General features: G+C 72.8%; 46 protein-coding genes, 3 tRNA genes, 1 pseudogene and 1 riboswitch (1 of these 51 only partly in view). Of the genes and pseudogenes, 15 read left to right on the forward strand and 35 right to left on the reverse strand.

Features of this window, described 5'->3' with window-relative positions:
* Positions 1 to 150 precede the first annotated feature (150 nt).
* Entirely contained in the window at positions 151 to 513 is a 363-nt protein-coding gene (locus tag ACZ51D_RS05860) for a cupin domain-containing protein (RefSeq protein WP_360506437.1), read from the forward strand.
* 34 nt (positions 514 to 547) lie between these two features.
* Here ACZ51D_RS05860 and ACZ51D_RS05865 read toward each other — a convergent pair whose 3' ends face one another.
* The 3 genes from ACZ51D_RS05865 to ACZ51D_RS05875 all read right to left on the reverse strand — a co-directional run bounded on the left by ACZ51D_RS05865 (position 548) and on the right by ACZ51D_RS05875 (position 4,283).
* A complete protein-coding gene (locus ACZ51D_RS05865) occupies positions 548 to 1,819 on the reverse strand; it encodes a L,D-transpeptidase (protein ID WP_360506434.1) in 1,272 nt (423 codons plus the stop codon).
* A 184-nt stretch (positions 1,820 to 2,003) separates the two neighbouring features.
* The gene (locus ACZ51D_RS05870) at positions 2,004 to 2,342 is read right to left on the reverse strand and encodes a hypothetical protein (RefSeq protein ID WP_360506431.1); all 339 of its coding nucleotides are present in this window, start codon (positions 2,340 to 2,342) and stop codon (positions 2,004 to 2,006) included.
* 540 nt (positions 2,343 to 2,882) lie between these two features.
* Positions 2,883 to 4,283, reverse strand: a complete 1,401-nt coding sequence (locus ACZ51D_RS05875) for a cystathionine beta-synthase (protein ID WP_465661310.1) — start codon at positions 4,281 to 4,283, stop codon at positions 2,883 to 2,885.
* Between the two features lie 227 nt (positions 4,284 to 4,510).
* On the opposite strand from ACZ51D_RS05875, the gene ACZ51D_RS05880 reads away from it, so the two are divergent.
* The 3 genes from ACZ51D_RS05880 to ACZ51D_RS05890 all read left to right on the forward strand — a co-directional run bounded on the left by ACZ51D_RS05880 (position 4,511) and on the right by ACZ51D_RS05890 (position 8,097).
* Positions 4,511 to 5,581: an SGNH/GDSL hydrolase family protein gene (locus ACZ51D_RS05880; protein WP_465616748.1), complete on the forward strand. Its 1,071-nt coding sequence runs from the start codon at positions 4,511 to 4,513 to the stop codon at positions 5,579 to 5,581.
* A 63-nt stretch (positions 5,582 to 5,644) separates the two neighbouring features.
* Positions 5,645 to 6,865, forward strand: coding sequence for an acetyl-CoA C-acetyltransferase (locus ACZ51D_RS05885; protein WP_465616746.1), 1,221 nt, complete (start codon positions 5,645 to 5,647; stop codon positions 6,863 to 6,865).
* 290 nt (positions 6,866 to 7,155) lie between these two features.
* Positions 7,156 to 8,097 carry a hypothetical protein gene (locus ACZ51D_RS05890; protein ID WP_465661311.1) on the forward strand — a complete coding sequence of 314 codons (942 nt, stop codon included), beginning with the start codon at positions 7,156 to 7,158 and terminating at the stop codon, positions 8,095 to 8,097.
* 120 nt (positions 8,098 to 8,217) lie between these two features.
* Here ACZ51D_RS05890 and ACZ51D_RS05895 read toward each other — a convergent pair whose 3' ends face one another.
* The 3 genes from ACZ51D_RS05895 to ACZ51D_RS05905 all read right to left on the reverse strand — a co-directional run bounded on the left by ACZ51D_RS05895 (position 8,218) and on the right by ACZ51D_RS05905 (position 9,781).
* On the reverse strand, positions 8,218 to 8,601 hold the full coding sequence (locus ACZ51D_RS05895) for a hypothetical protein (protein ID WP_465661313.1): 384 nt from the start codon (positions 8,599 to 8,601) through the stop codon (positions 8,218 to 8,220).
* 85 nt (positions 8,602 to 8,686) lie between these two features.
* On the reverse strand, positions 8,687 to 9,559 hold the full coding sequence (locus tag ACZ51D_RS05900; RefSeq protein WP_360506415.1) for a Bax inhibitor-1/YccA family protein: 873 nt from the start codon (positions 9,557 to 9,559) through the stop codon (positions 8,687 to 8,689).
* A gap of 140 nt (positions 9,560 to 9,699) precedes the next feature.
* Positions 9,700 to 9,781 (reverse strand) — tRNA-Leu (locus tag ACZ51D_RS05905).
* Positions 9,782 to 10,038: 257 nt separating this feature from the next.
* Between ACZ51D_RS05905 and ACZ51D_RS05910 the strand changes: the two genes are divergently transcribed.
* Positions 10,039 to 10,848 (forward strand): ABC transporter ATP-binding protein, encoded by an 810-nt coding sequence (locus ACZ51D_RS05910; protein WP_465661315.1) that lies wholly within the window; start codon positions 10,039 to 10,041, stop codon positions 10,846 to 10,848.
* Positions 10,849 to 10,895: 47 nt separating this feature from the next.
* Positions 10,896 to 13,454, forward strand: coding sequence for an ABC transporter permease (locus ACZ51D_RS05915; RefSeq protein WP_465661316.1), 2,559 nt, complete (start codon positions 10,896 to 10,898; stop codon positions 13,452 to 13,454).
* A gap of 405 nt (positions 13,455 to 13,859) precedes the next feature.
* On the opposite strand, the gene ACZ51D_RS05920 is transcribed toward ACZ51D_RS05915, so the two are convergent.
* From ACZ51D_RS05920 to ACZ51D_RS05950, 7 genes and pseudogenes are all read right to left on the reverse strand, one after another.
* Positions 13,860 to 15,227 carry an NAD(P)/FAD-dependent oxidoreductase gene (locus tag ACZ51D_RS05920; protein ID WP_360509555.1) on the reverse strand — a complete coding sequence of 456 codons (1,368 nt, stop codon included), beginning with the start codon at positions 15,225 to 15,227 and terminating at the stop codon, positions 13,860 to 13,862.
* A 428-nt stretch (positions 15,228 to 15,655) separates the two neighbouring features.
* Positions 15,656 to 16,591, reverse strand: a complete 936-nt coding sequence (locus tag ACZ51D_RS05925) for a Ppx/GppA phosphatase family protein (RefSeq protein ID WP_465661423.1) — start codon at positions 16,589 to 16,591, stop codon at positions 15,656 to 15,658.
* A 152-nt stretch (positions 16,592 to 16,743) separates the two neighbouring features.
* A pseudogene (locus tag ACZ51D_RS05930) lies at positions 16,744 to 17,277 on the reverse strand (DUF501 domain-containing protein); the annotation flags it as partial.
* Positions 17,249 to 17,731 (reverse strand): FtsB family cell division protein, encoded by a 483-nt coding sequence (locus ACZ51D_RS05935; RefSeq protein ID WP_465616734.1) that lies wholly within the window; start codon positions 17,729 to 17,731, stop codon positions 17,249 to 17,251. The gene ACZ51D_RS05935 and the pseudogene ACZ51D_RS05930, both read right to left, overlap by 29 nt.
* 175 nt (positions 17,732 to 17,906) lie before the next feature.
* Entirely contained in the window at positions 17,907 to 19,193 is a 1,287-nt protein-coding gene (eno, locus tag ACZ51D_RS05940; RefSeq protein ID WP_360509559.1) for a phosphopyruvate hydratase, read from the reverse strand.
* Positions 19,194 to 19,449: 256 nt separating this feature from the next.
* Complete coding sequence (locus ACZ51D_RS05945) at positions 19,450 to 20,355, reverse strand: LysM peptidoglycan-binding domain-containing protein (protein ID WP_465616732.1); 906 nt, start codon at positions 20,353 to 20,355, stop codon at positions 19,450 to 19,452.
* Positions 20,356 to 20,360: 5 nt separating this feature from the next.
* Positions 20,361 to 20,528, reverse strand: a riboswitch (cyclic di-AMP (ydaO/yuaA leader).
* A gap of 251 nt (positions 20,529 to 20,779) precedes the next feature.
* Positions 20,780 to 22,186, reverse strand: coding sequence for a cytochrome P450 family protein (locus tag ACZ51D_RS05950; protein ID WP_465616730.1), 1,407 nt, complete (start codon positions 22,184 to 22,186; stop codon positions 20,780 to 20,782).
* Between the two features lie 266 nt (positions 22,187 to 22,452).
* On the opposite strand from ACZ51D_RS05950, the gene ACZ51D_RS05955 reads away from it, so the two are divergent.
* Positions 22,453 to 22,878 carry an SDR family NAD(P)-dependent oxidoreductase gene (locus ACZ51D_RS05955; RefSeq protein WP_360509565.1) on the forward strand — a complete coding sequence of 142 codons (426 nt, stop codon included), beginning with the start codon at positions 22,453 to 22,455 and terminating at the stop codon, positions 22,876 to 22,878.
* Between the two features lie 4 nt (positions 22,879 to 22,882).
* Here the strand turns inward: ACZ51D_RS05955 and ACZ51D_RS05960 are convergent, their stop codons facing one another.
* Both ACZ51D_RS05960 and ACZ51D_RS05965 read right to left on the reverse strand, forming a co-directional pair.
* Positions 22,883 to 23,983 (reverse strand): nucleoside triphosphate pyrophosphohydrolase, encoded by a 1,101-nt coding sequence (locus ACZ51D_RS05960; protein ID WP_465616728.1) that lies wholly within the window; start codon positions 23,981 to 23,983, stop codon positions 22,883 to 22,885.
* On the reverse strand, positions 23,980 to 24,780 hold the full coding sequence (locus ACZ51D_RS05965; protein WP_465616726.1) for a tetratricopeptide repeat protein: 801 nt from the start codon (positions 24,778 to 24,780) through the stop codon (positions 23,980 to 23,982). The genes ACZ51D_RS05960 and ACZ51D_RS05965 overlap by 4 nt, the downstream gene beginning before the upstream one ends.
* On the opposite strand from ACZ51D_RS05965, the gene ACZ51D_RS05970 reads away from it, so the two are divergent.
* Positions 24,761 to 25,009, forward strand: a complete 249-nt coding sequence (locus tag ACZ51D_RS05970; RefSeq protein ID WP_465616724.1) for a hypothetical protein — start codon at positions 24,761 to 24,763, stop codon at positions 25,007 to 25,009. The two genes, ACZ51D_RS05965 and ACZ51D_RS05970, sit on opposite strands and share 20 nt — an antisense overlap.
* A gap of 96 nt (positions 25,010 to 25,105) precedes the next feature.
* Here ACZ51D_RS05970 and mfd read toward each other — a convergent pair whose 3' ends face one another.
* From mfd to ACZ51D_RS05995, 5 genes are all read right to left on the reverse strand, one after another.
* A complete protein-coding gene (mfd, locus tag ACZ51D_RS05975) occupies positions 25,106 to 28,735 on the reverse strand; it encodes a transcription-repair coupling factor (RefSeq protein WP_360509570.1) in 3,630 nt (1,209 codons plus the stop codon).
* A gap of 585 nt (positions 28,736 to 29,320) precedes the next feature.
* Positions 29,321 to 30,799 carry a hypothetical protein gene (locus tag ACZ51D_RS05980; RefSeq protein ID WP_465616721.1) on the reverse strand — a complete coding sequence of 493 codons (1,479 nt, stop codon included), beginning with the start codon at positions 30,797 to 30,799 and terminating at the stop codon, positions 29,321 to 29,323.
* Between the two features lie 264 nt (positions 30,800 to 31,063).
* Positions 31,064 to 33,874 carry an SUKH-4 family immunity protein gene (locus ACZ51D_RS05985; RefSeq protein ID WP_465661318.1) on the reverse strand — a complete coding sequence of 937 codons (2,811 nt, stop codon included), beginning with the start codon at positions 33,872 to 33,874 and terminating at the stop codon, positions 31,064 to 31,066.
* A gap of 94 nt (positions 33,875 to 33,968) precedes the next feature.
* Positions 33,969 to 34,970 (reverse strand): HNH endonuclease, encoded by a 1,002-nt coding sequence (locus tag ACZ51D_RS05990; protein ID WP_360494187.1) that lies wholly within the window; start codon positions 34,968 to 34,970, stop codon positions 33,969 to 33,971.
* A gap of 95 nt (positions 34,971 to 35,065) precedes the next feature.
* The gene (locus ACZ51D_RS05995) at positions 35,066 to 35,269 is read right to left on the reverse strand and encodes a DegT/DnrJ/EryC1/StrS family aminotransferase (protein WP_465616718.1); all 204 of its coding nucleotides are present in this window, start codon (positions 35,267 to 35,269) and stop codon (positions 35,066 to 35,068) included.
* Positions 35,270 to 35,599: 330 nt separating this feature from the next.
* Here ACZ51D_RS05995 and ACZ51D_RS06000 point away from each other — a divergent pair, with 330 nt between their 5' ends.
* Both ACZ51D_RS06000 and ACZ51D_RS06005 read left to right on the forward strand, forming a co-directional pair.
* Entirely contained in the window at positions 35,600 to 36,061 is a 462-nt protein-coding gene (locus ACZ51D_RS06000; RefSeq protein WP_360494193.1) for a YwqJ-related putative deaminase, read from the forward strand.
* A 98-nt stretch (positions 36,062 to 36,159) separates the two neighbouring features.
* A complete protein-coding gene (locus ACZ51D_RS06005; RefSeq protein WP_396287953.1) occupies positions 36,160 to 36,684 on the forward strand; it encodes an SUKH-3 domain-containing protein in 525 nt (174 codons plus the stop codon).
* Between the two features lie 54 nt (positions 36,685 to 36,738).
* Here ACZ51D_RS06005 and ACZ51D_RS06010 read toward each other — a convergent pair whose 3' ends face one another.
* On the reverse strand, positions 36,739 to 38,007 hold the full coding sequence (locus ACZ51D_RS06010; protein ID WP_360494196.1) for a sensor histidine kinase: 1,269 nt from the start codon (positions 38,005 to 38,007) through the stop codon (positions 36,739 to 36,741).
* A gap of 319 nt (positions 38,008 to 38,326) precedes the next feature.
* Between ACZ51D_RS06010 and ppc the strand changes: the two genes are divergently transcribed.
* Positions 38,327 to 41,080, forward strand: a complete 2,754-nt coding sequence (gene ppc, locus ACZ51D_RS06015) for a phosphoenolpyruvate carboxylase (protein ID WP_465616893.1) — start codon at positions 38,327 to 38,329, stop codon at positions 41,078 to 41,080.
* Positions 41,081 to 41,140: 60 nt separating this feature from the next.
* On the opposite strand, the gene ACZ51D_RS06020 is transcribed toward ppc, so the two are convergent.
* From ACZ51D_RS06020 to ACZ51D_RS06045, 6 genes are all read right to left on the reverse strand, one after another.
* On the reverse strand, positions 41,141 to 41,458 hold the full coding sequence (locus ACZ51D_RS06020) for a hypothetical protein (protein ID WP_360494199.1): 318 nt from the start codon (positions 41,456 to 41,458) through the stop codon (positions 41,141 to 41,143).
* A gap of 134 nt (positions 41,459 to 41,592) precedes the next feature.
* Entirely contained in the window at positions 41,593 to 42,171 is a 579-nt protein-coding gene (gene pth, locus ACZ51D_RS06025; RefSeq protein WP_363576128.1) for an aminoacyl-tRNA hydrolase, read from the reverse strand.
* 133 nt (positions 42,172 to 42,304) lie between these two features.
* Positions 42,305 to 42,892 (reverse strand): 50S ribosomal protein L25/general stress protein Ctc, encoded by a 588-nt coding sequence (locus ACZ51D_RS06030; RefSeq protein WP_360494204.1) that lies wholly within the window; start codon positions 42,890 to 42,892, stop codon positions 42,305 to 42,307.
* A 283-nt stretch (positions 42,893 to 43,175) separates the two neighbouring features.
* The gene (locus tag ACZ51D_RS06035) at positions 43,176 to 44,153 is read right to left on the reverse strand and encodes a ribose-phosphate diphosphokinase (RefSeq protein WP_465616714.1); all 978 of its coding nucleotides are present in this window, start codon (positions 44,151 to 44,153) and stop codon (positions 43,176 to 43,178) included.
* 214 nt (positions 44,154 to 44,367) lie between these two features.
* Complete coding sequence (glmU, locus tag ACZ51D_RS06040) at positions 44,368 to 45,822, reverse strand: bifunctional UDP-N-acetylglucosamine diphosphorylase/glucosamine-1-phosphate N-acetyltransferase GlmU (RefSeq protein ID WP_465616712.1); 1,455 nt, start codon at positions 45,820 to 45,822, stop codon at positions 44,368 to 44,370.
* A gap of 143 nt (positions 45,823 to 45,965) precedes the next feature.
* A tRNA-Gln gene (locus ACZ51D_RS06045) sits at positions 45,966 to 46,036 on the reverse strand.
* Between the two features lie 250 nt (positions 46,037 to 46,286).
* On the opposite strand from ACZ51D_RS06045, the gene ACZ51D_RS06050 reads away from it, so the two are divergent.
* The gene (locus ACZ51D_RS06050; RefSeq protein ID WP_465661319.1) at positions 46,287 to 47,300 is read left to right on the forward strand and encodes an acyl-CoA desaturase; all 1,014 of its coding nucleotides are present in this window, start codon (positions 46,287 to 46,289) and stop codon (positions 47,298 to 47,300) included.
* A gap of 188 nt (positions 47,301 to 47,488) precedes the next feature.
* Positions 47,489 to 48,091 carry a TetR/AcrR family transcriptional regulator gene (locus ACZ51D_RS06055; RefSeq protein WP_045710789.1) on the forward strand — a complete coding sequence of 201 codons (603 nt, stop codon included), beginning with the start codon at positions 47,489 to 47,491 and terminating at the stop codon, positions 48,089 to 48,091.
* Between the two features lie 88 nt (positions 48,092 to 48,179).
* On the opposite strand, the gene ACZ51D_RS06060 is transcribed toward ACZ51D_RS06055, so the two are convergent.
* On the reverse strand, positions 48,180 to 48,971 hold the full coding sequence (locus tag ACZ51D_RS06060; RefSeq protein WP_465616708.1) for a methyltransferase domain-containing protein: 792 nt from the start codon (positions 48,969 to 48,971) through the stop codon (positions 48,180 to 48,182).
* A 110-nt stretch (positions 48,972 to 49,081) separates the two neighbouring features.
* Here ACZ51D_RS06060 and ACZ51D_RS06065 point away from each other — a divergent pair, with 110 nt between their 5' ends.
* Entirely contained in the window at positions 49,082 to 49,579 is a 498-nt protein-coding gene (locus tag ACZ51D_RS06065; protein ID WP_360494219.1) for a MarR family winged helix-turn-helix transcriptional regulator, read from the forward strand.
* 187 nt (positions 49,580 to 49,766) lie between these two features.
* On the opposite strand, the gene ACZ51D_RS06070 is transcribed toward ACZ51D_RS06065, so the two are convergent.
* The 5 genes from ACZ51D_RS06070 to ACZ51D_RS06090 form a co-directional block, all read right to left on the reverse strand.
* A complete protein-coding gene (locus ACZ51D_RS06070; protein ID WP_465616706.1) occupies positions 49,767 to 50,774 on the reverse strand; it encodes a LuxR C-terminal-related transcriptional regulator in 1,008 nt (335 codons plus the stop codon).
* Between the two features lie 343 nt (positions 50,775 to 51,117).
* Complete coding sequence (galE, locus tag ACZ51D_RS06075; RefSeq protein ID WP_360494225.1) at positions 51,118 to 52,080, reverse strand: UDP-glucose 4-epimerase GalE; 963 nt, start codon at positions 52,078 to 52,080, stop codon at positions 51,118 to 51,120.
* A 293-nt stretch (positions 52,081 to 52,373) separates the two neighbouring features.
* Complete coding sequence (locus ACZ51D_RS06080) at positions 52,374 to 53,042, reverse strand: LuxR C-terminal-related transcriptional regulator (RefSeq protein WP_465616704.1); 669 nt, start codon at positions 53,040 to 53,042, stop codon at positions 52,374 to 52,376.
* 163 nt (positions 53,043 to 53,205) lie between these two features.
* Positions 53,206 to 53,278: transfer RNA gene (locus ACZ51D_RS06085), tRNA-Thr, on the reverse strand.
* 138 nt (positions 53,279 to 53,416) lie between these two features.
* On the reverse strand, positions 53,417 to 53,896 hold the full coding sequence (locus ACZ51D_RS06090) for a winged helix-turn-helix transcriptional regulator (protein WP_465616702.1): 480 nt from the start codon (positions 53,894 to 53,896) through the stop codon (positions 53,417 to 53,419).
* Between the two features lie 202 nt (positions 53,897 to 54,098).
* Here ACZ51D_RS06090 and ACZ51D_RS06095 point away from each other — a divergent pair, with 202 nt between their 5' ends.
* Positions 54,099 to 54,695: a flavodoxin family protein gene (locus ACZ51D_RS06095; RefSeq protein ID WP_465616700.1), complete on the forward strand. Its 597-nt coding sequence runs from the start codon at positions 54,099 to 54,101 to the stop codon at positions 54,693 to 54,695.
* Positions 54,696 to 54,749: 54 nt separating this feature from the next.
* On the opposite strand, the gene ACZ51D_RS06100 is transcribed toward ACZ51D_RS06095, so the two are convergent.
* Both ACZ51D_RS06100 and mycP read right to left on the reverse strand, forming a co-directional pair.
* Complete coding sequence (locus ACZ51D_RS06100; protein ID WP_465661321.1) at positions 54,750 to 56,084, reverse strand: MFS transporter; 1,335 nt, start codon at positions 56,082 to 56,084, stop codon at positions 54,750 to 54,752.
* A gap of 191 nt (positions 56,085 to 56,275) precedes the next feature.
* Positions 56,276 to 56,703: the 3' end of a type VII secretion-associated serine protease mycosin gene (gene mycP, locus ACZ51D_RS06105; RefSeq protein WP_465661323.1), read on the reverse strand. The gene runs 874 nt beyond the window's last position; 428 of the gene's 1,302 nt are visible here — the last part of the coding sequence; its start codon lies beyond the right edge, outside the window; it ends in the stop codon at positions 56,276 to 56,278.

Here is a 56,703-nt window from a genome sequence, read left to right on the forward strand (position 1 = left end):
CCGTGGGGCGTGCCCCGCACCCGGGGTGCCCCGGGCGGCCGCGCTCCATTCTCCCCCGCCCGGGTTCCGGGGCCCTCAGGGGGGGCCCCCCCGGGGGGGGCCCGCCCCCCCCCGGGGGGCGGGCCCGCCCCTCGTGGAGAGGAGTCCGCCATGTCCGGTCTGGTCCGCAAGAGCTTCGACGATCCCGAGGAGGTCCGCCCCTTCGAGGAGGGCACAGGGGAACTGCGCCTGGTGAGCCTGGACGCCGGCCCGGTCGGCCGAGCCGTGTTCCAACCGGGGTGGCAGTGGTCCAAGCACGTGAAACCGATCGCCAAGACCGACAGCTGCCAGGCGGCCCACGCGGGGTACGTGATCTCCGGCCGGATGAAGATCGTCATGGACGACGGCCAGGCGGAGGAGTTCGGCCCCGGCGACTACATGATCTGCCCGCCCGGGCACGACGCCTGGATCCTGGGCGACGAGCCGTGCGTGGTCATCGACTGGCAGGGGTTCACGGACTACGCGAAGCGCTGATCCGCGCACCCCTGCCGGGCGTGCGGGCGGGATGTCAGACGGCGCTGCCGGCCTTCCAGTCGGCCCAGCCCATGTTCCAGCCGTTCAGGCCGTTGTCCGGGGCGACGGTCTTGTCACCGGAGTTCACGACCTCGACCACGTCGCCGATCATCGAGGACTTGTAGAACTTGTAGCCGTCGGTACCGGCGTCCTGCGCGCCCTTGGCGTCCTGCAGGCCGACACAGCCGTGGCTGGTGTTCTGGCCGCCGAAGATCGACGCCGGGGACCAGTAGTTGCCGTGGATGAAGGTGCCCGAGCTGGTGAGGCGCTGGGCGTGCGGCACGTCCGCGATGTCGTACTCGCTGCCCAGGTTGACGGTCTGCGAGTTCATCCGGGTCTGCGTGTACTGCTCGGAGATGACCATCTTGCCGCCCCAGGTGGTGTGTTCGGGCGACCCACCGGAGATCTTGTAGACGGCGCTGACCTGGCCGTCGGTGGTGACGGTGAGCTTCTTGGCACCGAGGTCGGCGACGGTGGTCTGGGCGCGGCCGATGGTGAAGCGGACGTCCTTGGACTGGGTGCCGTACACGCCCTTGGCGCCCTCGACGTCCTTGAGCCGGAGCTTGAGGGTCACGGTGGTGCCCTTGGCCCAGTACTCCTGCGGCCGGAAGTCGAGGCGAGTGCTGGAGAACCAGTGCCCGACGATCTCGACGCCCGGCTCCGCCGTCACGGTGATCGCCTGCTGGACGGCCTTGCGGTCGGTGATCGGCTTGCTGAAGTTGATCGAGACGGGCATGCCGACGCCGACCGTCGAGCCGTCCTCGGGGGTGAAGTAGCCGACGAAGGTGTTGGCCGGGGTCGCCGTGGTGAAGACGGCGTTGGAGTCCGCCTCCAGCTTGTCCTTGTCCACCGCGACGGCTGCGACGGTGTACTTGGTGCCGCTGGCCGGGGCCGCGGCCGAGGTCCAGCCGGTGTTGTCGGCGGAGAGCTGGCCGGCCAGCTCCTTGCCGGTGGAGTCGGTGACCTTGACGCTGCTCAACGTGCCGTTGCCCACGGTGACCTTGACCGGCTCGCTGAAGCTGGCGGCGGTGGCCCCGTCGGCGGGGGTGACGGTGATCACGGCGGCCGATGTCTTCGGGGTGCCGCTCCCGCCGCCCGAGCCCGGGGCGCCGCTCGCGCTGCCACCGGAGCCGCTGCCACCGCCACTGCCGCTGTTGTCGTTGCAGGCCGCGAGAAGCAGGACGGGCGCCCCGATCAGTCCTGCGAGAACACCGCGTCGGCTCCAGCTTCCTCCGGCCGCCCGCCCCTGACCGTCCCGTGCCGTCACGTCGCGTCTCCCTGCTGATCATCCCGGGCATTTACGGATACAAAAACGCAATCCGCCCGTTCACGGTTCCATCACCGAAGGGTAAGCGATCGTATGAGATGACCCAACGTGCCCCCGAACAAGGACAAAACGCCCGATCTGCCGTGGCAGACCGGGCGTTCCGAGCGGTGACGGAGTGCCGTCGTTACTCGGCGGACTCGTCCACCGAGTACTCGTCCCACTCCTCGTCGGCCGGGTCGAACTCGGTCTGCGCCGACTCCCAGGTCGCCGAGGCGAGCTCCACCCCGGGGACGTCGCCGAGCAGCGCGACGGGGTCGATGAAGTGGGCGAGCGAACCCGACGGGTCCACCTCGATGGCCTCGACGGACTGGGCGCGCTCCTCGTCGTCGAGGTACTCGTCCTCGGTCACCGCCTGCAGGGCCGCCGCCTTGAGGGCGCCCTCGTCGGTGATCTCCGCGATGAGCTCGATCTTGACCCGGACGTAGCGCGGGGCGTCCTGGTCGGTCGTTTCAGTGCTGGTCATGCGTGCGAGCGTACGGGAACGGCGGGCCGCCCGGCGCACGCGGCGGGAGCCGCGGGCCGACGGACCCGGGACCGGCGGCGAACGGAGGCCGGGCGGAACGAGGCCGGACGGAAGGAAGCCGAACGGACGGGGCCGAACGAAAGGGCCGGTCCCTCGAAGAAGGACCGGCCCCACCGTTCCCCCGCATCGGCTCCCCCACCCGGGAGCCGCGGGGACGCGCCGTACGGCGCGGTGCGGCCGCGGGAGCCGCCACACCCTGTCGATCGGCCGGAGCCGGACAGGGGCGGGACGACGGCACCTCCCGCGGAGGGAGGACACAGCGGCCGTGTCAGGGCCACCCGATGTGTCCGGAGTCGACCGCGATCGCCGGGGAGCCGCTCCCGGACGGTTGCCGTCGCCTCGTTCGGCGTGCTGCCGTTGACCACTACGATGCCGGACGCTTGTTAACCACATGCTGCGGGCAGGTGACGCCGGTGTACCACTTCGCCCGTGGACGATTCCTCCGGATCCGTCCACGGGCGAAGCGCCGGTGACCGTGCGTCAGTGCGCGGCGCGGACGGTCAGGTAGCCCAGCAGGTCCTGGCGGGTGACGATGCCGTGGGGCTTGCCCTCGACCAGCACGACGGCCGCGTCGGCCTTCTCCAGCACGGTCATCAGGTTGGTGACGGTCTCGCCCGAGCCGACCACCGGCAGCGGCTTGGACATCACCTTGTCCAGGGTGTCGGTCAGCTCGATCTCCTTGGCGAAGATGCCCTCCAGCAGCAGCTTCTCCACCACCGAGCCGATCACCTCGCCGGCCATGATGTCCGGGTGCCCGGCGCCCGGGGAGACCACCGGCATCTGCGAGACGCCGTACTCGCGCAGCACCCGGACCGCCTCGGCGACCGTCTCGTTGGGGTGCATGTGGACGAACTGCGGGATGCCGCCCTGCTCGATGGCCTCCTTGCGGGCCAGCACCTCGCTGATGTGCGCCTCGTCGGTGGACGAGGGCAGGAAGCCGTAGTCGGCCATCCAGTCGTCGTTGAAGATCTTGGACAGGTAGCCGCGACCGCCGTCCGGCAGCAGCACCACCACGACGTCGTCCGGCCCGAGGTCGCGGGCGACCTCCAGCGCGGCCACCACGGCCATGCCGCAGGAGCCGCCGACCAGCAGGCCCTCCTCCTTGGCCAGGCGGCGGGTCATCTGGAACGAGTCCTTGTCGGAGACGGCGACGATCCCGTCCGCGACGCCGCGGTCGTAGGCGGTCGGCCAGAAGTCCTCACCGACGCCCTCGACCAGGTACGGCCGGCCGGTGCCGCCCGAGTAGACCGAGCCCTCCGGGTCGGCGCCGATCACCTTGACCTTGCCGCCCGAAACCTCCTTCAGGTAGTTGCCGGTGCCGGAGATGGTGCCGCCGGTGCCGACGCCCGCCACGAAGTGGGTGATCTTCCCGTCGGTCTGCTCCCACAGCTCCGGGCCGGTGGAGTGGTAGTGCGAGGCCGGGTTGTCCGGGTTCGAGTACTGGTCCGGCTTCCAGGCGTTCGGGGTCTCACGGACCAGGCGGTCGGAGACGTTGTAGTAGGAGTCCGGGTGCTCCGGGGCGACGGCGGTCGGGCAGACGACCACCTCGGCGCCGTACGCGCGCAGGGTGTTGATCTTGTCGGTCGAGACCTTGTCCGGACAGACGAAGATGCACTTGTAGCCCTTCTGCTGGGCCACGATCGCCAGACCGACACCGGTGTTGCCGGAGGTCGGCTCCACGATGGTGCCGCCCGGCTTCAGGGCGCCCGAGGCCTCGGCGGCCTCGATCATGCGCATCGCGATGCGGTCCTTCACCGAGCCGCCGGGGTTGAAGTACTCGACCTTCGCCAGCACTGTCGCGCTGATGCCCTCGGTGACCTTGTTCAGCTTGACCAGTGGCGTATTGCCGACCAGGTCGATGATCGAGTTGTGGTACCGCACGGGGGTCCTCCCGGTCTATGGGCATGCGAGTGCTTTCGGTACTGCAAAGCCTAGGGCGTGGCACGCACCCCGGGCCGCCCGTCCGTCCCGGGAGGCACGACCCCACATCCCCCGCGGCCCCTGCCTCCCCCAATGGACCACCCCCGCCGGTACTCGCGCCCTCCGTGCGGGTAGGAGGGGTGTACGACCCCGCCGGGGGCGGCACGAGGACGCGAAGGGGGCACCGGATGCCAGGCGCACACGACTCGCGGGCCCGGGTGGCCCGGCGGATCGCCACCGCGGCGGCGTACGGCGGCGGCGGGCTCGGGCTGCTCGGCGTGGGGGTGGTGGGCCTGCTGCTGACCGAGAGCAGGCTCGCCGTCCAGGCCATCGGCGCCCTGGAGACCGTCCCGCCCAGGGCCGACGGCGTCTACGGCGAGGCCTTCGCCGACCGCGCCGCCGCCCCGCAGCAGCCGCTCGTGCTGGCCGTCCTCGGCGACTCCACCGGCGCCGGCCTCGGCGTGGCACGGGGCCGGGAGACCCCCGGCGCCCTGCTCGCCGCCGGTCTGGCCTCGGTGGCCGAGCGCCCGGTCCGGCTGGTCAACGTGGCCCGTTCCGGCGGCCGCTCCGCCGACCTCTCCGGCCAGCTGGAGCAGGCGCTGCCGCACCACCCGGACATCGCGGTGATCATGATCGGCGCCAACGACGTGACCCGGCACAGCCCGGCCCAGGTGGCCGTCCGCCACCTCGGCGAGGCGGTCGCCGCACTGCGCGCCAACGGCTGCGAGGTGGTCGTCGGGACCTGCCCGGACCTCGGCACGATCAAGCCGGTGCGCCCGCCGCTGCGCTGGGTGGCCCGCCGGCTGAGCCGACAGCTGGCCGCCGCGCAGACCATCGCGGTGGTGGAGGCGGGCGGCCGGACGGTCTCGGTGGGCTCACTGCTGGGCCCGGAGTTCGCCGCCCGCCCGGAGATGTTCGCCGCCGACCGCTACCACCCCTCGGCCCAGGGCTACGCGACCGCCGCGATGGCCATACTGCCCTCGGTCTGCGCCGCGCTCGGCCTCTGGCCGGAGGAGGAGCGCCCGACCGCGCCGGTGCCGGGTGAGACGGTGCTGCCGGTCGCGGTGGCCGCCGCCGCCGCGGCCGCGCAGGCGGGCACCGAGGTGGCGGCCGTGGAGGCGGAGGGCGCCGGCCACCGCTGGGCGCTGCTGCGCCAGCGCCTGCGGATCGGGCTGCCCCCCTCGGGCGTGCCCGGAGAGTCCCGTCCGGGCCCCGGGAATACGTCGGCCAGCTCACACGCTGGGGCGGGTGACGCTTGACCTACCAAGCGGTAACTTTCCTCCCGGACGTCAGGTCCGCCGTCACCCAGCGAGGAGCCCCTCATGCCCGAAGCCGTCATCGTCAGCGCCACCCGTTCGCCGATCGGCCGGGCTTTCAAGGGCTCCCTGAAGGACGTCCGCCCGGATGACCTGACCGCCCACATCATCCAGGCCGCGCTGGCCAAGGTGCCGCAGCTCGACCCGCGCGAGATCGACGACCTGATGCTGGGCTGCGGCCTGCCCGGCGGCGAGCAGGGCCACAACCTGGCCCGCATCGTGGCCGTCCAGATGGGCATGGACTACCTGCCCGGCGCCACCATCACCCGCTACTGCTCCTCCTCGCTGCAGACTACGCGGATGGCGCTGCACGCGATCAAGGCGGGCGAGGGCGACGTCTTCATCTCGGCCGGCGTGGAGACCGTCTCGCGCAGCATCCACGGCACCTCGGACGGCATGCCGGGCACCATGAACCCGCTCTTCGGCGAGGCCCAGGCCCGCACCGCCAAGCGCGCCGAGGAGGGCGGCGGCGAGTGGCACGACCCGCGCGAGGACGGGCTGCTGCCCGACGCCTACATCGCGATGGGCCAGACCGCCGAGAACCTGGCCGCACTCAAGGGCATCACCCGCGCCGAGCAGGACGAGTTCGGCGTCCGCTCGCAGAACCTCGCCGAGGCCGCCATCAAGGCCGGCTTCTGGGAGCGCGAGATCACCCCGGTGACGCTCCCGGACGGCACCGTGGTCAGCACGGACGACGGCCCGCGCGCCGGCGTCACCGTGGAGGGCGTCTCGGGCCTGAAGCCGGTGTTCCGCCCGGACGGCACCGTGACCGCCGGTAACTGCTGCCCGCTGAACGACGGTGCGGCCGCGCTGGTCATCATGTCCGACACCAAGGCCCGTGAGCTCGGCATCACCCCGCTCGCCCGGGTGGTCTCCACCGGCGTCAGCGCGCTCTCCCCCGAGATCATGGGCTACGGCCCGGTCGAGGCCTCCAAGCAGGCCCTCAAGCGGGCCGGCCTGACCATCGACGACATCGACCTGGTCGAGATCAACGAGGCCTTCGCGGCCCAGGTGATCCCGTCCTACCGCGACCTCGGCATCGACCTGGACAGGCTGAACGTCAACGGCGGCGCCATCGCGGTCGGCCACCCCTTCGGCATGACCGGCGCCCGGATCACCACCACGCTGATCAACTCCCTGCAGTGGCACGACAAGCAGTTCGGTCTGGAGACCATGTGCGTCGGCGGCGGCCAGGGCATGGCGATGGTCATCGAGCGCCTCAGCTGACCATCCCCGCACCCTCCGAAGGGTCTGGACCACCCATTTGGAGTCACGCTACGTAATTGAGGGCCGGATCACACCGCGAGGTCGATCCGGCCCTCTTTCCGTTCATTTTCGGCCCGGAAGTCGACACTGCGGAGCGGATCAACTCCACTGCGTAGAACAGTGTTACCTAACAATTTGGGGACAAGAGCGAAAGTCCCGGACGAATTAGACATTCGCCACTGCGGTAACACCCCCGGATGGGGCAGTGTGGACACGTAACCCCGTTCCGCTCCTCGCTAGGAGTACGTTCCGTGAGCGCCGTCTACACCATCCTGCTGCTGATCCTGATCACCGTGTCGACCGCCGTGCTGCTCCGGCTCCGCGGGATCTCCCGCCGACTGGAAGCCCAGGCAGCGGCCCCTGCCACGCCCGCAACCGTGGACGAGGCCGCGATACGCCGGGCCGTCGCCGAGGCGCTCGCCGCCGACCGCGAGCGGGAGATCACCGAGGCCCGCGCGTTCTGGGCCGAGCAGGAGGCCCGCGCGGCCGAGGACGCGCCACTGTTCGACTCCCCGTTCACCGGAGTGTTCTCCGGCACCGACGAGTGGCCGCTCTTCTTCCCCCGCCCCACCGGCCCGCAGGACGCCGCCGACAACGCCGGGACGATGGACCCGGAGTTCGGCGAGGCGCTGCGCTCCGCGCTGGAGGACCTGATCGACGAGGGCGTCACCGGCCCGGCCGACCCCGGCACCGACGGCGGCGCGCCGCTGCGCCCCGGCCACCCGCTGGGCGAGGCCACCAAGGACGTCCGGGCCCGCCGCGAGGCCGACCTGCTGGCCACCGGCCTGGAGGCCGGGCTGCTGGATGCCGAAGCGGCCGTCGAGGAGGCCCCGGTCGCCGCGCCCGACCCGCGCCGCCACCCCTCGCACCCCGACTTCGTGCCGAGCCAGGCGCCGTCCCGCGAGTGGACCGACGGCCGGCTGGCCACCCTCGCCGAGGAGGGCGTCGCCCTGATCGACGTCCGCCCGGGCCCGCTGGGCACCCTGGACGTGTACGCCTTCGCCGACGGCACCACCCTCTGCGTGGCCCCGGGCGACCGGGAGGCCGCCTACCGGCTGATCGACGCGGTCCGCGCCGGTGAGCACGTCCGACTGCTCGGCGGCTCGCGCTTCTCCGGCTCGTACTCGCTGACCTTCTCCACCGACGAGGACGCCGTCTACGTGCTCGCCGACCGGGTGGTCGCCAGCATCTGACGCAGCCTCAGCAGGACGGCGCGCCGAAGGCCGGCCGGGTCAAGGGGTTACCGACCCGGCCGGCCTTCGGCATGTCCGGCTCCGGAGCACCCCGACCGGCCCGTCGGCGCCGAGAGCGCCTCAGGCGCAGAGCACCGCCGTCTCCCGCACCGCCGCGACCGCCCCGGCCAGCACATCGGTGACGGCCGCGGGCCCGTCCGGCAGGGCCACCTCCGCGCCTTCGGGCAGCGCCGCGAGCGCGGCCGCCAGGTCGTGGCCGGCGACGGCCAGTTGGTCCCCCACCGCGAACGCCCCGGCATCCGGGAAGTCCCGCTCCGGCCCGCCCTCCACCGTCAGCGCCAGTGCGGCCAGTCGCCGGGCCAGGTCGAGCGCGGCCGCCGCCCGCGAGGCGTGCCCGGGCACGGAGCCCAGCAGCTTGCTCTGCGGCAGCGAGCGGAAACGATCCGCCAGGGAGTCGACGGCTTCGACCAGGGCCTGTACGTCCGGGGGCTGTACGTCATGCATGCCAGCGAGCCTAGGCGAAAAGCCGCCGGGCCCCGGAGCGGGTGGCTCCGGGGCCCGGCGGCAGTGGTTCACGGCAGGGGGACGGTTAGTCGTCGCCGCGCAGGATCGCGATCAGCCGCATCATCTCCATGTAGATCCAGACCAGCGACAGGGTCAGCCCGAAGGCGGCCCGCCAGGACTCGCGCTGCGGGGCGCCCTGGGCGATGGCGGTCTCGATCTCCGCGAAGTCCAGCGACAGGAAGAAGGCACCCAGGCCGATGCCGACCAGGCCGACCACGATGCCCAGCGGACCCGAGCGCAGGCCCATCTCGGCGCCGAAGGCCAGCGACGCGACCAGGTTGACCAGCATCAGCAGCACGAAGCCCATACCGATCGCGATGCCGATCCGGGTGTAGCGCGGGGTGACCCGGATCCTGCCGCTCTTGTAGGCGAACAGCATCGCCGCGAAGACCGCCGCCGTGCCCAGCACCGCCTGGATCACGATGCCGTTCAGCATGGTGTTCAGCGCGTGCGACCAGGCGCCCATCGCGAAGCCCTGGAGGGCCGCGTACGTCAGGATCAGCGGCGGGCTGACGCTGCGCTTGAAGGAGGCCACCAGGCCGACGACCATCGCCACCAGGCTGGCGGCGATCGCGAAGCCGTAGTTCTCGAACGGCAGCGCGAACCAGGCCACCGCACCGGCGGCGACCAGCGTCAGCAGCGTCATGGCGGTGCGGGCGACCACGTCGTCCAGCGTCATCCGCCCGGTGGCCGCCGGACCGGCCGACGGGCCGTTGTACAGCTGGTAGAGCTGCTCGTCGGTCAGCGGGGCCTGACCCTGCGGCTGCTGGGCGTACTGGGTCCCCGCGTAGGGGTTGCCGTACGGGCTCCCGGGCTGCGCGGTGTTGCCGAACCCCGCGTAGCCGGAGTCGCGGGTGAAGGACCCCTCCCGCGAGAAGACCGGGTTGCTGCTTCTCATTGCTCATTCCCTCCGTGGCGGCACTGCACCGCCCACGCATAAGGGTAATGGCTTGGCAAAAATTCCGGGATACGCCGCGAGGAGGATCTGGTGAACGACTCCCGGCGGGGGCGCCGTCGGCGCCCCCGCCGGTCGACCGGTGCCCGGAGCCGGACTCGAACCGGCACGGCCTCGCGGCCAAGCAGTTTTAAGCTGCCCGTGTCTGCGTTCCACCATCCGGGCGTCCTGCGAAACCACCCTGAGCCTAGTCGCCCGGATCACTCTTTCGCATGTTCCCAGCCCCGGAAGTTGTCATGTTTCCTTGCCATCTGACGAACTGTCCGGGATTTCGGCCACGAAGGATAGTGGTTCCGGCCACCGCCCCTCCCTCAGGGTTCCCGTCATACCGCAGGAGGACGGATCAGCCCTCCCGTACGCCCAGCGATGGTCGGGCCAACCGTCCGGCGGAGCGACGCCAGACCATGATCACGTCCCGGAGCATGGAGGTACAAGCCCACGAGCACAAGGAGTCCCCCGTGACCACGTCGACCGCAACCGCCGTCCGTACCGGCCTGGCGGCCGCCCGCGCCACCGGCCTGAACAAGGTCTACGGGGAGGGGGAGACCCGCGTCGTCGCCCTCGACGACGTCAGCGTGACCTTCCCCCAGGGCGAGTTCACCGCCATCATGGGCCCCTCCGGCTCCGGCAAGTCCACCCTCATGCACTGCATGGCCGGCCTCGACACCGTCAGCTCCGGCTCCTCCACCATCGGCGACACCGAGCTCGTGGGCCTCAAGGACAAGCAGCTCACCCAGCTGCGCCGCGACCACATCGGCTTCATCTTCCAGGCCTTCAACCTCCTCCCGACGCTGACCGCCCTGGAGAACATCACCCTCCCCATGGACATCGCCGGCCGCAAGGTCGACAAGCCCTGGCTCGACCGCGTCGTCGACACCGTCGGCCTCTCCGGCCGCCTCAGCCACCGCCCCTCCCAGCTCTCCGGCGGCCAGCAGCAACGCGTCGCCTGCGCCCGCGCCCTCGCCGGCAAGCCCGACATCATCTTCGCCGACGAACCCACCGGCAACCTCGACTCCCGCTCCGGCGCCGAGATCCTCTCCTTCCTGCGCAACTCCGTCCGCGAACTCGGCCAGACCGTCGTCATGGTCACCCACGACCCCGTCGCCGCCTCCTACGCCGACCGCGTCGTCTTCCTCGCCGACGGCCGCATCGTCGACGAACTCCACACCCCCACCGCCGACACCGTCCTGGACCGCATGCGCCGCTTCGACGCCAAGGGCCGCACCAGCTGACACCACGACAGCCCGCAGCCCGCCTCCGACCCCTCCCAGGACACCCCATGTATCGCACCGCACTGCGCAACGTGCTGGCCCACAAGGGCCGACTGCTGATGACGGCGCTGGCCGTCATGCTCGGCACCGCCTTCGTGGCGGGCACCATGGTCTTCTCCGACACCTTCGGCAAGGCCATGCGGGACAGCAACTCCAAGAGCTACTCGGACATATCGGTCCAGGTGGTGGACCGCGCGGCCGGCTCCGCCGCCAGCGCCAAGCAGAAGAGCGAGAGCGGCTCCGCCGCGCTCACCGACGCCACCGTCCAGCAGCTGGCCGCCCTGCCGGGCACCGCCGGCGCCCGTGGCGTGGTGAGCGGCTTCACCGGCGTCGCCGACCACAAGGGCAACCTGATCGGCCAGTTCTGGGCCGCCAAGGGCGCCAACTTCGCGCCCGGCCAGGACGGCAAGGACCCGCGCTACCCGATGGCCGAGGGCCAGGGCCCGAAGAACGGCAAGGAGATCGCGCTCGACCGCAAGACCGCCGACAAGGCGGGCTACAAGGTCGGCGACACCGTGCGGGTGGCCGCGAACGGCCCGGTGGTCGAGGCGAAGCTCACCGGCATCTTCACCACCGACGACCCGGTCGTGAGCACCGGCGGCACGCTCACCCTGTTCGACCGGACCACCGCCCAGCAGCTGCTCCTGGAGCCCGGCCGCTACAGCAGCGTCATCCTCACCGCCAAGCCCGGCACCTCCGAGGACGCGCTGCTCGCCCAGGCCCAGCCCAAGGTGCCGTCCGGCCACCAGTTCGACGTCGAGACCGGCGCCAAGCTCAAGGCCGACGAGCAGGAGATGATCACCAAGGGCACCGACAGCATGCGCACCATGCTGCTGGTCTTCGCCTTCATCTCGCTCTTCGTCGGCATCTTCATCATCGCCAACACCTTCACCATGCTGGTCGCCCAGCGCACCAAGGAGCTGGCCCTGCTCCGCGCCATCGGCGCCAGCCGCAAGCAGGTCACCCGCTCGGTGCTGGTCGAGGCCCTGCTGATCGGCACCGTCTCGGCGGTGGCCGGTCTGGCTGCGGGCGTCGGGATCGGCGCGGGGATGCAGTCCCTGATCGGCGGCCTGAACGAGAACATGCCGAGCGGCGCGCTGGTGATCAAGCCGCTCACCGTCGCGGTGACCCTGGTGGTCGGCGTCGTGGTGACGGTCCTGTCGGCCCTGCTGCCCGCCCTGCGCGCCGCCCGGATCGCCCCGGTGGCCGCGATGAGCAGCGGCGACCAGCCGGCCTCCCAGAAGAGCCTGGTGGTCCGCAACACGATCGGCTCGCTGCTCGCCGCCGGCGGTCTGGCCCTGATCGGCTACGGCGCCTCCACCGGTGACGACAGCGGCCGGATGCCGGTCGGCCTGGGCGCCTTCCTGGCCCTGATCGGCGTGTTCGTCCTGCTGCCGCTGCTCTCCCGGCCGGTGGTCGCGCTGCTCGGCCCGCTGCTGCGCGGGCTCGGCGGCACCCCCGGCAAGCTCGCCCAGCAGAACGCGGTGCGCAACCCGCGCCGCACCGCGGCCACCGCGGCCGCGCTCACCATCGGCCTGACCCTGGTCAGCGGTCTCACCGTGATCGGCGCCTCGGTGGGCGACGCGGTCGACCGGGCCGTCACCAGCTCGATGAAGGCCGACTACGTCGTCTCGGCCGCCAACGGCATGAGCCTCTCCGACCAGGTGCCCGGGCAGATCGCCAAGGCGCCCGGGGTGGCGGCCTCCTCGCCGATGACCGCCGCGTACTGGGAGCTCAACGGCACCAGCAAGTCGATCGCCGGCCTGGACGCGGCGAGCTTCGACCAGGTCGCCGACATCAAGCTGACCAGCGGCTCCGCCGCCGCGCTCGGCCAGGGCCGACTCCTGGTGGACGAGGACGTCGCCAAGAAGTTCAACGTCACCACCGGCTCCACGCTGACCGTCTCCTACCCGGACGCCTCCACGGGGCAGCTCACCGTCGGCGGCGTGTACAAGACGGGCGGCATGCTCGGCCCGGTCGTGGTGGCCAACAGCGAGATCGCCAAGCACGAGCCGAAGCCGTACATCTCCGACGTCCTGGTCAAGGGCAAGGACGGCGCCACCGACTCGCTCAAGCAGTCGCTCAAGGACGCCACCGGCGCCAACCCGGTGATCGAGGTGAAGTCCAGGCAGGACGTCCGCGACGACTTCAGCCAGACCATCACCTTCGCGCTGAACCTGATGTACGGCCTGCTGGGGATGGCGGTCCTGATCGCGATCCTGGGCGTGATCAACACGCTGGCGATGTCGGTCTTCGAGCGCAAGCGCGAGATCGGGATGCTGCGGGCGATCGGTCTGGACCGCCGGGGCATCAAGCGGATGGTCCGTCTGGAGTCCGTGGTGATCTCGATGTTCGGCGCCGGCGTCGGCCTGGCCCTCGGCTGCTTCATCGCCTGGGCGATCAACGGCACCCTGAAGTCCAGCCTGGCCGGCCTGACCACCGTCCTGCCGTACGGCCAGCTGGCGATGTTCCTGGCGCTGGCCGGGGTGGTCGGCCTGGTGGCCGCGATCTGGCCGGCCCGCCGGGCGTCCAAGCTGGACATCCTGTCGAGCATCAAGACCGACTGACCCCGAGTCCCCACCCGAGCGGCATCACGGGCGAGCGGGCGAACTCCCGCCCCGAGCGGCGTCACGGGCGAGCGGGCGAACCCCGCCCCGAGCAGCGTCACGGGCGAGCGGGCGAACCCCGCCCCGAGCCGAAGGGGCGCGCCGGTGCCGAAAGGGAGAAGCGAGGGAGCGAGGCACGAGCGAGGGAGCGCCGACCGTCGGCACCGGATCCCGAGCGCCCCGGAGGCGAGCGGGCGAAACAACAGAGCGAGCCCCTGCCGGAGGTCCGGCAGGGGCTCTTCTACTGCTGTACTCCGCCCGGTCACAGGGCCGGCTGAGCACCACGGAGGTCGTGGTCCGGCGACGCTGCCGGGCGGAGGGCCTCCGACTCATACCCCGGTGCTCCCACACCGGGGTCTCAGTCGCTTACTTGCTCGCGAGTTCCTTGTCGGCGGCCGGCTTGGCGGCCTCGACGGGCTTGGTGGGCGGGGTGACCTCCTGGATCGGAAGCTGCGGCTTCTCCATCTGGGAGAGGCCGACCATCTCGCGCTTCAGGAACATCGCGAGCGTCCAGTCGGTGAAGACGCGGACCTTGCGGTTGAAGGTCGGGACCATCGCACCGTGGTACAGGCGGTGGAACCACCAGGCCGGACGGCCCTTCAGCTTGTACTTGCCGAAGAGGATCGCCACGCCCTTGTGCAGGCCGAGACCGGCGACCGCGCCCAGGTTCTTGTGCTTGTACTCCTTCTGCGGGAAGCCCCGCATGCCGGAGATCACGTTGTCGCCGAGGACGACGGCCTGGCGGCAGGCGTGCTGCGCGTTCGGCGGGCACCAGGCGCCCTCGCCGGAGGCGAGGTCCGGGACCTGGGCGTTGTCGCCGGCGGCCCAGACGTAGTCGAAGCCCTGGACCTGGAGGGTCGGCGCGGTGTCGACGTGGCCGCGCGGGCCCAGCGGCAGGCCGAACTCGGACAGCACCGGGTTCGGCTTCACGCCGGCCGTCCACACGATGGTGGAGGCGTCCATCTCCATGCCGTTCTTCAGCATGACGTGGCCGTCGACGCAGGAGTCCATCGAGGTCTCGATGTAGACCTCGATGTTGCGCTCCTCGAGCTTCTCCTTGGTCCACAGACCGAGGTCCGGGCCCATCTCGGGGAGGATGCGGTTGGCGGCCTCGACCACGACGAAGCGCATGTCGTCGCGGCTGACGGTCCGGTACAGCTTGGACGCGTCGCGCGCCATGTCCTCGATCTCGGCGATCGTCTCGATGCCGGCGAAGCCGCCGCCGATGACGACGAAGGTCAGGGCCTTGCGGCGGACCTCCGCGTCCGAGGTGGACTCGGCCTTGTCGAGCTGGGCCATGACGTGGTTGCGGAGGCCGATGGCCTCCTCGACCGTCTTCATGCCGATGCCGTTCTCCGCCAGACCCGGGATCGGGAAGGTGCGGGAGACCGAGCCGGTCGCGACGACCAGGTACTCGAAGGGCAGCTCGTAGCTGTCGCCGGCCGCGGGCTGGATCGTGGCGACCTTGCGGGCGTGGTCGATGCCGGTGACGGACCCGGTCAGCACCTCCGCCTGCTTGAGGGCGCTGCGCAGCGGCGCGACGAGGTTGCGGGGCGCGACGTTGCCGCCGGCCGCCTCGGGGAGGAAAGGCAGGTACGTCATGTACGACCGCGGGTCCACGACCGTGACGGTCGCTTCGCCGTAGCGCATCTTCTTGAGGATGCGCATCGCGGCATACAGGCCGACGTAACCACCGCCGACAATGAGGATGCGAGGACGCTCCGTGGTGCTCATATCCGAAAGTATCCAGCACCGTCCGGAGCAGCCTTCGTGAGCCCGGTCACAAGCTCATGGACCCCCCGTGCTACACTGCGCGGCCACAAATCCCGCCCAGGCGTGTGCACTCACACCCCTTCGCGCCCCCTCGCGAACGTGTGCCGGAGCACTACCCTGCTGAGCAGCAACGATCCGTACAGCGCCCGGGTTCCCGCGCATGATTTCGATTTTCAAACCGTGAACGAGCCCTGGCCTGCGATCCAGCGGGCCTCACGCCCGGTAGGCCTTCGGTCCCACAATTCGGACGTAGCGGGCGAGGCGGTGCGCCGAATGACCCGATCGCCATGTGAAGAAATTCACGAACTTTTCCGCACGGGCCCGGGCGCGCCCCGGCCCCGGCTCCCCGCAAGGGGCGCCGGGGCCGGTCGGGTAAGCCCCGCAGCAGGTCAGCGGGCGATACCCCAGGCGATCCCGTCCAGGATGTCGTGCTCGCTCACGACCACCTCGGCGGCACCGGTCCGCTCCATGATCTCCAGCAGCTCCAGCGCCCCGGCCGCGATCACGTCCACCCGGCCCGGGTGCATCGACGGGATGGCCGCGCGCTCGGCGTGGGTCGCGGCCAGCAGCTCGCGGGCGATCCCGGCGACCCGCTCCCGGCTGACCCGCGAATGGTGGATCACCTCCGAGTCGTAGTCCGACAGACCCTGGGCGATCGCGGACACCGTGGTGACCGTCCCGGCCAGGCCCACCAGGGTGGCCGCACCGGTCAGCGGGACGACCTCCTCGGCCTTGTCCAACTCGGCCCGCACGTGCGCCCGGGCCTCCGCGATCTGCTCCGCGGAGGGCAGCTCGGCGCCGCCGAAGTGCCGCTCGGTGAGCCGCACGCAGCCGATGTCCACCGAGCGCGCCGCCTGCACGTCGTCCGTCCCGAGCACGAACTCGGTCGAGCCGCCGCCGAGGTCGAACACCAGGTACGGGGCCGGGAACTGGTCGCCGGTCAGCTCCTTGGTGGCGCCCAGGAAGGAGAGTCGCGCCTCCTCCTCGCCGCTCACCACCTCGGGCTCGACGCCCAGGATGTCGCGCACGCCCTTGACGTACTCGTCGCTGTTCTCGGCGTCCCGGGAGGCGCTGGTGGCGACGAAGCGGACCCGCTCCGGGCCGACGCCGAAGCCCGAGATGATCTCCTGGTACTCCCGGCAGGCCGCGAAGGTGCGGGCCAGCGCGTCCGGGTGCAACCGGCCCGTCTGGTCCACGCCCTGGCCCAGCCGGTTGACCATCATCCGGCGGTCGAGGTCGGTGATCTCACCGGTCTCCGGGTCCAGGTCGGCGACCAGCAGCCGGATCGAGTTGGTGCCGCAGTCGATCGCGGCCACGCGGGTCATGGTCACTGCGACTCCTGCTGCCCCTCGGCGTCCGGCGCGACGTCATCCGCGGCACGCTTCTTGGCGGCGCGCTCGGCGGTCTTCTGCTGCTTGGCGGCGATCACGGCCTCGTGGTCCTGCTCCTTGGCGCGGTTGCGGGCGACCCGCTCACCGGCGGCCTGGACCTCGGCCGGGGAGACGCACGGGCCCTTGGCCCACCAGTCCTCCAGCATGCCGATCGCCTCGTCGCCGAGCGGGTTGACGCCCTCGCCGGCCGCCAGCGAGTGGCCGACCAGCACGTGCAGGCACTTCACCCGGTCCGGCATGCCGCCGGCGCTCGGGAAGCCCTCCAGCACCTCGATCGCGTCCCGCCGGGCGATGTAGTCCTCGTGCGCCTTCTGGTAGGCGGCGGCCAGCTCCGGGTCCTCGGCGAGCCGGGCGCTCTGGTCCTTCATCACGCCGTCCGCCTCCAGGGTGCCGATCAGCGAGGCGGCCTTGGGGCAGGTCAGGTAGTACAGCGTCGGGAACGGCGTGCCGTCCGGCAGGCGGGGGGCCGTCTCCACGACGTCCGGGTTGCCGCAGGGGCAGCGGTGCGCCACGCCGCGCAGGCCGCGCGGCACCCGGCCGAGCTGGGCGGCGATGGCCGCGACGTCGGCGTCGGAGACGGTGGGGTGGTTCTCAGTGGTCATGGGGGGAGGTGTCTCCAACGGAGGACGGTGGGAGCGGAAGGGGGGTGGCGGGGGCGGGTGCGGCGGCGTCGGCGGCGTCGACCGAGTCCCAGATGCTGGTGTACCAGGGCTTGGCGGCCATCGCCTGACCGGCCGCCACACCGGTGGCGGGGGCGCCGGCGGCGGACGAGGAGGGCTTGGCCGAGGCCTGGCCCGCCGGGTCCACCGCGATGTACGGGGTCTCCCCCGGCACCGCGTAGTGCAGCCGGGCGCGCGCCTGCGCCTTGACGAACTCCGGGTCCTGCCAGCGGGCCTTGTCCCGGCGCAGCTGCTCGACCTGCTGGCGCGCGTGGTCGGCCTTCGCCCGCTGGGCGGAGATCTCGGCGCGCTGGGAGATGAACTGCCGCGTCGGGTAGGCGAGGATCGCCACCAGCGAGCAGAGCACCAGGACGAGGACGGTCGCCCGGCTCGTGAACCGAGGCCGGGCCGCCAAGCCCGGGATCCTCCAGCCTGCCATCTCCCGTATCCCCTCCTGGTCGCGACGGTGCCCCGCCGTCCACCCTACGGGGTGAAAGGCGGGGCACCGGTCAGGCTGGCGCTCAGCAGCCCTCGTGCTCACTGGTGTGCGGAGCGACTGCGCTCGTCACTCCGCGGAGCGACTGTGTTTGTTACTCCGCGGACCGGAAGCGCGGGAAGGCGCCGCGGCCGGCGTACTCGGCGGCGTCGTCGAGGATCTCCTCGATGCGCAGCAGCTGGTTGTACTTGGCGACGCGCTCGGAGCGGGCCGGGGCACCGGTCTTGATCTGACCGCAGTTGGTGGCGACGGCCAGGTCGGCGATGGTGACGTCCTCGGTCTCGCCGGAGCGGTGCGACATCATGCAGCGGTAGCCGTTGCGCTGGGCCAGCTCGACGGCGTCCAGGGTCTCGGTCAGCGAGCCGATCTGGTTCACCTTCACCAGCAGCGCGTTGGCGGTGCCGGTCTCGATGCCCCTGGCCAGGCGGGCCGGGTTGGTGACGAACAGGTCGTCGCCGACCAGCTGGACCTTGTCGCCCAGCTTGACGGTCATGGCCTTCCAGCCGTCCCAGTCCGACTCGTCCAGCGGGTCCTCGATGGAGACCAGCGGGTACGACGCGACCAGGTCGGCGTAGTACTCGATGAGCTCGGTGGAGGTGAGCGCCTTGCCCTCGAACTGGTAGGCGCCGTCCTCGTAGAACTCGGAGGCGGCGACGTCCAGGGCCAGCGCGACGTCACGGCCGGGCACGTAGCCGGCCTTCTGGATGGCCTCGGTGATCAGGTCCAGGGCCTCGCGGTTGCTGTCCAGGTTCGGCGCGAAGCCGCCCTCGTCGCCGAGGCCGGTGGACAGGCCACGCTCCTTCAGCACGCCCTTGAGGGTGTGGTAGACCTCGACGCCCCAGCGGACGGCCTCGGAGAAGGACTCCGCGCCGATCGGCGCGATCATGAACTCCTGGATGTCGACGTTGGAGTCCGCGTGCGAGCCGCCGTTGAGGATGTTCATCATCGGGACCGGCAGGACGTGCGCGTTCGGGCCGCCCAGGTAGCGGAACAGCGGCAGGTCGCTGGCCTCGGAGGCGGCGTGCGCGACGGCCAGCGAGACGCCCAGGATGGCGTTGGCGCCGAGCGAGGACTTGTCCGGGGTGGCGTCCAGGTCCAGCATGGCCTGGTCGATCAGGCGCTGCTCGGTGGCGTCGTAGCCGACCAGCTCCGGGCCGATCTGCTCGATGACGGCCAGGACGGCCTTCTCCACGCCCTTGCCGAAGTAGCGGTTCTTGTCACCGTCGCGCAGCTCCAGCGCCTCGAAGGCGCCGGTGGAGGCACCCGACGGGACAGCGGCACGACCCGTGCTGCCGTCGTCGAGGCCGACCTCGACCTCGACCGTGGGGTTGCCGCGCGAGTCGAGGATCTCACGGGCTACGACGACATCGATGGACGGCACGAGGCATCTCCTTGCGGAAGCAGGTCCGGCTGACGGTGGTGCTGTCAGCAGGACGATTGCGGAGTCGTTACGGACCAGAGCCTAGCCGCCCAGGCTCCCGGGGCCACGTCCGCCTCGGTCTCGTCTCAGCGTGTGGCCCCGCTACCCACCAGTAGTTCACCTGCTTGTCCCAGCTTGTCCCACTGAAGCGGGCGAATGCGGACGAAGGGGGCCGGCGGGCCCAACCCCCTTCGCGCGTCGGCCTTCACGCGTCGGCTCAGCCGAGGTGCAGCACCTGGCCGGGCAGGATCAGGTTCGGGTCGCCGCCGACGGTCCCGTGGTTCTGCTCGTACAGCGCGTGCCAGCCGCCGGACACGCCCTGCGCGGCGGCGATGGTCGACAGGGTGTCACCGTCGCGGACGGTGTAGTCGTGGCCGGACGCCGGAGCGGCCTGCGGCGCGTACTGCTGCTGCGCGGCCTGCGGGGCGTACTGCTGCGCGGCGGCGTGGCCCGCGTACTGCTGGTAGACGCTCTGGTGGCTGGTCCAGTACCAGGCGCCGTTGTTCTGGTACCAGTACACCTTCGCGTCCGCGTCCCAACCGCCCTGGCCGGAGAGGCCGTGGGCCTGCGGCTGCGCCTGCTGCTGCGGGGCGGCCTGCTGCACCGGCTTCTGGGCAGGCTTCTGCGCGGCGGGCTTCTGGGCGGCCGGGTTCTGAGCCGGCTTGGCGGCGGGCTTCTGGGCCTGCTGCGCGGGGGCGGACTGCGGCTTGGCGTCCGAGGAGGTGTCGACCGCGGCCGGGGCACCGCCCTTGCTCAGGCCCGCCTTCTTCGAGCAGACCGGCCAGGCGCCCGGGCCCTGCGAGGCGAGCACCTTCTCGGCGACCGAGATCTGCTGCGCCCGGCTGGCCTGGTTGGCCTGCGGCGCGTACGCGGTGCCGCCGTACGCCTTCCAGGTGCCGGAGGTGAACTGCAGGCCGCCGTAGAAGCCGTTGCCGGTGTTGATGCTCCAGTTGCCGCCGCTCTCGCACTGGGCGACGGAGTCCCAGGCGGAGGCCGGTGCGGCGGAGGCGCCGGTGGCGGTGAGGAGCGGCATCGCGAGTCCGACGCCGGCCACACCGGCGACGGCAATGGCCTTCTCGGTCTGGGTACGACGGCGGTGACGACCGGTTCCAACGAACAGCATGAAGAGGTCCCTCTCCGCACGCCTGCGAGGTGAGCTGTCGGGTTCGGACCGGGAGGTGGCCCGGCCGCCGTACGCGGAAACGATTCCGCTCAGGCGGCTTCACCCCAAGCCGTGGGAAACGGCAACAAACCTGGTTCCCCCGCCCCTGCCCAGGGTTCTGGTCGGTTTCCCGTGACGCGGCGGGCAGGATTCGGCGTTCCGCGCACGAGGTCCGCAGCTGCGAACTCCAGGGAGAGTAGACAGATCCTCAGACCAATCACAAGCTCATATCACCGATATCACACAGAAATTACGGCGCGTGCCCGATCGCCTACCAACGGCGCCGCTATGTCCGGATTGATGGGCGTTCACACCTGAACCGGAAGACCCCGGGCGACGTTCCGTCAGCGTGTCGCCCGGCGTTTCGTCATCTTGTGTCAGTTTGTCAGGGGCGCATAAGGGGTGTCGGGGGCGTATGCGGAGGCGTATGCAGGGGCGTATGCGGGGAGCGACTCTCCGGACTGAATTCGACCGGAAGTTCCCGCAGTCCACGCATGATCAGACCGCCGCGCCAGCGCAGATTCTCCGGGCTTTCCGCGAGCCGCAGATCGGGCAGCCGGGAAAGCAGTGTGGCCAGGGCGGCACGCCCTTCCAGGCGGGCCAGCGGGGCGCCGATGCAGTAGTGGATGCCGTGCCCGAACCCCAGGTGGGGATTGTCAGTCCGGGCCAGGTCCAGGGTGTTCTCGTCCGCGAACCGGGCCGGATCGCGGTCCGCGGCGGCCAGCACCACCAGCACCGGGTCACCGACCGGGATGTCCACCCCGCCGATGGTCAGCGGCCGCGTCGCGAACCGCCAGGTCGCCATCTCCACCGGCCCGTCGTAGCGCAGGAGTTCCTCGATCCCCGTCTCCAGCAGCGCGTGCTCCCCGCGCGCCACCGACTCCTGCAGCGACCGGCGCTGCCCCGGATTGCGCAGCAGCGCGTACATCCCGTTGCCGATGAGGTTCACGGTCGTCTCGAAACCGGCGAAGAGGAGGATGAAGGCCATTGCCGCGGCCTCGTTCTCGGTCAGGTGCTCGCCGTGGTCGCTCGCCCGGATCAGACCCGAGATCAGGTCGTCCCCGAGGTCCGCCCGCTTGCGGTGGATCAGCTCCAGCAGGTACGCCCGCATCCGCTTCACCGCTCGCCCCACGCCGCCGCGTTGGCCGCCGCCGTGGCGGATCATCATGCCGGCCCAGTCGCGGAAGTCGTCCTGGTCCTCGGCCGGCACGCCCAGCAGGTCGCAGATCGCGTAGATGGGGAGCGGGAAGGCGAACTCGTGGATGAGGTCCGCCGAACCGCGCTGCGCGAAGCCGTCGATCAGCCGGTCCGTGAGCTGCTGCACCCGCGGCTCGAACTCGGCCACCCGGCGCGGGGTGAACGCCTTCGACACCAGTCGGCGCAGCCGCGTGTGGTCCGGCGGGTCGATGTTCAGCAGGTGCGTCATCAGGTCCGCCTGCCGCTCCCCCGGGATGCCCACCCGGCCGGTGCGGTGCGCCTGCTCACTGTGGTGCGCCGGGTTCTTCGACAGCCGGCTGTCCGCGAGCGCCTGCCGGGCGTCCGCATACCTGGTCACCAGCCAGGCCTCGACACCGCTCGGCAGCTTGGTGCGGTGCACCGGGGCGTGCTCGCGCAGCCAGGCGTAGGCGGGGTACGGATCGGTGGCGAACTCCCAGGTGAACAGCTGCGGAGCGGCGGCGTCGGGCTGCTCGGGATCGTCGGACGGCGCGGCGGCCGGCTGCGCGGCGGCGGGCTGGGCGGGGTCGTCGGACGGCGCGGCGGCGGGCCGGGCGGAGTCGGGCTGAGCTGGCATGGGTCGACCGTATCCGGTGGGTGCGCGCCCCCCTTCCTCAACGGCTCGCGACCCCCGCGTCAACGGCGTGCGACGGGCGCGCCAACGCTCCGTGGACGACCCGTGGACGGTCCGTGGACAGCTCTTGGAAAGCTCTTGGCCGGACGCCGGGCGTGAGCCTGGTCACCTGAGGGGTAATCCCTGTTGCGGAGGGTCAGGACCTGCCTACGATCCTCCGCAGTACGCGTGGGCGCCGGTGCGGTGTCGCCCACAGGGAGGAGCAGACCATGCGGGTCAGCGGGTCAGTCGTCGTCATCGCGGTACTCGACGGCGGGTCGGGCGCCGGCCTCGCCCGCCGGTTCGCCGCGGCCGGCGCCGCCGGAATGCTGATCGCCGACCAGCACGTCGGCATCGCCGAGGACCTCGCCGCCGAACTCGACCGGCCGGGCTGCCCCGTCGTCGGCGTCTCCGGCGACATCCGCCGCCCCAGCGACGTCGCCGCCCTCGTCGACACCGCGGAGAAGCACCTCGGACCGATCGACCTCTTCGCCGTCGCCGGCCCCGACGGCGAGCGGATCGTCTCCCTCGCCGACCTGCCCGACCACCTCGACCTGGAACGCCTCGCCGAACTCGTCGTCCTCGTCGGCGAGGCCATCGGGGAACTCGTCCCGCCGCAGCGGCGCCCGATGGAGAGCACCGCCACGGCGGCCTGAGCGCCTACTCCCCGTCCGGCTCCCGGTCGGGCTCTCCACCAGGCTCTCCGCCCGGTTCTCCGGCCGGTTCTCCGATGGGTTCTCCACCAGGCTTGAGGCCCTCGGCCGCGCGTACCGCGTCCCGGTAACCGCGCGCGGCCGAGCGCAGCGCCGCGTCCACGTCCACCCCGGCGTCGTGCGCCCGCTGCGCCACCGCGAGCAGCAGTCGGCCCGCCGACTCCGCGGTCAGCTCGGCCGGCAGCTCGTACGGCTCGTCCGGCACGGTGCGGACGCCCGCCCGGCGCACCCGGGACACCAGCTTCGCCGCGTACGCCAGCGCGGGCAGCCCGGCCGGCACACCGTCCAGCACCGACTCGCGGTCCGCCTTCTCCGCGGCCTTCAGCTGCTCCCAGTTCGCCTCCACCTCGGCGGCGCCCTCGGCCTCGACATCCCCGAACACGTGCGGATGCCGGTACATCAGCTTCTCGACGATGTCGCCCGCCACGTCGTCGACGGTGAACGGATCGGTCGGGTGCTCCTCGGCGATCCGGGAATGGAAGAACACCTGGAGCAGCACGTCACCCAGTTCCTCGCGCAGCGTCCCCCGGTCCCCCTCCTCGATCGCCTCGACCAGCTCGTACGCCTCCTCGACCAGGTACTTCACCAGACTCTCGTGCGTCTGCTCGGCGTCCCACGGGCAACCGCCCGGCGAGCGGAGCCGGTCCATCACCGTCACCAGGTCCAGCAGCCGCGCCCCCGGCAGGTCGTACGAGCCCGGCAGCACCTCGATCTCCGGCACCTCACCGGCCCGCTCCACCGCCAGCCGCGCCAGCGCGTCCGTCAGCCCCGGATCCCCGTCCGGGCTGCCCAGCCACACCGTCGCCCCGGCCCCGGCGGGCTGCCCGGTCAGCAGCCGCGCCAGCGCGGGCGCCGACCCGGCCGCCACCACCTCCACCGCCACCCCGGCCTGCCGCACCGCCGCCACCTGCGGATGCCCCTCGTCCGCCACCAGCACCCGCCCCGCCGACCGCAACGCCTCCCACGCCGGCCACGCCAGCAACCCGGGAGCCACCCGGTGGGTCGTGGTCAGCAGAATCAACTTGGCGCCGGGAACATTCGTCGTCACACCTCGAACCTACCCGCCCACCCCCACCCCCGGCGGCCCTCACCCCACCCGCCGCACCACACCCTGCCCCACCACATCCCGGACATCGATGTCCTGCTCCCGAGACCGCCGATCATCCCCCGCACAGGAAGTCGGACCCGCCGACTTCCCACTCCCCAGCCGACGCCGGGGTGGCTGGGGGTGGCTGGGGGCCAGGGGGCGGGGTGCTGGGGGTGGAGGGTGGAGAGGGACTGGCGGAGGCGGCGGACGGTGGGGTGGTGGGGGCCGTCGCGACGTTCGCGGTCGAGGAGGAGGGGGAGCAGCCACTGCCGGGCGTTCTGGGGGGCGCCGGTGGCGGCGAGGTGGAGGCCGATGCGTTCGCGGAGGTCGTAGGCGCGCTCCAGGTCGCCGTCGAGGCCGGATTCGAGGCGGGCGGTGTGGGCGGTGAGAAGAGCCTGATACTCGGCGAGGGCGTCGGCGCCGTGGCCGAGGTGTTCGAGGCAGATGGCGGCGCGGTAGCGGTGGTCGAGGCCTTGGGGGCCGTGCGGGCCGCCGTCGGCGGTGGCGGCGAGGCGGCGGTACTCGGGGAGGGCCTGCTGGGGGTGGCCCTCGTGGAGGAGGGTGCGGGCGTAGATGGTGCGGATGGTGCGCACCAGGGGTGCGGCGCCGCCGAGTTCGGCCTCGGCACGGGGCAGCAGGCCGGCCGCGAGGCCGAGGACCTCGGTGTGGCGGCCGGCGTCCACGAGGTCGGAGAGGCGGGCGCACTGGGCACCCAGGTCGGGGAACGACGGCGGCGGAGTGGCGGGGGCGGGCGGCACGACGGATGCGGGCGGGACGGCCGGGACGGGCGTCCGCAGGAAGGGGCGGGGCTCCGAGCGGACCGGTGGCGCGGCCGGGGCAGCGGCGGCGGCCGCGAACATCGCCCCCGGCGAGAACGCTCTCGGCTTCGTCACCTTCGAGGTGCCGAAGGACGCCAAGCTCGACAAGGCCCAGTTCGGCCTCGACAGCGGCTTCGCCCCGCAGACCGGCCAGTGGAAGCTCGGCTGACAGCCCTGTTCACAGCCGTCGCCGCCGAGGCCCGCACACAGAACGGCGGCCCCGGGCCGAAACCCGAGACCGCCGTGAACCATCGCCCGGCAGGCGCTACTTCTTCGCCCCCGCCAGGTCGTCGAACATGGCCGACAGGAACTCGCTGCACCAGCTGAGCAGTTCCCGGCCGACCAGCGGCTTGCCGCCGATCCGCCCGGTGCTCGGTCGCGGCACCAGCAGCTGCTGGGCCGCCGCCTTGACCTGGCTGCGCGGGTAGAGCCGGTTCAGCCGCAGCTGCTGGGACTCCCGCAGCTCCACCGGCCCGAAGCGGACATTGGAGCCCTGCAGGGTGATGTCCGAGATGCCGCACCGGCGGGCGTACAGCCGCAGCGCCGCGACCATCAGCAGGTTCTCCACCGCCTCGGGCAACTTGCCGTAGCGGTCCACCAGTTCGTCCCGGACGTGCGTGATGTCGTCCTCCGAGTTGACCGCCGCGATCGAGCGGTACGCCTGCAGCCGCAGCCGCTCGCCGGGCGCGTAGTCGTGCGGCACGTGCGCGTCGACCGGCAGCTCGATCTTCACCTCCAGCGGCTCCTCCTCCGGCTCCCCGCCGCCCGCCAGCGACTCGCGGAACTCGGCCACCGCCTCGCCGACCATCCGCATGTAGAGGTCGAAGCCGACGCCCGCGATGTGCCCGGACTGCTCGCCGCCGAGCAGGTTGCCGGCGCCGCGGATCTCCAGGTCCTTCATCGCGACGTACATGCCGGCACCCATCTCGGTGTGCTGGGCGATGGTGGCCAGGCGCTCGTGCGCGGTCTCGGTGAGCGGCTTCTCCGGCGGGTACAGCATGTACGCGTAGCCGCGCTCGCGACCGCGTCCGACCCGGCCGCGCAGCTGGTGCAGCTGGGAGAGGCCGAAGGTGTCGCCACGCTCGACGATCAGGGTGTTGGCGTTGGAGATGTCGATGCCGGACTCCACGATCGTGGTCGACACCAGGACGTCGAACTCCTTCTCCCAGAAGTCGACGACGACCTTCTCCAGCTGGGTCTCCCCCATCTGCCCGTGCGCGGTGGCGACCCGCGCCTCGGGCACGAGGTCCTTCAGCCGGGCGGCGGCCTTGTCGATCGACTCCACCCGGTTGTGGATGTAGAACACCTGGCCCTCGCGCAGGAGTTCACGCCGGATCGCGGCCGAGATCTGCTTCTCGTCGTACGGTCCGACGAAGGTCAGCACCGGGTGCCGCTCCTCCGGCGGGGTGGTGATGGTGGACATCTCGCGGATGCCGGTGACCGCCATCTCCAGGGTGCGCGGGATCGGGGTCGCGGACATGGTGAGCACGTCCACGTTGGCCCGCAGCTTCTTCAGCTGTTCCTTGTGCTCGACGCCGAACCGCTGCTCCTCGTCGACGATGACCAGGCCGAGGTCCTTGAACCTGGTCTCGGAGGAGAACAGCCGGTGGGTGCCGATGACGACGTCCACCGAGCCCTCGAACAGCCCTTCCAGGACGGCCTTGGCCTCGCTGTCGGTCTGGAAGCGGGACAGCGCCTTCACCGTCACCGGGAAGTTGGCGTACCGCTCGGCGAAGGTCGAGAAGTGCTGCTGCACCAGCAGCGTGGTCGGCACCAGCACTGCCACCTGCTTGCCGTCCTGCACCGCCTTGAACGCGGCCCGCACCGCGATCTCGGTCTTGCCGTACCCGACGTCGCCGCAGATCAGCCGGTCCATCGGGACGGACTTCTCCATGTCGGACTTGACCTCGGCGATGGTGGTCAGCTGGTCCGGCGTCTCCGCGTACGGGAAGGCGTCCTCCAGCTCGCGCTGCCACGGGGTGTCCGGCCCGAAGGTGTGGCCGGGGGCGGCCATCCGGGCCGAGTACAGCTTGATCAGGTCGGCGGCGATCTCCTTGACCGCCTTCTTGGCCCGCTGCTTGGTCTTCGCCCAGTCCGCGCCGCCGAGCCGGTGCAGTGTCGGGGCCTCGCCGCCGACGTACTTGGTGACCTGGTCGAGCTGGTCGGTCGGCACGAACAGCCGGTCGCCGGGGTGGCCGCGCTTGGCGGGGGCGTACTCCAGCACCAGGTACTCGCGGGTGGCGCCCTGGACGGTGCGCTGCACCATCTCGACGTACTTGCCGACGCCGTGCGCCTCGTGGACGACGTAGTCGCCGGCGGCGAGCGCCAGCGGGTCGATCGCGTTGCGGCGGCGCGAGGGCATCCGGCGCATGTCCTTGGTGGAGGACCGCTGGCCGGACAGGTCGGTCTCGGTGATGACCGTGAGCTTCAGCGCCTCGTCCACGAAGCCGTGCTCGATCGAGCCGCAGGAGACGTGGACGACGTCCCGGGTGGGCGCCTCGGCGAGGTCGGCGACCAGGCGGGCCGGGATGCCCTCGTTGCCCAGCACCTCGGCGAGCCGCGAGGCCGGCCCGTGCCCCTCGGTCACCATGACGACCCGCCAGTCGGCGGCCAGCCGCTCCTTGGCGTCGGCGATCGCCCGGGCCGTGTCACCCCGGTAGGCCTCGACGGCGTGCATTCCGAGGGTCAGGGTGTTGGCGTCGAACTCCAGCACCTCGTTCACCGAGGACTCGCTGGTCGCGAACGGACTGACGGACCACCAGGGCAGCCCGATCTCGGCGGCGTGCTCGCGCACCTCGGCCAGCGAGCGCAGCGAGGCGGCGGAGACGTCGATCGTCTCCAGGTCGATCGGACGGTCCCCGCCCGACGCGGCCGCGACCCAGGAGGCGTGCAGGAACTCCTGGCTGGTCGCCACCAGGTCGGCGGCCCGGGTGCGGACCCGCTCGGGGTCGCAGACCACCGCGACCGAGCCGAGCGGCAGCACGTCGACCAGCAGCTCCATGTCGTCCACCAGCACCGGCGCCAGCGACTCCATGCCCTCGACCGCGATGCCCTCGGCGATCTTGTCCAGGATCTCGGCCAGCCCGGGGTGCTGCGCGGACAGCTCGGCGGCCCGCGCCCGCACCTCGTCGGTGAGCAGCAGCTCGCGACAGGGCGGCGCCCACAGGCCGTGCTCGGCGATCTCCAGAGAGCGCTGGTCGGCGACCTTGAAGTACCGGATCTCCTCGACCTCGTCGCCCCAGAACTCCACCCGCAGGGGGTGCTCCTCGGTCGGCGGGAAGACGTCCAGGATGCCGCCGCGGACGGCGAACTCGCCGCGCTTCTCGACCAGTTCGACGCGCGCGTAGGCGGCCGCGGCGAGCCGGCGGGCCACCTCCTCCAAGTCGTGCGACTCTCCGCGCCGGACAGCCACCGGCTCCAGCTCGGCCAGCCCCTTGACCTGCGGCTGCAGCACCGAGCGGACCGGGGCGACGACCACCTGCACCGGCCCGGCCGCCGGATCGTCCGCCCGCGGGTGCAGGATCCGGCGCAGCACGGCCAGCCGTCGGCCGACGGTGTCCGAACGGGGCGACAGCCGCTCGTGCGGCAGCGTCTCCCAGGCCGGGAACTCGGCGACGGCGTCGGGGGGCAGCAGCGAGCGCAGCGAGGCGGCCAGGTCCTCGGCCTCCCGGCCGGTCGCGGTGACGGCGAGCACCGGACGGCCCCGCTCCCCGGCGGCCTGCCCGGCGAGCGCCCGGGCCAGCGCGGCAATGGCGAACGGCCGGGCGGCGGGCGGTCCGACCAGGTCCAGGTGGCGGCGGCCGCCGGCCGCGGCTCCGATGGCGGTGGCCGCCTCGATCGCCTCGGCGAGCGCCGCGTCCCGCGCGACGACATCGAGCAGTCCGGTCAGGCTCATCTGGGGTCTCTTCTTCGTGCCGTGGCTGGAGCTGCCCCCGGGCGGCAAGGCCCCGCCAGGGCAACGCGAACGGCCCGGCGCGCCGAGCGGCCGGGGGTCTCCAGCCTACGCCGCGGCACGGACACGCACGCGGCGTACGGCCCCGGCGGGGCCGGGCGGCAGCGAACCGCCGCCCGCACCCCCTCCACCGGCCCGTCCGCGCCCCGCCCGGGCTCGGGGGGACGACCGGGACACGGCCAGGACGCGACCGGGGACGAACCACTGGACGGAACACCGGGCCGGCCCGTGGACGAACCGACCGGAGGCCGTGCCGAACCGGGCACGGCTATCCGCCACGAACTGGACATACTCCTGTCACTGCCCGTCCATGGAGATCGCGCACCATGGTGAACGTGCCCGCCGCACCCAACCGTGGGGGATGGCTGCGGTGGCACTGTCGCACCACCGATGGGGGTCGGAGGTGCGAGGCCGGGCGACCCTGGGTGGGGGCGCCCGCCCAAGCGCCGGGAACCGTGGCGCCCTTTCCTGGAGGGCGCCACGGGTCTCGGCCTACTCCGTTTCCCGCCCGTCCGCCCGACGCGGCCGTCAACGGCGTCGGTAGCTCACGGTGTTGGGGGTCGCGTAGCCGGCGCCGTCGTCCACGATGATGATCTTCGGGATGATCCGGGTCTCGTCCTCCGGCTCCCGCTCGGCACCGGCACCGGCCTCCGCGGCCCTCCCGCCCGTGCCACCGTCCCGGTCGGCCGCCGCCTCGGGCGGCGAGGCGGGCGGCGAGGCGGGCGGCGAGGCGGGCTTCGGCGGGACCACCACCGGCGTGACCGGGCCGGTCACCACGGCCTCGGCGGACACCTTGGCGGCACCCCCACCGACCACCGGCGGCCGCAGCACCGCCGTCGCCTTCTCCTTCTCCTCCAGCGGAGCCGGAGCCTGCGTCGGAGCCTGCGTCGGAGCCGGAGCCGCCGCCCGCGCCGGGGCGGTGACCTTCGCCGAGGCCTTCCGCAGGTTCGTCACCGGGATCTCCCCGGTGTCCGCCTCCGAGTCCACCGGTGCCGCGTCGGCGACCGCGTCCGTCGGGGCCGGAACCGGGTCCGCCGGAGCCGCAGCCTCAGCCGGGGCCGCGTCCGCAGGACCCGCCTCCGCAGCCGCAGCCGCAGCCGCGCCGGCCGCGACCGCCGCGGACTCGATCTGGCCGACCGCCGACCCGGTGAGCGAGGCCAGCGTGGCCTTGATGTGGTCCAGGTGCTGCTGCACCGTCTCCAGCCGGGTGTCGAACTCGCGCTGCTCGCGCTCGCTCGCCGCGTTGGTCTTCTCGGCCTCCCGACGGGCCTGCTCGATCAGCTGGTCGGCCTTGGCCTGGGCGTCCGTCTCCAGCTGCTTGATCTGGTTCAGCACGGTCTCCCGGTGCTGCTCGGCCTCCTTGACCCGGCGCTCGGCGGTGGCGGAGACCTCGGCCTCCTCGGCGTCGGCCTTGGCCTGGGCCATGGCGAAGGTCTCGTCGGCCTTGCGGCGCCGGGTGGCCAGCTCGGCCTCGGCCTGCTCGCTGGCCTCGGCGGCGGCGACCCGCACCTTGGCGGCGTAGGCGGTGGCGGCGTCCTGGGCGGCCCGGCTCTCCCGGTCGGCGTCGGCCCGGAGGCTCTCGGCCTCGGCGCGGGTGCGCTCGTCGGTGCGGCGGGCGGCCGCGTCGGCCTCGGCACGGGTGGTGGTGGCGTACTCCTTGGCCTCCCGTTCGAGCCTCTGCCCGGCCTCGTAGACCTCGTCCCGCAGGTCCTCGGCGAAGCGCTCGGCCTTGTCGCGGACGGCGCGCGCCTCGTTGCCGGCCATCACGGCCAAGCCGGCGGCCTGCTCGCTGAGCACCTGGTAGTCGGGTTCCGGGGCGTCCTCGGCGGCCCGGCGGACCTCTTCCAGCCGGGCCTCCATCTGCCGGATCCCGGCTCCCAGGACACTGAGTCGTTCCCAGGCCTCGTCGCGTTGGGCCGTGAGCGCGGCGAGCGTTCGCTCGACCTGCTCGGGCGCGTAGCCGCGCCGGGCCTGGGTGAAGCCGTACTGGGGGACGGCGTCGCTCATGGGCTCTTCCCCTCGTTCGCGGGCTGCGGAGCCCATGATCGGACGGAACGGCCGGATCCGGAACCGGTTCGAAGCCCGGGGCCGGATTCGGTCGTCGTGCGGACCGTAATACGTCGAGGACGGCCGTATAGACCCATCCTCTTGACCTATTTTGCGCAGATCTGGGCGAAACCCCAACGAGGCACAGCCATGACGGCACGCCGGAGGGGCCGTCCCGGACCCCGGAACGACCCCTCCCCACCTGCGAGGATCCGCGACGGTCCGCTACAGCAGACCGTCCCAGAACTGCTCCAGCAGCACGGCCCACCAGGTGTCCGCGTTCTGCAGGGCCGCCGGGTCGATCGCGGCGAGCTGAGCCTGGAAGTCGGTCGTCCAGCGACCGGCCTGGTCCGGTGTCAGCCCGTACCGCAGCCGCCACATCCGGCCCAGCAGGGCCAGCGCGCGGACGAACTCCGGTACACCGGTGTTGACGAACCGGGGCGGCTGGCCGGTTCCATCGACGTCCACCGCGACCACGTTCGCGGTGCCGTACTGGACGCAGAGCTGGCGGCCGTAGTCGTTGCCGAGCACCAGGTAGCCGCCGAAGTCCGGGCCGCTGGACAGGCCGCGCTCGGCGGCCAGCTCGGCGAGCGTCGGGATCGGGCGGCCCTCCTGTGCCTGCGCCCAGAAGAACGGACCGAAGTCGCGCGGCAGCCCGGCCCACATCAGGGTCTGGGACACCGGCTCGGGCACGCCCTGGCGGGAGACGGCGCGCTGCTCGTAGCGGAACAGGTTCTGCCCGAAGGCCGCGCCGACCTCCTGGGCCAGCTGCTGCGGCGGGAGCGGCGGCAGCGCCTGGACCGTGCCGGGCGCGGGCGGCGGCACCCGGAACGGGCGGACCCGCTGGGCGCCGGAGGCCAGCTGGTGCAGCTCGTCCAGGTGGTCGAGCAGCTCGGCCATCCCGGCCTGCCGGGAGGCGTGGTCGCGGCCGTACGGGGCGGTGTGGGTGAGCCGGACGTTCGGCCAGGACGAGGCGATCATGCGGTTGCAGTAGCCGCCCGGCAGGTCGCAGGACTCCAGCTCGGTGTAGAGCTCCAGCACCTGCTCCGGCGGCACGTTGAGCCGCCGCAGGTCCTGAAGGATCTTCCACTCCGGGTGCGGGGTGCCGGGCTCGCTGCGGTGCAGCAGCTTCTGCTCCGAGCCGTCCGGGCCCCGGTAGCTGAGCGCGGCGAAGTAGCCGGGGCCGACCGCGGGCACCCCGGGAGGCACCGGCGCGGCCTGCGGCGCGCCGGTCACCGGCGCCGGGGGGACGACCCCGGCGGCGCCGCCCGCGTTCGGGTAGCCGTAGCCGGCCGCGGGCGCGGCGGCCGGGGTCGGCGCGCCCGGCGGCGGGACGGCGGGACCGCCGGACGGCGGGGTGCCCGGGTCCGCCGGGGCGCCGCCCAGCAGCGCCGGGTCGATCGCGCTCGCCAGCTGGGTCGCCTCGTACGCCACCCCGGCCGAGGGCGTGCCGCCGGCCGGGGTGCCCTGCGGCGCCGGGGGGCCGCCGCGCAGGCCCGCCGGCGGCGGAGGCGGCGGGGTCGAAGCGGCTGCCCGGCCGCCCGGGGCCCCGCCAGGCGTGCCGGAGCCCGAGGTGTGCTTCAGCCCGGCGGGCGGGGGCGGCGGCGGGGTCGAGGCGCCACCGCGGCCCAGCCCGCCGGGGGCGGCGCCCGCACCGGGCGACCCGGCGGGGCCGCCGCGCAGCGCGGCCGGCGGGGGCGGCGGCGGGGCCGAGGCCGGGGCACGGCCGAGCCCGCCCTGCGGCGCGCCGCCGGTGGGCGTGCCGGCGGCCGGGGTGCCGGGGGCGCCGGGCAGGCCGGACAGCCCGCCGGGCGAGGCCAGCATGGTCGGTGCCTGCTCCACCGGCGCACCGGGCGGGGTCGGGGCGCCGGGCGGGGTCGCCGGGGCGCCGGGCAGACCGCCGAGGCCGGGCACTCCGCCGGGCGGGGCGAGCATCGTCGGCGCGTGCTCCACCGGCGCACCGGGCGGTGTCGCCGGGGCACCGGGCAGGCCCATCAGCCCGGGCATGGCGTCCGGCGGCGCGAGCAGCGTGGGCGCCGGCTCGGCCGCCGGGGCGGGTGCGGGTGCCTGGGCCGGGGGCTGGGCCGTCGGCGGCTGCGCGGCGGGCGGCGGGACCGGCGGCATGCCGTAGCCACCGCTCGCCGGCGGCATCAGCATGGTCGCGGCCTCGGCGCCGGCCGGCGCCGGCGTGTCGGGCAGGTCCGAGCCGGTGGTCCGCAGGCCGTCGGGCATCAGGACGGTCGCCGCCTCGGCGCCGACCGGCGGCGCGGGCGGCCCGGCGGGCGGCCCGACAGGGGCGGCGGTCGGCGCGACGGCCTGCGGCTGCGGCTGCGGCTGCGGCTGCGGCGCGACGGGCGGCTCGCCGAAGTCCGGCGGCGGGGCGAGCATGGTCGGCGCGTCCCCGGCGGGCCGGTCGGAGACCGGCGGCTCGGTCAGTACGGCGGCCACCGGCGGCGCCGTCGGAGCGGGCCACTCCTCGGGGGGCAGGGCGGCCGGAACCGGGGCCCCGGCAGGAGCCGGCGCGGGAGCCGGGGAGGGCGCGGGGGCAGGCTGAGCAGTCGGCGCGGGCGCGGGAGCCGAACCGGCCCCCAGCCGCTCCGCCTCCGCCGCGATCGCCGCGGCCCCCGCCTCCTGCAGCCACTGCGGCGGGCTGAGCAGGAAGGACGTCGCCTCCACCGGTCCGGGCGCGGGCTTCGCCGCTCCGGCCGGGTTGGCCGCGATCGGCCGCCCGTAGACCTCCTCGTACTGCCGGACCACCTCGTTGACGGGCAGCGCGGGCCAGAGCGTGCTGGCGCCGGAGTCCCGGGCGATCACCAGCCGCGCCTCACCCGAGCCCGAGCCGCCGGCACCGCTCGCACCGGTGCCGGTGCCGGAGCTGTCCGGGCCCGCGGTCCCGTCCCCGTCGCCGGGCGGCATCGCCCAGCAGACGAAGCCCAGGTCGAACTCCCGGACCCGCACCTCGCGCTGCTGCGAGTGCGGCACCCCGCCGTTGATCCACTCCTCGGCGAGCTCCTGCGCCTGCGCGTACGTCACCACGCCCGGTTCACCCCTGTCCGCATCCTCGTCGTCCCCCGTTCCACCAGCACCGCCGCAACCACCGCGACCACCTCGCCCACCGCGACCCCGTGCATCAGCCCACCGGGACGGCCCGGGCGAACCCGCCGTCCACCATCAGCTCCGCGACGGTCTCCAGCTCCGGCGGGCTGCCCGCCAACCGCAGCAGGAAGGCGTCGAAGTCCTCGCCGCAGGGCAGCAGCAGCCGGGCGCAGCGGTCCTCCGGGGCCTCCGGGCCACCGGAGTCGCGGGCGTCGTCGTACAGCTGGAACCAGACCGAACCGGTCCGCTCGCCGCGCACCTTGAGCGCGAGGAGGCCGCCCTGCGCGTAGGCGATGCCCAGGTAGTCCTTGGTGAGGTGGTCGCGCAGGCACTTGTTGGCGTACACGACGTCCTCGGTGCCGTACTCCTCGGTGAGCGTCAGGAACGGCTGGTCGAGCAGCAGGCCGAGGTCGGTGTCCAGCGCCACCCCGACCGGGGCGCGGCCGCCGCCCAGCTTGAGGAAGGTGCGGTAGGCGCCGGGCAGCCGGTAGCCGAGGCGTTCCTCGGCGCGCTGCACCAGGTCCTCGTGGACGCCGATCGGGTCGCCGCCGTCCTTGGCCAGCGAGAAGTGGACGGGTCGGCGCTCCTGCAGCGGGCGGGTGCCGCGGCGGGTGTGGTCGGCGGCGGAGGTGGCGAGGCCGCCGTGGTGCCGCATCAGGGCCTTGACCTCGACCGGGACGAGCTCCATCCGGCGCCAGCCGGGGGCGGCGCGGCCGACCGCGTGGTGCCAGGTCCAGCCGGGCGGGGTGGCCACGGCGGTCTCCAGGTCGGCCCAGAGCGGGTGGCCCTGGGTGTAGAGCGCGGCGTTGGCCGAGACGTAGTCGGTCAGCCGCAGTTCGTCCACGCCGAAGCCCTCCGGCGGGTCGGCGACCTCGGCCGCGGCGGCGGCGTACGGGCCGAAGTCCGGGTAGCCGTACTCGTCCACGCTGACCCCGGCGGGGTGCCGCTCGGCACGGACCGGATCCGGGAACTGCACCACCTGACCTGCGTACGCCGCGTTCGGTGCGGCGGCGACGCCGGGCCGACCTGTCGTCATCTGGGAGCCCCCACTGGCTGCAAATTCGGTGCTTGCTGGGCACCAGCCTAGGGGGTCCCCTCAAGGCCCGGCCCCCCGCCTTTGGAGAACCCCCGTCATCGTGGACCGGCTCGGCGCCGCCCGGTCGGCGCCCGCGTCGGCACCCGCGCCACCCGCTCCTGCCGCGCCTCGGTGAGGTGCGGGTGCGGCGGCAGGCCGAGCAGTTCGCGGGCGGCCCGTTCGGCGACCGGGAACGATCCGGCCCGGTGGCCGAGGTGACGGAACGCGGGCTGCGGGTGGACCGGCACGGGGTGGTGCACCCCGGCGCCGTGCAGGCCTCAACGTCCGGCGCGGGCAGCGGAGCCGGCCCCGCCGGCGGCCGCCCGGGCGGCCGGCCGCATCCCCCCGGCCGGCTGCCGGAACGGTACCGGGCGCCGCCCCGGCCCGGGGATGTTTTCGGTAAATCAGCGGACATGTCGTGACGACGGGGTGCGCGTGCGGCCAGCATCGGGTGACCGTCCGTCCGGTCCGCCCCGGTATCCGGCACCGCCGCACCCCGGTTGTACGGATGTCGGTGTCGTTTGACAGGCTTGCCCAGGACCGGCCGGGCCACTCCGGCGGACGCCGGGCAACGAGGAGGAGGACGACGGATGACCACCGGTGAGCCGGCGGACCCGCCCGTGCTGCGCCACCACCGCGACAGCCTGCTGCCCGCCGTCGCCGCCGCGCTGTCGCTGAAGGCCGGCGAGGTGCACACCCTGGCGGGCGGCAAGGACGACCGCCGCCCGGTCCTGCACCACCTGGTCACCGGCTTCCTGGACACCCTGCCGCTGGAGGCCCGCGAGCGGTTCACCGGCCGCTGCCCGGAGGCCGTCCTGCTCTCCCGGTACCTGACCGCGGTCGACGGCCGGCGCTCCAAGCGCGCGGCCCGCAAGCCGATGAGCCTGCCCGAGGCCCGCAAGGCGCTCAAGGGCGCCCGGATGACGACCGTCCGGATCCGCGAGGAAGGCGATCCGGCGCACGGCACCCACGCCCCGCCGTGCCGCTCCTGCGCCCCCATGCTGGAGCACTTCACCGTGCAGAGCGTCGCCGTCGGGCCGCCCGCGCACTGACCGGCCGAGCGCCGCCCCGGTGCGTCCCCTGTCCCTGTCCCCGAACCCCGGAGTCCGCCCTGAACCCGCCCAGCCCGCCCCCGCCCCCGCCGGCCACCCTGTCCACCCCCGGCGGCGCCGCCACCGGCACCATCGGGCGCACCCGCCCGCGCTTTCCCGCCGATGTCGCCGCCGAGCTCAAGGCGGTCGGCTGGCACCCCGGCCGCTGGCAGATCCAGCAGGCCGAGGAGTGGGCCGACGCCCTGGTCGGGTTCGGCGCGCCGACCGGCGCGGGGCACTCGGTGTTCCCGGCGGCGGTGGAGGCCTGGGCCGAGTTCGGCGGCCTCGCCTTCGACCTGTCCGGCCCGGGCCGCCAGCTGGCCCGCACCCCGTTCCTGATCGACCCGCTGTGCGGCCTGCACCAGCCGCGCACCCTGCTCGACCTCGGCCGGGCGCTGGGCACCCAGGTCGCGCCGCTCGGCGAGGAGGCGTACGGGCAGGCGCTGCTGGCCGTCGACGAGGAGGGCCGGGTCTACAGCCTGGACCACACCGGCGAGTGGTTCCTCGGCCACGGCATCGACCAGGCGATCACCGCCCTGGTGCTGGGCACCTCCCCGGAACGGCTGCGCACCGCGGACGAGTGAGCCCCGCACCCGCGAACGGCAGGCAGCTGACGGCGGAGAGCTGACGGCCGGCGGCTACCCCAGCCGCTCGGCCCGCACCGCCAGCCGGGACGGCAGCACCGCCTCGACCCGGAACCCGCCGTCCGCCTCCGGCCCGGACGAGAAGGTGCCGCCCAGCGCGATCACCCGCTCCCGCATCCCGACCAGCCCGTTGCCGCCGCTGGGCAGCTGGGCCGCGGCCCGCTCGCCGCCCGGGCAGGCGTTCACCACGCTCACCCGTACCCCGTTCGGCGCGTACGCCAGCAGAACGGACACCTGCGCGCCGCCCGCGTGCTTGTGCGCGTTGGTCAGCCCCTCCTGGACGACCCGGTAGGCAGTCTGCTCGGCCTCGGCGGTGAACTCCTGCCGGCTGCCGCTGACCGTCAGGGTCACCGCCATCCCGGCCGCCCGGGACTGGTCCACCAGCCGCGGCAGCCCGACCAGCGTGTCCGACTCCGGCGGCCGCTCGTCGTCCATCCGCAGCACGCCGAGGATCTCGCGCAGCTCGTTCAGGGCCTGCCGGCCCACCTCGCCCATCAGTTTGGCGCTCTGCGCGGCCTTCTCCGGGTCCTTGGCGGCGATGCGTTCCAGTGCCCCGGCGTGCACCACCATCAGCGACACCCGGTGCGCCACCACGTCGTGCATCTCCCGGGCGATCCGGGTGCGCTCCTCCAGCCGGGCCCGGCGGGCGCGCTCCTGCGCCTGCTCGGCCAGCAGGTCCAGCTCGGTCTCCAGGCCGTGCGCGCGGTCCTTGAGCGACTCGATCAGCCGCCGCCGGGCGCCCACGTACAGGCCGGTCACCACCGGGGGGACGGTCAGTCCGACCGCCACCAGCACCGCTATCAGGACCTGGCCCCACAGCGGCGGCTGCTCCACCGTCGGGTCGTCGGGGGTCAGCATCGACACCATCATCACGGCGACCGCCTCGGCGAAGGCCAGCCCGGACAGCGCCACCACCCGCCAGCGCCGCGAGGGCCACTCCCAGGTCTCCGCCAGCGTGTACAGCGCCACCACCAGCAGCAGCACGCCGAGCATTCCGGGCATCGCGACCAGGGTGACCAGCACCGGGACGGCCGGCCAGCGCCGGCGCAGCACCAGCGAGCCGCCGGCCAGCGTGCCGAGCAGCGCGATCCCCACCGTGGCCGTGGTGGTCAGGTGCACCCGGGCGGACACGAAGCCGATCGTGCTGACCGCGCACTCCAGCGCGGCGAGCAGGGCCAGGCCGATGTCCAGGAAGGCGCTGCGCGGCCGCTTCCACCACCAGAACGACCGGTCCTGCGCGCGCTCCCCAGGCGACTTGCTCATGCCCGACAGACTATGCGGCAACCCCCACCCCTCCCCACCGGGATTGTCCGGCACACCTCCCGGCTCCGCCAAGTGGTCCAGACCACAGGTCCTTTTCGGCAGCACTGTCCGCCATCCGGCCACCTCGCGGACACCACACGCCCCGACACCTATGCTGGTCGCGTCGGACAGCGCGGTCCGCACGCGTCACAACCGCCACACGCGTGTGGACCTGTGACGATGAGCCGTTGCCGAACCCCACCACCACAGGGAGCCAGCCGTGACCGCTCCGGTCCCCAACCCGGCGGACAGCCCCACCCCCGGCGTCGCAGCCGGCGCGATCGCCGATAACTCAGCCCTGCGGGCGGACATCCGCCGCCTCGGCGACCTGCTCGGCGAGACGCTGGTCCGCCAGGAGGGTCCCCAGCTGCTGGGCCTGGTCGAACAGGTCCGCCTGCTCAGCCGCACCGACGGCGAGGCCACCGCCGAACTCCTCTCCGACATCGACCTGGACACCGCCGCCAAGCTGGTCCGGGCGTTCTCCACCTACTTCCACCTCGCCAACGTCACCGAGCAGGTGCACCGCGGCCGCGAGTTCGCCACCCGCCGCGCCCGGGAGGGCTCGCTGCTCGCGCAGACCGCCGACCAGCTCGCCGAGGCCGACCCCAAGCACCTCGAGGACACCCTGGCCCACCTCGCGGTCCGCCCGGTCTTCACCGCGCACCCCACCGAGGCCGCCCGCCGCAGCGTCCTCAACAAGCTGCGCCGGATCGGCGAACTCCTCGACCGCATCCACCGCGAGGAGGTCGCCTCCGGCCTCGTCGCCGCCGGCCCGGCCCGCACCAGCAGCGCCAAGCGCTCCGCCGACCGCCGCCTCGCCGAGGTCATCGACCTGCTCTGGCAGACCGACGAGCTGCGCATCGCCCGTCCCGAGCCCACCGACGAGGCCCGCAACGCCGTCTACTACCTGGACGAGCTCTACCGCGAGGCCGTTCCCGAGGTCCTCGAGGAGCTGCAGGAGGAGCTCGCCCGGGTCGGCCTCAACCTGCCCGACGGCGTCCGCCCGCTCACCTTCGGCACCTGGATCGGCGGCGACCGCGACGGCAACCCCAACGTCACCCCGCAGGTCACCTGGGACGTCCTCAACCTCCAGCACGAGTACGGCATCAAGGACGCCCTGGCCGCCATCGACGAGCTGCGCAACACGCTCTCCACCTCCGAGCGGCTGGCCGGCGCCTCGGTCGAACTGCTCGCCTCGCTCAACACCGACCTGCACCTGCTCCCCGAACTCAGCCCGCGCTACAAGCGGATGAACGCCGAGGAGCCCTACCGCCTCAAGGCCACCTGCATCCGGCTCAAGCTGGAGAACACCCGCGAGCGCCTGGCCGGGGGCACCCCGCACATCGCGGGCCGCGACTACCTCGGCACCCGCGAACTCGTCGCCGACCTGCGGCTGATCCAGAGCTCGCTGCGCGCCCACCGCGGCGAGCTCATCGCCGACGGCCGCCTCGCCCGCGCCATCCGCACCATCGAGGCCTTCGGCCTCCAACTCGCCACCATGGACGTGCGCGAGCACGCCGAGGCCCACCACCACGCCCTCGGCCAGCTCTTCGACCGCCTCGGCGAGGAGGCCTGGCGCTACGCCGACATGCCCCGCGAGTACCGGCAGAAGCTGCTCGCCAAGGAGCTCCGCTCGCGCCGCCCGCTCGCCCCCACCCCGGCCCCGCTGGACGAGGCCGGCACCAAGACCCTCGGCGTCTTCAACACCATCCGCGAGGGCTTCGAGCGCTTCGGCGACGAGATCGTCGAGAGCTACATCATCTCGATGTGCCAGGGCGCCGACGACGTCTTCGCCGCCACCGTGCTGGCCCGCGAGGCCGGCCTGATCGACCTGCACTCCGGCATCGCCAAGATCGGCATCGTGCCGCTGCTGGAGACCACCGACGAACTCCAGCAGGCCGACCGCATCCTCGACGAGATGCTCTCCGACCCCTCCTACCGGCTGCTCGTCTCGCTGCGCGGCGACATCCAGGAGGTCATGCTCGGCTACTCGGACTCCTCCAAGTTCGGCGGCATCACCACCTCCCAGTGGGAGATCCACCGCGCCCAGCGCCGCCTGCGCGACGTCGCCCACCGCTACGGCATCCGGCTGCGCCTCTTCCACGGCCGCGGCGGCACCGTCGGCCGCGGCGGCGGCCCCTCGCACGAGGCCATCCTGGCCCAGCCCTGGGGCACCCTGGAAGGCGAGATCAAGGTCACCGAGCAGGGCGAGGTCATCTCCGACAAGTACCTGCTCCCCTCCCTCGCCCGGGAGAACCTGGAGCTGACCATCTCCGCCACCCTCTCCGCCTCCGCGCTGCACACCGCACCGCGCCAGGCCCCCGAGGAGCTGGCCCGCTGGGACGCCGCGATGGACCGGGTCTCCGAGGCCGCCCACACCGCCTACCGCGCCCTGGTCGAGCAGGAGGACCTGCCGAAGTACTTCTTCGCCTCCACCCCGGTCGACCAGCTCGCCTCGCTGCACCTGGGCTCCCGCCCGTCCCGCCGCCCCGACTCCGGCGCGGGCCTGGACGGCCTGCGGGCCATCCCGTGGGTCTTCGGCTGGACCCAGTCCCGCCAGATCGTCCCCGGCTGGTACGGCGTCGGCTCCGGCCTCGCGGCCGCCCGCGCGGCCGGCCTGGGCCACGTGCTGGACGAGATGAACAGCGAGTGGCACTTCTTCCGCAACTTCCTGTCCAACGTCGCGATGACGCTGGCCAAGACCGACCTGCGGATCGCCCGCCACTACGTCGAGCAGCTGGTGCCCGGCGAACTGCGCCACGTCTTCGACCAGATCAAGGCCGAGCACGCCCTCACCCTGCGCGAGGTGCTCCGGCTCACCGGCGAGAGCGAACTGCTGGAGCACAACCCGGTGCTGAAGCAGACCTTCGCCGTCCGCGACGCCTACCTCGACCCGATCTCCTACCTCCAGGTCGCGCTGCTGCGCCGCCAGCGCGAGGAGACCGACGCCGGACGCCACGACGACCCGCTGCGCGCCCGCGCGCTGCTGCTGACCGTCAACGGCATCGCCGCCGGCCTGCGCAACACCGGCTGAGCCGGGAACGGCGAGGGGCCGGTGCCTCCCCTGGAGGCACCGGCCCCTGAGGGCTCGTGACTACTCCGCGGGCTCGCCCGCGCGCCTGCGCTTCAACCACAGCGCCGCTCCGCCGGCCGCCACCACCAGGCCGCCGCCGACGGCCAGCAGCCCCGCGTCGGGGCCCATCGACTCGCCGAGGACCGGCTGCGCCGCCGCCGGCTCCGGGGCGATCAGCGGATCCGGCTCCGCCACCGGGTCCGCGTGCGCCACCGCGCCGCTGGACAACAGCACTCCGGCCGCCCCCAGCGCACCGGCCGTACCGACCCGTCGTCCGAACTGCTTCAGCCGGACCACCCGGATCCGCCGCAGTGGGCGGACCGGACCCAATCCCCGCATCGAGAACTCCCCAGGACTCGTTCGCGTACCGGGCCGACGGTATCCGATCCCGCACAGGCTTCTCACATGGATTCAGGTTTGGCCGGTCAAGCGTTGTACGACTGTTGCGTACCCACCGCCCTGTTGACGGAGGTTCAGGAGTTGTACGTCCCCTGTGCCCGCTCCAGCCCCTCGGACAGCAGCGCCTCCACCGCGTCCGCCGAGCGGTCCACGAACCAGTCCAGCTCCTTGCGCTCGGTCGAGGAGAAGTCCTTCAGCACGAAGTCCGCGACCTCCATCCGGCCCGGCGGGCGGCCGATCCCACAGCGCACCCGGTGGTACTCGGGGCCCAGCGACTTGGTGATCGACTTCAGCCCGTTGTGGCCGTTGTCCCCGCCGCCCAGCTTCAGCCGCAGCGCCGCGTAGTCGATGTCCAGCTCGTCGTGGACCGCGATCAGCGCGGCGGCCGGCACCTTGTAGAAGTCGCGCAGCGCCGTCACCGGCCCGCCGGACAGGTTCATGAAGGACATCGGCTTGGCCAGCACCACCCGCTTGCCCGCCAGCCGGCCCTCGGCCACCTGCGCCCGACTCTTGTGCGCCTTGAACTTGGCGCCCATCCGCTGCGCCAGCAGGTCCACCACCATGAACCCGATGTTGTGCCGGTTCCGGGCGTACTGCTCGCCCGGGTTGCCCAGCCCGACCACCAGCCAGGGGCCCTCGTACTCGTCCGCCATCGTGCCCTCACTCCTCACCTTCACGCTCGACGCCATCATCCCCGGAGACGCCGCATCCCGGACACACCGCTGCCCCGGTCGCTCCAGCGGGAGCGACCGGGGCAGCGGTCTCAACTGGCTACTGCGGCGAGGCTCAGGCCTCGGCGCCCTCGGCCTCGACGGCCTCGTCCTCGGCCGGGGCGGCCTGGGCGCCGATGACCTGCAGCACGACGGCGTCGGCCTCGACGGCCAGGGTGACGCCGGCCGGCAGGGTGATGTCCTTGGCGTGGATGGAGGCACCGGCCTCCAGGCCCTCGACCGAGACGGTCACGGACTCGGGCAGGTGGGTGGCCTCGGCCTCGATCGGCAGGGCGTTCAGCACGTGCTCGAGCAGGTTGCCGCCGGGGGCCAGCTCGCCCTCGGTGAGGACCGGGATCTCGACGGTGACCTTCTCGCCGCGCTTGACCAGCAGCAGGTCGACGTGCTCGATGGTGCGCTTGATGGCCTCACGCTGGACGGCCTTCGGCAGCACGTACTCGTCCTTGCCCTCGATCGGCACGACCAGCAGGGCGTTCGGGGTCTTCAGGGCCATCATCAGGTCGTGGCCGGGCAGGTTCAGGTGAACCGGGGCGTGGCCGTGGCCGTAGACGACACCCGGGACGAAGCCGGCGCGGCGGGCGCGACGGGCGGCACCCTTGCCGAACTCGGTACGGGTCTCAGCAGCAATACGGATCTCGGACACGACTGCACTCCTCGTGAAGACTTGGCGCGGGGGTGCAGGCAACGCGAAAAACCGCCGGGACCACACCCTCAGTACGTTCGGGGGTCACTCGGCGGCAACGGCCTGCCGGCGGGATCGGAATCCGGCACCGGCAGCGCGTCGATCACGGATCGGGCGCCCGTCGAGCAGGCGCACGGCATCCCTCGCCGAGCAGTTTCACGAGTCTAACCGCATCTACGGCTTCCCGCGAAATCGGCGGCGGCCCCGGCCCACTGGGGGACCGGGGCCGCCTGCGCGGGCTTCGTCAGTGCACGCCCTCGAAGAGGCTCGTGACCGAACCCTCCTCGAACACCTCGCGGATCGCGGCCGCGATCGACGGGGCGATGGACAGCGTGGTGATCTTGTCCAGCTGGAGCTGCGCCGGGGTGGGCAGCGTGTTGGTGAACACGAACTCGCTGACCCGCGAGTTCTTCAGCCGGTCCGCGGCCGGGCCGGAGAGCACACCGTGGGTGGCCGCCACCAGGACGTCCGCGGCGCCGTTGTCGAACAGCGCGTCGGCCGCGGCGCAGATCGTGCCGGCGGTGTCGATCATGTCGTCGACCAGGACGCAGACCCGGTCCTTGACGTCACCGACGACGTCGGCCGACAGGATGGTGTTGGCCCGGGTGATGTCGCGGCGCTTGTGGATGATCGCCAGCGGGGCGTCCAGGCGGTCGCACCACTGGTCGGCCACCTTCACCCGGCCGGCGTCCGGCGAGACGACGGTCAGCTTGGAGCGGTCCACCTTCCCGCCGATGTAGTCGGCCAGCAGCGGCAGCGCGAAGAGGTGGTCCACCGGGCCCTCGAAGAAGCCCTGGATCTGCGCGGTGTGCAGGTCCACGGCCATCAGGCGGTCGGCACCGGCCTGGCGCAGCAGGTCGGCGACCAGCCGGGCCGAGATGGGCTCGCGGCCGAGGTGCTTCTTGTCCTGGCGGGCGTAGCCGTAGAACGGCAGGATCGCGGTGATGCTCTTGGCGGAGGCCCGCTTCAGAGCATCGATCATGATCAGCTGCTCCATGATCCACTGGTTGATGGGAGCCGTGTGGCTCTGCATCACGAAGCAGTCCGCGCCGCGGGCGGACTCCAGGAAGCGGACGTAGATCTCGCCGTTGGCGAAGTCCAGGGCCTTGGTGGGGACCAGCTCGGTCCCCAGCGCCGCGGCCACCTCACTCGCCAGTTCCGGGTGGGCACGGCCGGAGAAGAGCTTGAGCTTCTTCTCACCCGACGTCGTGATCCCGCTCACTGCACCGTCTCCTCGCGTTGCGGACGCTGATCCCTCGACCCGATGCGGGCAGGCGAGGCCCACGCGCGGTACGGGGTCGGGGAAATGTCGGTACGCCTGGACACGGGCGGAAAGCCCAGTGGCGCACGTATGTCCCCCAGGTTACGCGCCCGCACAGAAACCGTCCGCCTCGGGACCGCCCGTCGGACTTCCGCCCGGACTTCCGCCCGTCGCGTCAGGCCTCCGCGGCCCCGTCCGTCGCGGCCTTCGCCGCCTGCGCCGACGTGGTTCCGGGGCGCTTGCGCTCGACCCAGCCCTCGATGTTGCGCTGGTGGGCGCGGTTCACGCCGAGCGCGCCCGGCGGGACGTCGGTGGTGATCACCGAGCCGGCGCCGGTGTAAGCGCCGTCACCGACGGTGACCGGGGCGATGAACATGTTGTCCGAACCGGTGCGGCAGTGCGCGCCGATGACCGTGCGGTGCTTGTTCACGCCGTCGTAGTTCACGGTGACCGAGGCCGCGCCGACGTTGGTGCCCTCGCCGATCGTGGCGTCGCCGATGTACGACAGGTGCGGCACCTTGGCGCCCTCGCCCAGCTCGGAGTTCTTGATCTCGACGTAGGTGCCGACCTTCGCCTTGCGGGCCAGCTTCGCTCCCGGCCGCAGGTAGGCGTACGGCCCCGCGGTGGCCAGCTCGCCCACCTCGGCGCGGTCGGCCGTGGTGTTGCTCACGCGGGCGCCGGCGCCGACCAGGGTGTCCTTCAGGGTGGAGTTCGGACCGACCTCGCAGCCCTCGGCCAGGTGGGTGGCGCCCTGCAGCTGGGTGTTGGGCAGCACCAGGGCGTCCGGCTCGTAGGTCACCTGCACGTCGAACCAGGTGGTCGCCGGGTCCACCACGGTGACGCCCGCGCGCATCGCCCGCTCCAGCAGGCGGTCGTTCAGCAGCCGGCGGGCCTGCGCCAGCTGGACCCGGTCGTTGATGCCCAGGATGTCCCGGTGGTCCTCGGCGACCACGGCGCCCACCCGGTGGCCGGCCTTGCGCAGGATCTCCAGGGTGTCGGTCAGGTACTCCTCGCCCTGCGAGTTGTCCGTGGTGAGCTCGGCCAGCGCCTCGACCAGCAGCTTGGCGTCGAAGGCGAAGACACCCGAGTTGATCTCGGCGATCGCCCGCTGGGTGTCGCTGGCGTCCCGCTCCTCGACGATCGAGGCGACGGTGCCGTCCTCGTCGCGCAGGATCCGGCCGTAGCCGAAGGGCTCCGGGACGACGGCGGTCAGCACGGTGACGCCGTTCTGCTGGGCCGTGTGCGCGTCCGCCAGTCGGCGCAGGGTCGCCCCGGTCAGCAGCGGCGAGTCGCCGGCGGTGACGATCACGGTGCCGTCCAGCACCACACCGTCGGCGGCCAGCGCCTCCAGCGCCGTCCGCACCGCGTGCCCGGTGCCGTTCTGCTCCTCCTGGACCGCGGTCCGCACCGCCGGGTAGTGCTCCGCCAGGTGCGCCTGGACCTGCTCGCGCTGGTGCCCGACGACCACCACGAGCTGCGCGGGCGTCAGTTCCCGAGCCGCCGCCACCGAGTGGCCCACCAGGGACCGCCCGCACACCTCGTGCAGCACCTTGGGCAGCTTGTTCGACTTCATCCGGGTCCCGCCACCGGCGGCGAGCACGACAACGGCGGCAAGCGAATTGGCACCCATGCGGGGAGGCTCCTCGGTAGGTTCACAGAGAGGGCAGAGCAGACCCGGCCGGGACCCAGGCCGGTCGCCATACGCACAGTCCGCCGAGCAGCACCGACAATACCGGCGCGGTGGAAGACGCCCGAACCGGAGGCGTGCAGAGGCTCCGCCGCTAGGATTCGAACCCAGACAAAGGCCTCCAAAGGGCCCTGTGCTGCCATTACACCACGGCGGACAGTCGTGTCAGACCCTACCCGAGTGGACCCCACCCTGGGTATCGACTTGCACCGATCCGTATGGCTCCGATGCGCGGTTCCCGACCGGACTCCCCCGGCCCCGGGTTCATCCATCCAGTCGGGTGAATTCACTCAAGCGCCGCGCGGCTGCGTGTTCCCCTGGGCGCGAAGCGCAACCTACGATGCCGTAAGTTACGCCAACGTAGGATCCGCTTCTCTCCCGTTCCGGGACGCCGCAAGGGGACGCCCATGACCATCCAGGCAGGCCAGGCGCGCGCAGGGACCGCCGCGTCCCGCACTCCGTTTCCCGATCCCGACACCGACATCGGCACCGATCCCGGCACCGCAGCCACGCAGGTGTCCGCCACCCGTGGCGGGGAGAAGCAGGGCCTGGCCGAGCGGGCCGCACTCGGCCTGTTCATCCTCGTGCCGTTCGCCGCGCTGCTGGCCGCCGTACCGGTGGTCTGGGGCTGGGGGCTGGGGTGGACGGACGTCGCGATCACCGTCTCCATGTACTTCCTCACCTGCCACGGCATCACCGTCGGCTACCACCGCTACTTCACCCACAGCGCGTTCAAGGCCAACCGCCCGATGCGCCTCGCCCTGGCGATCGTCGGGAGCCTCGCGGTCGAGGGCCCGCTGGTGCGCTGGGTCGCGGACCACCGCAAGCACCACCGGTTCAGCGACAAGGAGGGCGACCCGCACTCGCCCTGGCGCTACGGGGAGAGCATCCCGGCGCTGATGAAGGGCCTGTGGTGGGCCCACATGGGCTGGATGTTCGACGAGGAGCAGACCTCCCAGCTCAAGTACGCCCCCGACCTGGTCCGCGACCCGGCCATAAGGCGGATCTCCCGACTGTTCTGGCTCTGGACCACGATCTCGCTGGCGCTGCCCGCGCTGATCGGCGGCCTGGTGACGCTCTCCTGGACCGGCGCGCTGTCCGCCTTCTTCTGGGGTTCGCTGGTCCGGGTGGGGCTGCTGCACCACGTCACCTGGTCGATCAACTCGATCTGCCACGCCGTCGGCCGGCGCCCGTTCCGCTCCCGGGACCGCTCCGGCAACGTCTGGTGGCTCGCGGTGCTCTCCTGCGGCGAGTCCTGGCACAACCTGCACCACGCCGACCCGACCGCGGCCCGGCACGGGGTGCTGCGCGGGCAGATCGACTCCTCGGCCCGGCTGATCCGCTGGTTCGAGCTGGCCGGCTGGGTGCGGGACGTCCGCTGGCCGGACGCGCAGCGGATCGCCGCCCGCCGCGCCGCATGAGGCGGCGCTTCCAGCATGATGTAGGGGTGAACGGGAGCAGCGCAGACAGCACAGGCGGTCACCACAGCACGCGGACGGACGCGGCGCCCGCTACGGCGCCGGCCCGTCCGCGGGCCGCTGCACCGACGGGCGGGACCGCCGACGGGGCCGGCGGCCCGGCCGCCCCCGCCCCGCGCCGCCGGGTCCGGATGACCGGCAAGCAGCGGCGCGAACAGCTGCTGGAGATCGGCCGGACGGTCTTCGCGGAGCGCGGCTACGACGGCACCTCGGTGGAGGAGATCGCCGAACGCGCCGGGGTCTCGAAGCCCGTCGTGTACGAGCACTTCGGCGGCAAGGAGGGCCTGTACGCGGTGGTGGTGGACCGCGAGATGCAGCTGCTGTTGGACATGGTGACCGGGGCGCTGACCGGCGGACACTCCCGCGAGCTGCTGGAGCAGGCCGCCTTCGCGCTGATGGACTACATCGACACCTCGACGGACGGCTTCCGGATCCTGGTCCGGGACTCGCCGGTGGCCCAGTCGACCGGCACCTTCGCCTCGCTGATCAGCGACATCGCGACACAGGTGGAGGACATCCTGGGCCTGGAGTTCAAGTCGCGCGGCTTCGACGCACGACTGGCCCCGATGTACTCGCAGATGCTGGTCGGGATGGTCGCGCTGACCGGCCAGTGGTGGCTGGAGGTCCGCAAGCCGGACAAGGCGACGGTGGCGGCGCACCTGGTGAACCTCGCCTGGCACGGCCTGGAGGGCCTGGAGCGGCACCCGAGGCTGGTCGGCGACCGCACGGGCTGAGCAGCCCTCTGCCTGACCTCTCCCGCTTGACCTCTCCTGGCGGACCTACCCCGTTTGACCTCTCCTACCTGGCCTCTCCCGCTTGCCCCTACCGCTTGACGCCCACCGCGAAGATCCGCCGGAACGGGAAGACCGTCCCGGACGGCCCGGCCGGGTAGGCCTCGCGCAGCAGCCGCCCGTAGTCGGCGAGGAAGGCGGTCCGGTCGGCCGGATCGTCGAGCCGGGTCAGCACGGGTCGCAGCGCGGTGCCCTTGACCCACTCCAGGACCGGGTCCGGCCCCGGGAGCGCGGTCAGGTAGGTGGTCTCCCAGACGTCCGGGTGGCAGCCGGCGGCGGCGAGGGCGTCGAGGTAGCGCTCGGGCGGGTGGACGCCGGGTCGGACGGCGTCCTCGCCGAGCAGGGCGCGCCAGCGGGGGCTGCGGCGCAGGTCGGCGAGCAGGGTGTGGCTGGGAGCGTCGAAGTTGCCGGGGACCTGGAAGGCGACGGCTGCGCCGGGGCGCAGGGCGCCGGCCCAGCGCGGGACGAGGTCGAGGTGGCCGTCGACCCACTGCAGGGTGGCGTTGGAGACGACGAGGTCGGGCTCGGCCGGGGCCGGGTCGTAGTCGCGGGCGTCGGCGAGCAGGTACTCGGCGGTGGGTTCGCCCTCGGTACGGGCGGTGGCGAGCATCGGGGCGGAGTTGTCGACGCCGGTGATGCGGGCGTGCGGCCAGCGTTCGCGCAGGGCGGCGGTGGAGTTGCCGGGGCCGCAGCCGATGTCGAGGATCGTCTCCTCACCAGGGTGCGGAAGGGCGGGGACGCGGGCGAGCAGGTCGCGCAGCGGGCGGGTGCGTTCGTCGGCGAAGCGCAGGTACTGCGCCGGGTCCCAGACGGGGGTGGTCATGGTTCACCTCAAAGTATCTTGACATCAAGATATCTCGATGTAGCCTCGCTGGCACATTTCTCGATGTCAAGAGACTTCACATCGACACATCCACCGATACACTGATCGTCATGGAGGACGAGGTCGACAGGCTGGTCGCAGCGTGGCGCCGGGAGCGCCCCGACCTCGACGTGGAACCGCTCGAGGTGCTCAGCCGGGTCAGCCGGCTCGCCCGGCACCTGGACCGCGCCCGCCGCACCGCCTTCGCCGAGCACGGCCTGGAGCCCTGGGAGTTCGACGTCCTGACCGCCCTGCGGCGGGCCGGCTCCCCGTACCAGCTCTCCCCCGGGCAACTGCTCACCCAGACCCTGGTCACCTCCGGCACCATGACCAACCGGATCGACCGGCTCACCGGCAAGGGCCTGGTCAAGCGACTGCCCGACCCGGACGACCGGCGCGGCGTGCTGGTCCGGCTCACCGACGACGGCCGCGACCGCGCCGACCAGGCACTCGCCGGACTGCTCGCGCACGAGCGCGAACTGCTCGCCCAGCTCACCTCCGGCCAGCAGACCGAACTCGCCACGCTGCTGCGGCTGCTGATCTCCCCGTTCGACAACATCCCGGGCTGAACCGCGACCGGGCGGGCGTCACGACCAGGCGACATGGCCAGGCGTCACGACCAGGCATCACGACCAGGCGTCATGGCCTGGCGTCACGGCCTGGCGTCACGACCTGGCGTCACGACCTGGCGTCACGACCTGGCGTCACGGCCTGGCGTCACGGCCTGGCGTCACGGCCTGGCGTCACGGCCTGGCGTCACGGCCGCTCGACGGTGGCCGCCACGGACGGCGGCGGCGGCGCGACCGGCTCGGCGGGGCTGACCCCGGCCCGGCGGGCGACCGCGACGGCGGCCAGCGTGGAGTGCACCCCGAGCTTGCCGAGCACGTTCTGCATGTGCGTCCGGACGGTGTGCGGCGACAGGTAGAGCCGCTCCGCGACCGCCTGCCGACCCAGGCCCGCGACCATGCAGCGCAGGATCTGCTTCTCCCGCGGGGTGAGGGTGTCCACCAGCCGCTCGCTCTCGGTGCGGTCCCGTCGGGCGGTGGTCAGTTCGCGGATCACCCCGGTGAGCAGCGCGGGCGGCAGATGCGTCTCGTCCCGCAGCACGCCCCGCACCACCGCGAGCAGCCGGGCCAGTGAACTCTCCTTGGCCACCCAGCCGGTGGCGCCCGCGTGCAGGGCCCGGGCGGCGCGGTGCGGATCGTCGGCGGTGGCCAGCACGACGGCGCGCAACCCGGGGTGGGCGCGGCGGAGGCGGGCGAGCAGGGTGATGCCGTCGGGCGGCGGGGCGGGGGGTCTGAGCTGGTCGGCCCGGAGCTGATCTGCCCGGAGGCGGTCGGCGCGGAGCGGGTCGGCCGACTGGCGGGCGCCGGCCGGTGGCGCGCCCGGCACCGCGGACGACAACGGGGACACCAGCGGGGAGAGCACCCCTGGCGGTACGGGCGGCCGTCGTGGCGGCGGCACGGGCGGGACCGCCCGGCGCCGGGCCTCCTCGCCGGGCTCCGCGCCGGGCCGTCGGCGGGCCGTCGGCGGGGCCGCCCCGGGCGGCCCGACCGCTCCGCCCCCGCCGGCCCCGAGGTCGGCGTCGATCAGCGCCACGTCGTAGACCCGGCCCTCGGCGGCGGCGCGCTCCAGCGCCCGCTCGGCGGCGGCCGCACTGCCGGCCGCACCCACCTCCACGTCGGGCTCGGCGGCGAGCGCCGCGGCCAGTGCTTCGGCGAAGATCCGGTGGTCGTCGACCACCAGGACGCGAATCCGACCCATCGTCCCTCCCCCTGCTCAGACCGCCCGAGCCGGGAAGCGGGGATCGGCCCGGCGTCCGCGTTCGGACCCGCCGCTCCGCCCGCCCACCGGTGGCCGGTGAGATCGAAAGGGCGCCGGCCCCCACCGGTACCGCGTTCAGCGTACGGGGTCGGGAAACGCCCTCGTGGCGATTTGGTGAAGTTTCGTCAGAAGGTGCGTACGTGACTGGACTTGCGCTCCGGCCGGTGCTCCGCCACTCCGGGCGCCGCTCCCGTACGGTCCGGGTGCGGCGCCCGCGGCGGGCGGCTACTGCTGGTGTCCGGCGGGCTGCCGGGCCTCGCGGGAGGCCGATGGGCCGGCAGGCCTACCGGCCGTTCTTCTCCAGGGTGAACTTCCAGGCGTCAGCGACGATGTCGTCCAGGTTCGGGCGGCGCGGGGTCCAGCCCAGCGCCTCGTGGGCGCGGGCGGCCGAGGCCACCAGCACCGCCGGGTCGCCGGCGCGACGGTCGGCGACCTGCACCGGGATCTCCCGGCCGGTGACACGCTTGACCGACTCGATCACCTCGCGCACCGAGAAGCCGCTGCCGTTGCCCAGGTTGCAGATCAGGTGCTCGCCCGGCTTGGCGGCGTCCAGCGCCAGCAGGTGGGCGTCGGCCAGGTCCGCGACGTGGATGTAGTCGCGGATGCAGGTGCCGTCCGGGGTCGGGTAGTCGTCGCCGTACACCGCGATGTGCGGGCGCTGCCCGAGCGCGGCCTGGAAGACCAGCGGGATCAGGTGCGACTCGGGGTCGTGCCGCTCACCGTACGCACCGTACGCACCGGCCACGTTGAAGTAGCGCAGCGAGACGGCGGCCAGGCCGTGCGCGACGGCCTCACTGGTGATCAGGTGGTCCACGGCGAGCTTGGTGGCGCCGTAGGTGTTGGTCGGCGCGGTACGGGCGGTCTCGGCGATCGGCACGGCCTCCGGCTCGCCGTAGGTGGCGGCGGTGGAGGAGAAGACGAGCTTGCGCACGCCCGCCGCGCGCATCGCGCTGATCAGCTCCAGCGAGCCGGCCACGTTGTTGCGCCAGTACTTCTCCGGGTCCACGACCGACTCGCCGACCTGCGAGGAGGCGGCGAAGTGCAGCACGCCGTCGAAGGAGCCGTCCAGCACCTTGCCGGCCTCCTGGATCCGGCCCTCGACGAACTCGGCACCGGCCGGAACGCCCTCGCGGAAGCCGGTCGAGAGGTCGTCCAGGACGGTCACCTGGTGCCCCGCCTCCAGCAGGTGGGCGGCCACCACGCTGCCGACGTAGCCGGCGCCACCCGTGACCAGGTACTTACTCATGTTGAGACCTCCAGCGGGCGATGGTCCGCGCGGTCGGCGGGGCCATCGAAGGAATGCGTAGGACTGAGGCCATTCTCCCAATCCGCCGGGGTGCTCCCGACCACGCGGGTGGCCGCTCGCAGGCTCTTCACCAACTCCTCAGCCGCCGGACATCCCGGCCGCGCCCAGTCGCTGCCAAGGCGGCTTGCGCTCCGGCTTCCTCGGGGCTTGCCCTCTGGCTTTCCCGACGTCTTCACCTCCGGCTTCCCCGAGGGCTTGCGCCTCCGCCTCCCCCGCTGCCTTCCCGCGCCCCCTCAGCCGCCGGACATCCGCTCCAGCAGGCCGGTACGCGCCGCCACCGCGGCCGCCTCCAGGCGGGTCCGCGCGCCGAGCTTCATCAGCACCCGCTGGACGTGCGTCCGGGCGGTGCTGGCGGCGATCCGCATCCCGGCGGCGATCGCGGCGGTGTCCTCACCGTCCGCGATCCGGGACAGCACCTGCACCTCACGCCGGGTCAGCAGCCGCAGCAACCGGACGGCCTCGTCGTCCGGTTCGGGCGCCGGACGCAGCAGTTGGTCGAAGGCCCCGCGCAGGATGTCCACCCCGACCGCGGCCTCGCCCGCCCGGGCCCGTCCGATGGCCCGCTCGACCACCTCGATCCGCTCGTCGCTGGGTACGTACCCCGCCGCGCCGGCCGCGAACGCCCCGGCCACGCCCCGCAGTTCACCCACCGGTCCGAGCACGATCACGGCCACCTCGGGACGCTCCCGGCGAATCCGGCGCAGCCCGTCGAAGGCGCCCGGCTCCCCAGGCGCGGCTACCCCCAGCAGACAGACCTCGGGCCGACGTCCGGCCACCAGGTCGGCGGCGACACCCGCCGGGGAGCCCACCGCGAGCACCCGGTGACCGCGCAGCTGCAGCGCGGTCGCCAACGCCTCGGCCAGCAGCCGATGGTCGTCCACCACCACGAGTCGAACGCCCATGACGCCCTCCCGGTCGGGGTCCGGCTCACGCCCGTACCCGTCGGGCGGGCGGCCGATGACGCACCATCACAGCGCATTCCGTACCCGACTCGCCAGCCCGTCGTGCATCGACTGTCAGCGGAAACGCGAAAGACCCCCGCCAGAGGCGAGGGTCTTCCAGTTGAGCCCCCATGCGGAATCGAACCGCAGACCTTCTCCTTACCATGGAGACGCTCTACCGACTGAGCTATAGGGGCTTGCCGGGTTTTCACCGGGCCGGTCGAACAAGGAAGACATTACACGGCCGCCGGCCCGGAAGGGAAATCGGCCCCGGCCGGCCCCCGACCGGCGGCACCCGGGCCCCTCTCCACCTCCTCCGCGCCCCTCCCGCGACCTCAGCCGTCGGCGTGGGCCGCGTCGAACTCCTCGCGGGCCGCCATCATCTGCCCGGTGCGGTGCTCCGTCCACCGGCCGAGCGGCGTGACCAGCTCGGCCAGTTCGCGGCCGAGCGGCAGCAGGTCGTAGACCACCCGCGGCGGCGTCTCCGGGAAGACCGTGCGGAGCAGTAGGCCGCTGCGCTCCAGGTTGCGCAGCGACTGGGTGAGCATCTTGCGACTGACCCCGCCGACCCCGCGCTGGAGCTCGGAGAAGCGCTGCGGCCCGCAGGCGGCGAGGCTCATCAGAATCAGCAGTGACCACTTGTCGGCCAGCTCGGCGAACACCTCGCGGCTGGGACAGAGCCGGCCGAAGACGTCGTACTCCTCCTCCGCCGACCCGTCCTGCCCCGCCGGCTCGTCCCGCTCCGCCGGCTCGTGCCACGCCCGCTGCTCCTCGTGCTGCCCCGCCCGGGCCCGGGTCGCTTCCTCGGTCGTCATGCCATCCAGAGTAGCCCTGCGGTCTCCAATCCACCCTTGGTAACCAATAGAGACCTGGTCTATATTGGAGACCGCAGACGGCCCGGGGCCGCCTCACCTCGACCTGCCCCACGTCCGTCCGCGCGCCTGTCCCCACTTCTGTCCCCACGCCTTCGGGCCGGCTCCCGCCGGCCCACGCCCGACCCCTCCCTGGAGTGCCCGCATGACCGCCATCCGTCCGACCATCGCCCTCGCCTACCACTCCGGCTACGGCCACACCGCCGTGATCGCCGAGGCCGTCGCCCGCGGCGCCGCCGACGCAGGTGCCGAGGTCGTCTCGATCGCCGTCGACACCATCACCGAGGAGCAGTGGGCCCAGCTGGACGCCGCCGACGCGATCGTCTTCGGCTCCCCCACCTACATGGGCACCGCCTCCGGCGCCTTCCACGTCTTCGCCGAGGCCACCAGCAAGCGCTGGTTCACCGACGCCTGGAAGGACAAGGTCGCGGCCGGCTTCACCAACTCCGCCTCCAAGAGCGGCGACAAGGCGGGCACCCTCGGCTTCTTCCAGACCCTCGCCGCCCAGCACGGCATGAGCTGGGTCAACCTCGGCCTCAAGCCCGGCTGGAACGCCACCACCGCCTCCGAGAACGACCTCAACCGCCTCGGCTTCTTCAGCGGCGCCGCCGCCTCCTCCCCGTCCGACGCCGGCCCGGAGGCCGTCCACAAGGCCGACATCGCGACCGCCGAGCACCTGGGCGCCCGCGTCACCGAGCACACCGCCGTGGTCCTGGCCGGCCGGGCCGCCCTGGCCGGCTGACCCTTCCGCCGCGCCCACGCCACACCTGCACCGCGCCAACACCAACGCCACGGCCTACGCCGCCGGATCCGCCCCCCACCGGGGCGCCCGGCGGCGTCCGCCGTCCACCGCCCCGAGCTCGGCCCCGGTCGTCTCCGGCAGCAGCCGCAAACACCCCAGGGCCAGCGCGCCCAGCCCCGCCAGGTACCAGCCCACCGGCTCCGCCGTCCCGTACACCCCGGTCAACCGCGTCGCCACCAGCGGCGTCGCCGCACCGCCGATCACGCCACCCAGGTTGTACGTCAACGCGGCGCCCGTGTACCGCACCCGGGTCGGAAACAACTCCGGCAGGAACGCCGCCACCGGCCCGAACATGCAGCCCAACACCACCATCGCACCCGCCAGCCCGACGAACATCAGCGACCGGCTCACCGTCTCCAACAGCGGGAACAGCACCAGCGACCAGCCCACCGCAAGGCCCGTCGCCCACCCCAACGTCCGCCGCCGCCCCCACCGGTCACTGCGCGAGGCACTCAGCCACACCATCCCCGCCATGCCCACCGCACCGACCAGCAGCATCGTCAGCACCACCGTGCTCGCCACCCCGAGCCCCGAGGTCGCGTACGCCAGCGAATACGTCGTGGTCAGGTAGAACAGCGCGTACCCCATCGTGATCGCCCCGCCGCCCGCCAACACCGGACGCCAGTGCTCACGCACCACCTCCAGCACCGGCGCCCGCTCCCCGCGCCCAGCCGACCGGAACAGCGGCGACTCCTCGATCCGCAGCCGCACGAACAACCCCACCACGACCAGCGCGAACGAGGCCAAGAACGGCACCCGCCAGCCCCACGCGCGGAACGCCCGCTCATCCAGCCCGAGTTGAAGCGCCAGGAACACCCCGTTCGCCAACACGAACCCGCACGTCGGCCCCAACTGCAGAAACCCCCCGTAACGCCCCCGCCGCTCCGCCGGCGCATTCTCCGCGATCAGCAACGCCGCCCCACCCCACTCCCCACCCAACCCGACGCCCTGGCACACCCGCAGCACCACCAACACCACCGGCGCCCACCACCCCCAGGCCGCGAACCCCGGCAACACCCCCACCGCCGCCGTCGCCAACCCCATCAACAACAGCGACACCACCAACGTCGTTTTCCGCCCCACCCGGTCCCCGAAGTGCCCGAACACCACCGCCCCCAACGGCCGGGCCAAGAACGCCACCGCGTACACCGAGAAAGCCGCCAACAGCGCCCCCACCGCGCCCAACCCGGGAAAGAACACCGGCCCGAACACCAACGCGGCAGCCGTCCCGTAAATGAAGAAGTCGTAGAACTCGATCGCCGTCCCGATCAACGCCGCAGCCGCCGCCCGCCGCAACTGCCCTACCCGCCAAGCACCCTCCGCGTCCATACCACCACCCTCACCACCCCGCCCCCACCCCCACCAGCCCCCACCCGAGTGACCCCGGCGCACACCCACCAACCCCACGCCCGAGCCGCACTCCCCCACCACCCCAGCCGGACGCGCAATCCCACCCGAAAACAGCGCCGCCCGGCCGCCGACAACACCAGCGACCGGGCGAACACAAGCCGGTTCCCGGCCTACCGCGCGTACGGGTTGTCCCCCGGAGGCACCTGAACCCCGGGCTCCCCCGCTGACCTCCGCCGCCGCACCACCACGAACACCACCCCGGCCAGCAGCACCAACCCGGCCACCACACCAGCCACAATCGGAAGCGCGCCGCCCAACCCGGACGACCCATCAGCCTTCGGCTGCTCCGACGGCGCACCAACGGCCACGTCCGTCGGGCTCTCGGTGGGACTCGGCACCGACGAGGGGCGGGCAGACGAGTTCGCAGTGGCGGATGGGACGGCAGACGGCGAGGCCACGTCAGCCGGAAGCGGTGACTCGGCCGCCGGGCCCGGATCGCCGGGAGACGTCAAGGCAATCCGAGGCCGGACCATTCCGTATCCGGTGTCATCATTGCGATTGGATCCATCGTTCGGCTTCCCAGCCGTGTTGATGAGCA

The sequence above is a fragment of the Kitasatospora sp. NPDC033851 genome (assembly GCF_055576085.1).

Excerpts from the sequence above, each read along its gene's own strand:
- ACZ51D_RS05860 (WP_360506437.1), top strand. The coding sequence starts at position 151 with ATGTCCGGTCTGGTCCGCAAGAGCTTCGACGATCCCGAGGAGGTCCGC.
- ACZ51D_RS05870 (WP_360506431.1), bottom strand. The coding sequence starts at position 2,342 with ATGACCAGCACTGAAACGACCGACCAGGACGCCCCGCGCTACGTCCGG.
- ACZ51D_RS05880 (WP_465616748.1), top strand. The coding sequence starts at position 4,511 with ATGCCAGGCGCACACGACTCGCGGGCCCGGGTGGCCCGGCGGATCGCC.
- ACZ51D_RS05885 (WP_465616746.1), top strand. The coding sequence starts at position 5,645 with ATGCCCGAAGCCGTCATCGTCAGCGCCACCCGTTCGCCGATCGGCCGG.
- ACZ51D_RS05895 (WP_465661313.1), bottom strand. The coding sequence starts at position 8,601 with ATGCATGACGTACAGCCCCCGGACGTACAGGCCCTGGTCGAAGCCGTC.
- ACZ51D_RS05900 (WP_360506415.1), bottom strand. The coding sequence starts at position 9,559 with ATGAGAAGCAGCAACCCGGTCTTCTCGCGGGAGGGGTCCTTCACCCGC.
- ACZ51D_RS05910 (WP_465661315.1), top strand. The coding sequence starts at position 10,039 with ATGGAGGTACAAGCCCACGAGCACAAGGAGTCCCCCGTGACCACGTCG.
- ACZ51D_RS05915 (WP_465661316.1), top strand. The coding sequence starts at position 10,896 with ATGTATCGCACCGCACTGCGCAACGTGCTGGCCCACAAGGGCCGACTG.
- ACZ51D_RS05920 (WP_360509555.1), bottom strand. The coding sequence starts at position 15,227 with ATGAGCACCACGGAGCGTCCTCGCATCCTCATTGTCGGCGGTGGTTAC.
- ACZ51D_RS05925 (WP_465661423.1), bottom strand. The coding sequence starts at position 16,591 with ATGACCCGCGTGGCCGCGATCGACTGCGGCACCAACTCGATCCGGCTG.
- ACZ51D_RS05945 (WP_465616732.1), bottom strand. The coding sequence starts at position 20,355 with ATGCTGTTCGTTGGAACCGGTCGTCACCGCCGTCGTACCCAGACCGAG.
- ACZ51D_RS05950 (WP_465616730.1), bottom strand. The coding sequence starts at position 22,186 with ATGCCAGCTCAGCCCGACTCCGCCCGGCCCGCCGCCGCGCCGTCCGAC.
- ACZ51D_RS05955 (WP_360509565.1), top strand. The coding sequence starts at position 22,453 with ATGCGGGTCAGCGGGTCAGTCGTCGTCATCGCGGTACTCGACGGCGGG.
- mfd (WP_360509570.1), bottom strand. The coding sequence starts at position 28,735 with ATGAGCCTGACCGGACTGCTCGATGTCGTCGCGCGGGACGCGGCGCTC.
- ACZ51D_RS05980 (WP_465616721.1), bottom strand. The coding sequence starts at position 30,799 with ATGAGCGACGCCGTCCCCCAGTACGGCTTCACCCAGGCCCGGCGCGGC.
- ACZ51D_RS05990 (WP_360494187.1), bottom strand. The coding sequence starts at position 34,970 with ATGACGACAGGTCGGCCCGGCGTCGCCGCCGCACCGAACGCGGCGTAC.
- ACZ51D_RS06000 (WP_360494193.1), top strand. The coding sequence starts at position 35,600 with ATGACCACCGGTGAGCCGGCGGACCCGCCCGTGCTGCGCCACCACCGC.
- ACZ51D_RS06010 (WP_360494196.1), bottom strand. The coding sequence starts at position 38,007 with ATGAGCAAGTCGCCTGGGGAGCGCGCGCAGGACCGGTCGTTCTGGTGG.
- ACZ51D_RS06020 (WP_360494199.1), bottom strand. The coding sequence starts at position 41,458 with ATGCGGGGATTGGGTCCGGTCCGCCCACTGCGGCGGATCCGGGTGGTC.
- pth (WP_363576128.1), bottom strand. The coding sequence starts at position 42,171 with ATGGCGGACGAGTACGAGGGCCCCTGGCTGGTGGTCGGGCTGGGCAAC.
- glmU (WP_465616712.1), bottom strand. The coding sequence starts at position 45,822 with ATGGGTGCCAATTCGCTTGCCGCCGTTGTCGTGCTCGCCGCCGGTGGC.
- ACZ51D_RS06050 (WP_465661319.1), top strand. The coding sequence starts at position 46,287 with ATGACCATCCAGGCAGGCCAGGCGCGCGCAGGGACCGCCGCGTCCCGC.
- ACZ51D_RS06055 (WP_045710789.1), top strand. The coding sequence starts at position 47,489 with ATGACCGGCAAGCAGCGGCGCGAACAGCTGCTGGAGATCGGCCGGACG.
- ACZ51D_RS06060 (WP_465616708.1), bottom strand. The coding sequence starts at position 48,971 with ATGACCACCCCCGTCTGGGACCCGGCGCAGTACCTGCGCTTCGCCGAC.
- ACZ51D_RS06065 (WP_360494219.1), top strand. The coding sequence starts at position 49,082 with ATGGAGGACGAGGTCGACAGGCTGGTCGCAGCGTGGCGCCGGGAGCGC.
- ACZ51D_RS06070 (WP_465616706.1), bottom strand. The coding sequence starts at position 50,774 with ATGGGTCGGATTCGCGTCCTGGTGGTCGACGACCACCGGATCTTCGCC.
- galE (WP_360494225.1), bottom strand. The coding sequence starts at position 52,080 with ATGAGTAAGTACCTGGTCACGGGTGGCGCCGGCTACGTCGGCAGCGTG.
- ACZ51D_RS06080 (WP_465616704.1), bottom strand. The coding sequence starts at position 53,042 with ATGGGCGTTCGACTCGTGGTGGTGGACGACCATCGGCTGCTGGCCGAG.
- ACZ51D_RS06090 (WP_465616702.1), bottom strand. The coding sequence starts at position 53,896 with ATGACGACCGAGGAAGCGACCCGGGCCCGGGCGGGGCAGCACGAGGAG.
- ACZ51D_RS06095 (WP_465616700.1), top strand. The coding sequence starts at position 54,099 with ATGACCGCCATCCGTCCGACCATCGCCCTCGCCTACCACTCCGGCTAC.
- ACZ51D_RS06100 (WP_465661321.1), bottom strand. The coding sequence starts at position 56,084 with ATGGACGCGGAGGGTGCTTGGCGGGTAGGGCAGTTGCGGCGGGCGGCG.